The organism is Streptomyces sp. NPDC058691, from assembly GCF_042714775.1.
Taxonomy (GTDB): Bacteria; Actinomycetota; Actinomycetes; order Streptomycetales; family Streptomycetaceae; genus Actinacidiphila.
The window spans coordinates 47,593-91,157 of record NZ_JBHXSO010000037.1 but is presented as its reverse complement, the minus strand read 5'-3'; the positions used below and the strand labels follow the sequence as shown (position 1 = coordinate 91,157).

31 protein-coding genes, 1 tRNA gene and 1 other RNA gene are annotated in these 43,565 nt (G+C 70.7%); 13 read left to right on the top strand and 20 right to left on the bottom strand.

Annotated features, from left to right (window positions below; translation table 11 throughout):
- Positions 1-65: 65 nt before the first annotated feature.
- The 6 genes from ACFWVC_RS25110 to ffs all read right to left on the bottom strand — a co-directional run bounded on the left by ACFWVC_RS25110 (position 66) and on the right by ffs (position 5,759).
- Entirely contained in the window at positions 66-1,340 is a 1,275-nt protein-coding gene (locus tag ACFWVC_RS25110; RefSeq protein ID WP_384290337.1) for an aspartate kinase, read from the bottom strand.
- Between the two features lie 231 nt (positions 1,341-1,571).
- The gene (locus ACFWVC_RS25105; protein WP_384290335.1) at positions 1,572-2,216 is read right to left on the bottom strand and encodes a DUF5063 domain-containing protein; all 645 of its coding nucleotides are present in this window, start codon (positions 2,214-2,216) and stop codon (positions 1,572-1,574) included.
- A complete protein-coding gene (gene recR / locus ACFWVC_RS25100) occupies positions 2,209-2,808 on the bottom strand; it encodes a recombination mediator RecR (protein WP_319663864.1) in 600 nt (199 codons plus the stop codon). The genes ACFWVC_RS25105 and recR overlap by 8 nt, the downstream gene beginning before the upstream one ends.
- Before the next feature lie 46 nt (positions 2,809-2,854).
- Positions 2,855-3,190, bottom strand: coding sequence for a YbaB/EbfC family nucleoid-associated protein (locus ACFWVC_RS25095; protein ID WP_319663863.1), 336 nt, complete (start codon positions 3,188-3,190; stop codon positions 2,855-2,857).
- 189 nt (positions 3,191-3,379) lie between these two features.
- A complete protein-coding gene (locus ACFWVC_RS25090) occupies positions 3,380-5,626 on the bottom strand; it encodes a DNA polymerase III subunit gamma and tau (protein WP_384290332.1) in 2,247 nt (748 codons plus the stop codon).
- 36 nt (positions 5,627-5,662) lie between these two features.
- Positions 5,663-5,759, bottom strand: an RNA gene (gene ffs / locus ACFWVC_RS25085) — signal recognition particle sRNA small type.
- A 95-nt stretch (positions 5,760-5,854) separates the two neighbouring features.
- Between ffs and ACFWVC_RS25080 the strand changes: the two genes are divergently transcribed.
- Positions 5,855-5,942, top strand: a tRNA-Ser gene (locus ACFWVC_RS25080).
- A gap of 79 nt (positions 5,943-6,021) precedes the next feature.
- Here the strand turns inward: ACFWVC_RS25080 and ACFWVC_RS25075 are convergent.
- The 7 genes from ACFWVC_RS25075 to ACFWVC_RS25045 form a co-directional block, all read right to left on the bottom strand.
- Positions 6,022-7,257, bottom strand: a complete 1,236-nt coding sequence (locus tag ACFWVC_RS25075; RefSeq protein ID WP_384290329.1) for a tyrosine-type recombinase/integrase — start codon at positions 7,255-7,257, stop codon at positions 6,022-6,024.
- A gap of 10 nt (positions 7,258-7,267) precedes the next feature.
- Positions 7,268-7,501 (bottom strand): excisionase family DNA-binding protein, encoded by a 234-nt coding sequence (locus ACFWVC_RS25070; protein ID WP_384290327.1) that lies wholly within the window; start codon positions 7,499-7,501, stop codon positions 7,268-7,270.
- Positions 7,492-8,889, bottom strand: a complete 1,398-nt coding sequence (repSA, locus tag ACFWVC_RS25065) for a replication initiator protein RepSA (protein ID WP_384290324.1) — start codon at positions 8,887-8,889, stop codon at positions 7,492-7,494. The genes ACFWVC_RS25070 and repSA overlap by 10 nt, the downstream gene beginning before the upstream one ends.
- A 5-nt stretch (positions 8,890-8,894) precedes the next feature.
- A complete protein-coding gene (locus ACFWVC_RS25060; RefSeq protein ID WP_384290321.1) occupies positions 8,895-9,077 on the bottom strand; it encodes a hypothetical protein in 183 nt (60 codons plus the stop codon).
- A 93-nt stretch (positions 9,078-9,170) separates the two neighbouring features.
- On the bottom strand, positions 9,171-9,440 hold the full coding sequence (locus ACFWVC_RS25055; protein ID WP_384290318.1) for a hypothetical protein: 270 nt from the start codon (positions 9,438-9,440) through the stop codon (positions 9,171-9,173).
- A gap of 16 nt (positions 9,441-9,456) precedes the next feature.
- Positions 9,457-9,645, bottom strand: a complete 189-nt coding sequence (locus tag ACFWVC_RS25050) for a mobile element transfer protein (protein ID WP_384290315.1) — start codon at positions 9,643-9,645, stop codon at positions 9,457-9,459.
- 17 nt (positions 9,646-9,662) lie between these two features.
- Positions 9,663-10,301, bottom strand: a complete 639-nt coding sequence (locus ACFWVC_RS25045) for a DUF2637 domain-containing protein (protein WP_384290344.1) — start codon at positions 10,299-10,301, stop codon at positions 9,663-9,665.
- A gap of 8 nt (positions 10,302-10,309) precedes the next feature.
- Here ACFWVC_RS25045 and ACFWVC_RS25040 point away from each other — a divergent pair, with 8 nt between their 5' ends.
- The 3 genes from ACFWVC_RS25040 to ACFWVC_RS25030 all read left to right on the top strand — a co-directional run bounded on the left by ACFWVC_RS25040 (position 10,310) and on the right by ACFWVC_RS25030 (position 12,062).
- Positions 10,310-10,651 (top strand): UTRA domain-containing protein, encoded by a 342-nt coding sequence (locus ACFWVC_RS25040; RefSeq protein WP_384290341.1) that lies wholly within the window; start codon positions 10,310-10,312, stop codon positions 10,649-10,651.
- Positions 10,648-11,313, top strand: a complete 666-nt coding sequence (locus tag ACFWVC_RS25035; RefSeq protein WP_384290311.1) for a YdcF family protein — start codon at positions 10,648-10,650, stop codon at positions 11,311-11,313. The genes ACFWVC_RS25040 and ACFWVC_RS25035 overlap by 4 nt, the downstream gene beginning before the upstream one ends.
- Before the next feature lie 152 nt (positions 11,314-11,465).
- The gene (locus ACFWVC_RS25030; RefSeq protein WP_384290308.1) at positions 11,466-12,062 is read left to right on the top strand and encodes a hypothetical protein; all 597 of its coding nucleotides are present in this window, start codon (positions 11,466-11,468) and stop codon (positions 12,060-12,062) included.
- A gap of 467 nt (positions 12,063-12,529) precedes the next feature.
- Here ACFWVC_RS25030 and ACFWVC_RS25025 read toward each other — a convergent pair whose 3' ends face one another.
- The 3 genes from ACFWVC_RS25025 to ACFWVC_RS25015 all read right to left on the bottom strand — a co-directional run bounded on the left by ACFWVC_RS25025 (position 12,530) and on the right by ACFWVC_RS25015 (position 14,805).
- Positions 12,530-12,772: a hypothetical protein gene (locus ACFWVC_RS25025; protein ID WP_384290304.1), complete on the bottom strand. Its 243-nt coding sequence runs from the start codon at positions 12,770-12,772 to the stop codon at positions 12,530-12,532.
- A gap of 516 nt (positions 12,773-13,288) precedes the next feature.
- Positions 13,289-14,314, bottom strand: coding sequence for an RNA-binding protein (locus tag ACFWVC_RS25020; RefSeq protein WP_384290301.1), 1,026 nt, complete (start codon positions 14,312-14,314; stop codon positions 13,289-13,291).
- 209 nt (positions 14,315-14,523) lie between these two features.
- Entirely contained in the window at positions 14,524-14,805 is a 282-nt protein-coding gene (locus ACFWVC_RS25015; protein WP_384290339.1) for a hypothetical protein, read from the bottom strand.
- A gap of 250 nt (positions 14,806-15,055) precedes the next feature.
- Between ACFWVC_RS25015 and ACFWVC_RS25010 the strand changes: the two genes are divergently transcribed.
- The 4 genes from ACFWVC_RS25010 (at position 15,056) to ACFWVC_RS24995 (ending at position 18,593) form a co-directional block, all read left to right on the top strand.
- Complete coding sequence (locus ACFWVC_RS25010) at positions 15,056-15,589, top strand: hypothetical protein (RefSeq protein ID WP_384290299.1); 534 nt, start codon at positions 15,056-15,058, stop codon at positions 15,587-15,589.
- A 1,199-nt stretch (positions 15,590-16,788) separates the two neighbouring features.
- Entirely contained in the window at positions 16,789-17,307 is a 519-nt protein-coding gene (locus ACFWVC_RS25005; RefSeq protein ID WP_384290296.1) for a hypothetical protein, read from the top strand.
- A gap of 279 nt (positions 17,308-17,586) precedes the next feature.
- A complete protein-coding gene (locus ACFWVC_RS25000) occupies positions 17,587-17,991 on the top strand; it encodes a DUF6221 family protein (RefSeq protein ID WP_384290291.1) in 405 nt (134 codons plus the stop codon).
- A gap of 188 nt (positions 17,992-18,179) precedes the next feature.
- Positions 18,180-18,593 carry a hypothetical protein gene (locus tag ACFWVC_RS24995; protein ID WP_384290285.1) on the top strand — a complete coding sequence of 138 codons (414 nt, stop codon included), beginning with the start codon at positions 18,180-18,182 and terminating at the stop codon, positions 18,591-18,593.
- 318 nt (positions 18,594-18,911) lie between these two features.
- Here ACFWVC_RS24995 and ACFWVC_RS24990 read toward each other — a convergent pair whose 3' ends face one another.
- Both ACFWVC_RS24990 and ACFWVC_RS24985 read right to left on the bottom strand, forming a co-directional pair.
- Positions 18,912-20,363, bottom strand: a complete 1,452-nt coding sequence (locus ACFWVC_RS24990) for an FG-GAP-like repeat-containing protein (protein WP_384290281.1) — start codon at positions 20,361-20,363, stop codon at positions 18,912-18,914.
- The gene (locus ACFWVC_RS24985; protein ID WP_384290278.1) at positions 20,363-21,793 is read right to left on the bottom strand and encodes an FG-GAP-like repeat-containing protein; all 1,431 of its coding nucleotides are present in this window, start codon (positions 21,791-21,793) and stop codon (positions 20,363-20,365) included. The genes ACFWVC_RS24990 and ACFWVC_RS24985 overlap by 1 nt, the downstream gene beginning before the upstream one ends.
- 373 nt (positions 21,794-22,166) lie before the next feature.
- On the opposite strand from ACFWVC_RS24985, the gene ACFWVC_RS24980 reads away from it, so the two are divergent.
- From ACFWVC_RS24980 to ACFWVC_RS24970, 3 genes are all read left to right on the top strand, one after another.
- The gene (locus ACFWVC_RS24980; RefSeq protein ID WP_384290274.1) at positions 22,167-22,838 is read left to right on the top strand and encodes an SMI1/KNR4 family protein; all 672 of its coding nucleotides are present in this window, start codon (positions 22,167-22,169) and stop codon (positions 22,836-22,838) included.
- A gap of 295 nt (positions 22,839-23,133) precedes the next feature.
- A complete protein-coding gene (locus ACFWVC_RS24975; RefSeq protein ID WP_384290269.1) occupies positions 23,134-23,349 on the top strand; it encodes a type II toxin-antitoxin system VapB family antitoxin in 216 nt (71 codons plus the stop codon).
- Complete coding sequence (locus tag ACFWVC_RS24970) at positions 23,346-23,768, top strand: PIN domain nuclease (protein WP_384290264.1); 423 nt, start codon at positions 23,346-23,348, stop codon at positions 23,766-23,768. The genes ACFWVC_RS24975 and ACFWVC_RS24970 overlap by 4 nt, the downstream gene beginning before the upstream one ends.
- Positions 23,769-23,850: 82 nt before the next feature.
- Here the strand turns inward: ACFWVC_RS24970 and ACFWVC_RS24965 are convergent, their stop codons facing one another.
- Positions 23,851-26,382, bottom strand: a complete 2,532-nt coding sequence (locus ACFWVC_RS24965) for a right-handed parallel beta-helix repeat-containing protein (protein ID WP_384290262.1) — start codon at positions 26,380-26,382, stop codon at positions 23,851-23,853.
- A 44-nt stretch (positions 26,383-26,426) separates the two neighbouring features.
- Positions 26,427-42,038, bottom strand: a complete 15,612-nt coding sequence (locus ACFWVC_RS24960) for a hypothetical protein (RefSeq protein WP_384290259.1) — start codon at positions 42,036-42,038, stop codon at positions 26,427-26,429.
- Between the two features lie 174 nt (positions 42,039-42,212).
- Here ACFWVC_RS24960 and ACFWVC_RS24955 point away from each other — a divergent pair, with 174 nt between their 5' ends.
- Together ACFWVC_RS24955 and ACFWVC_RS24950 are read left to right on the top strand one after the other, a co-directional pair.
- Positions 42,213-43,088 carry a hypothetical protein gene (locus ACFWVC_RS24955; protein ID WP_384290255.1) on the top strand — a complete coding sequence of 292 codons (876 nt, stop codon included), beginning with the start codon at positions 42,213-42,215 and terminating at the stop codon, positions 43,086-43,088.
- 47 nt (positions 43,089-43,135) lie between these two features.
- Entirely contained in the window at positions 43,136-43,441 is a 306-nt protein-coding gene (locus ACFWVC_RS24950) for a hypothetical protein (RefSeq protein WP_384290250.1), read from the top strand.
- Positions 43,442-43,565: the final 124 nt, after the last annotated feature.

Sequence of the window (43,565 nt, the reverse complement as noted above, 5' to 3'; positions counted from 1 at the left end):
CGGTGGACGGTACGAGTACGGGTCCTACGGGATGCGGGGGCGGACGGACGGAGGGTCCCGGCGCCTCAGCGGCCGCTGCCGCCGTAGACGACCGCCTCGTCGCTCTCGGTGTCGAGACCGAAGGCGGTGTGCACCGCGCGCACGGCCTCGTTGACGTCGTCGGCCCGGGTGACCACCGAAATGCGGATCTCGGAGGTGGAGATGAGCTCGATGTTGACGCCCGCGTTGGACAGCGCCTCGAAGAACTGCGCCGTGACACCGGGGTTGGTCTTCATGCCCGCGCCGACGAGCGAGATCTTGGCGATCTGGTCGTCGTAGCGCAGCGCCTCGAAGCCGATGCCGGCCTGCGTGCGCTTCAGCGCCTCGATCGCCCTCGGGCCGTCGCTCTTGGGCAGGGTGAAGGAGATGTCGGTCAGGCCGGTGGAGGCCGCCGACACGTTCTGCACCACCATGTCGATGTTGATCTCGGCGTCCGCGATCGAACGGAAGATCACTGCCGCCTCGCCCGGCTTGTCGGGCACGCCGACGACCGTCACCTTGGCCTCGGAAGTGTCGTGTGCGACACCGGAGATGATCGCGTGCTCCATGCCCTTGGCGTCCTCTCGCGGCTCATTGCTGACCCAGGTGCCCTGGAGGCCGGAGAACGACGACCGGACATGGATCGGGATGTTGTATCGGCGGGCGTACTCCACGCAGCGGTGGAGCAGCACCTTGGAGCCGGAACTGGCGAGCTCCAGCATGTCCTCGGAGGAGATCCAGTCGATCTTCCGTGCCTTCTTCACCACGCGCGGGTCGGCGGTGAACACACCGTCCACGTCGGTGTAGATCTCGCAGACCTCGGCGTCGAGGGCGGCCGCCAGCGCGACGGCCGTGGTGTCGGAACCGCCGCGGCCCAGCGTCGTGATGTCCTTGCTGTCCTGGGACACGCCCTGGAAGCCGGCGACGATGGCGATGTTGCCCTGGTCCAGGGCGGTGCGGATGCGGCCCGGCGTGACGTCGATGATGCGGGCTTTGTTGTGGACGGAGTCGGTGATGACACCCGCCTGGCTGCCGGTGAACGACTGCGCCTCGTGGCCGAGGTTTTTGATCGCCATCGCCAGCAGGGCCATGGAGATCCGCTCCCCGGCGGTCAGCAGCATGTCGAACTCCCGGCCTGCGGGCATCGGAGATACCTGCTCGGCGAGCTCGATCAACTCGTCCGTCGTGTCACCCATCGCCGAGACCACGACGACCACTTGGTGGCCGGTCTTCTTGGCATCGACGATCCGCTTGGCGACGCGCTTGATGCCGTCGGCATCCGCAACGGAGGAGCCGCCGTACTTCTGCACGACAAGGCCCACGTGCGCTCCTCAAATCTGGTACTGCGTTCGGCTCAGTTTATCGAGCAGGCCGGGATCGACCCCTCACCACCACATGCTGAGACGCCCGGCTCACTCAGCGGGCCACCTGCCCATGGAGCCGCCGGTGTAATCCCGCCGTACGTCGTGCTCAATCTCACCGCGCCCGGCGTACGCCCTCGTGAACAGGGACCGACCACCCGCGGTCCCTTCGGCGGTCCCCCGGGCCGGACGTCACGTCCGCGGGCCGAGCCCCAGCGGTTTGGCGATCTCGGCGGCCATGACACGGCCGGCCTCGTCGGCGAGCCGCTCGTCGTCGTCCGCGCCCGCGTCCGTGTCCAGGCCGTCCAACGCGTCCAGCGGGCTGTCCAGCCGTACGTGCGCGACCAGCGACTGCAGGGCGCGCAGGGACGCCGAGGCGGTCGGGCCCCAGTTGGACAGGTACGAGAACTGCCACCACCACAGCGCCTCGGTGATCCGGCCGGCCCGGAAGTGCGCCAGGCCGTGCGTGAGGTCGGTCACCACGTCCGCGAGGTCGTCGGAGATCCGGCAGGCGACCGGCGTGCTGCGCACGTACGGGTCGAAGATCTCCGAGTAGATGTCGATCGGCTCCAGCAGCACCGCGAGCCGCTCGCGCAGCTCGTCGGTGTCCGGCTCCGGGCCGAGGTCCGGCTCGTACCGCTCGTCGGGGACGATGTCCTCGTGCGCGCCGAGCCGGCCGCCGGCCAGCAGCAACTGCGAGACCTCCAGCAGGAGATAGGGCACCGCGCTGTCCGGGTCGTCGCCCTTGGCGACCTCCCGCACCGAGAGGATGAAGCTCTCGATCTGGTCCACGATCGAGGACGCGAAGTCGTCGGGGTCAAGGGCGTTGTCAGACATCAAGCAGCCGCCTTCCTTCAAAGGCCCGGCCGAGCGTGACCTCGTCGGCGTATTCCAAGTCGCCCCCGACCGGCAGGCCGCTGGCGAGACGGGTGACCTTCAGTCCCATCGGTTTGACCATGCGCGCGAGATACGTGGCCGTGGCCTCGCCCTCGAGATTGGGGTCGGTGGCGAGGATCAGCTCGGTGACCGTGCCGTCCGCGAGACGCGCGAGCAGCTCCCTGATCCGCAGATCGTCGGGGCCCACGCCCTCGATCGGGCTGATCGCGCCGCCGAGCACGTGGTAGCGGCCGCGGAACTCACGGGTGCGCTCGATGGCGACCACGTCCTTGGGCTCCTCGACCACGCAGATGACCGTGGTGTCGCGGCGCGGGTCGCGGCAGACCCGGCACTGGTCGGCCTCGGCGACATTGCCGCAGACCGCGCAGAACCGCACCTTCGCCTTGACCTCGCTCAGGGCGTGCGCGAGCCGGCGGACGTCGGCGGGATCGGCCTGAAGGATGTGGAAGGCGATCCGCTGCGCGCTCTTCGGACCCACGCCGGGCAGTCTGCCCAGCTCGTCGATGAGGTCCTGAACCACGCCCTCGTACACGCTGTGCCCTCTTCGTCGCTCGGACGGTCCGGAAGACCCGGGGCCGTCAGAAGGGAAGGCCGGGGATGCCCCCGAGCCCTTGGGCGAGCGGGCCGAGCTTGCGCTGCTGCAGCTCCTGCGCGCTCGCGTTCGCGTTCTGCACGGCGGCGACGACCAGATCGGCCAACGTCTCCGTGTCCTCAGGATCGACCGCCTTCGGGTCGATGACCAGACCCCGGAGCTCACCGGCACCGGTCACGGTCGCCTTCACCAGGCCGCCGCCCGCGGTGCCCTCCACCTCGGTCTCGGCGAGCTCCTGCTGGGCCGCCGCGAGGTTCTCCTGCATCTTCTGGGCCTGCTTGAGCAGCTGCTGCATGTTCGGCTGACCACCACCGGGGATCACGGTCTCGCTCCTGCCTCACGACGTCGGTTGTACGGGTAGGGCGAGCCTACGTGCTCGGGCGCCCGCTCGCGCTACCCGTAGGCAGGAACGACCGACACGCGTCGCCCGTTCCGGCCGCAGGGACCGGCGAGGGCCGGTCGTTGGGCGGGGCGTTGAGCGGGGCGTTGGGCCGGTGCCGCCGGTCGTCGGCTAGTCGTTGGCGATCTCTTCGATCACGGTGGCCCCCAGTTCCCGCACGATCAGGTCGTGGCCGCTCAGGGCGGTCTCGTCCAGATCCGGGTCGTCGTCCTCGGGCATGTCGTACTCGACCGGAGGCGGCTCGTCGGCGATCGGCGCGTGCGCGGCGGCGGATGCCGCACCGGACACCGCGGACGGCGCCCCCACCGCGGCGCGCGCGGCGGCGGCCCCGCCCGTGGCGGGCGACGCGGCCTGCGGGGCCGGGGCGGCGGGAGCGGCCGACTGGGGCTGCTGGTACGGCGGTTGGGGCTGGCGCGGCTGCTGTGCCGGCTGTGACGGCTGGGGCTGCTGCGGCGCCGCCGGAGCGGGGCCCTGGGGGTGTCCCGGACCGGGACGGGAGCCACCGCCGAAGCCGCCCGCGGAACCGCCGCCGGGGCCTCCGGAGCCTCCGGGACCTCCGGGGCTGACGATCGCCTCGATGCGCCACTGGACGCCCAGCGCGTCGGTGATCGCCTGCTGGAGGACGTCCTCGTGGCCGCGGTTGGCGAAGCTGTCGCGGGCGCCCGGGTTGTCGAAGCCGATCTGGAGCGTGGAGCCGTCGAAGCCGACGAGGCGGCCGTTCTGTTCCAGCAGCATCCAGGTCACCCGGCGCCGGTTCTTCACGGCCTCCAGGATGTCCGGCCACATCTGGCGGACCCGGGAGGGATCGCCGACGGGCGCCGCGGACGCGGCGGCGGGGGCGGCGGTTTCCGCCGGAGCGGGAGCGGGGGGCGGGGTCGCCGGCGAGGCCGCGCCGGGCCAGGCGCCGGGGCGCTGGCCGCCACCGGGGGCGGCGGCGCTCGGCCAGGCACCGGGGCGGGGCGCGGCAGGCGCGGCGGTCTCCGGAGGAGCGGGGGCGGGTGCGGGAGCGGGGGGCGCCGCGGGCGCGGCGGCCTGGGCGACGGGCTCGTCGACGGGACGCGCCGGGGCGTTCACCGCCGCGCGGGCCGCCGCACGGCCACCGCCCGGGGGCAGCGGCTCGCCGAACTCCACGACGGGGGCGGCAGGGCCTCCCACCGAGGCGCGCCGCTCCAGCCGGTCCAGGCGTGCCTGCACCGACCGCTCGTCGTCGTACGCCGCGGGCAGCAGCACCCGTGCGCAGATCAGTTCCAGTTGCAGTCGCGGCGAGGTCGCCCCGCGCATCTCCGTGAGCCCGGTGTTGACCAGGTCGGCGGCGCGGCTCAGTTCGGCCGCGCCGAAGACGCCGGCCTGCGCCCGCATCCGCTCCACGACGTCGTCGGGGGCGTCGATCAGGCCCTTCTCCACCGCCTCCGGCACCGCCGCGAGGATCACCAGGTCCCGCAGCCGCTCCAGCAGATCGGCCACGAACCGGCGCGGGTCGTGCCCGCCCTCGATCACCCGGTCCACGATCTCGAACGCCGACGCGCCGTCCCCGGCGGCGAAGGCGTCCACCACGTCGTCGAGGAGCGCGGCGTCGGTGTACCCCAGCAGCGAGGTCGCCATGGCGTATGTCACACCGGCCTCGCCCGCCCCCGCGAGCAACTGGTCCATCACCGACATCGAGTCACGCACCGAGCCCGCCCCGGCCCGCACCACCAGCGGATACACCCCGGCCTCGACCGGGATCGCCTCGCGCTCGCAGACCTCCGCCAGGTAGTCGCGGAGCGTCCCCGGCGGGACCAGCCGGAACGGGTAGTGGTGGGTGCGCGACCTGATCGTGCCGATGACCTTCTCGGGCTCGGTCGTCGCGAAGATGAACTTCAGATGCTCCGGCGGCTCCTCGACCACCTTCAGCAGGGCGTTGAAGCCCGCCGAGGTGACCATGTGCGCCTCGTCGATGATGTAGATCTTGTACCGGCTGCCGGCCGGCCCGAAGAACGCCTTCTCCCGCAGGTCGCGCGCGTCGTCCACACCACCGTGCGACGCGGCGTCGATCTCGATCACGTCGATCGACCCGGGGCCGTTGCGCGCCAGGTCGCGGCACGACCGGCACTCCCCGCACGGGGTCGGTGTCGGGCCCTTCTCGCAGTTCAGGCAGCGTGCCAGGATGCGCGCGCTGGTCGTCTTCCCGCAGCCGCGCGGCCCGCTGAAGAGGTACGCGTGATTGACCCGGTTGTTCCGCAGCGCCTGCTGCAGCGGGTCGGTGACGTGCTCCTGCCCGATGACCTCGGCGAAGGACTCGGGGCGATAGCGGCGGTACAGAGCGAGGGACACGCTTACGACGATATCCGCCCCCGCCGACAGCCGGGCCCCGCCCATGTGACGGACCCCACACCGGCCGTCCCCGCGGCCCAAAAGAAAGACCCCTCACGCACCCGCCAGAGCCCACCTACCCTTGCTGCCTTCCGGCCCTGGGGGGGTTCAGCGAGATAGCGCCACGTGAGGGGCTGCACCCAGCCTACCCGATCCGATCACCCCCGGATGCACCCCGACGCTCCGCGGGAAGGAGTTCGCGAGCACTCCCTTCCGTCTAGTAATGTTTGCCGCGGAGGATTCGCCTAGTGGCCTAGGGCGCACGCTTGGAAAGCGTGTTGGGGGCAACCCCTCACGAGTTCGAATCTCGTATCCTCCGCCAGTGCCTCACCGGGCACGTTGTCGAAGGGCCCCACCGGTCGCGGTGGGGCCCTTCGAGGTTCTCCGTCTCAGTTTCCGTCTCAGTTGGTATCCGGCGATTTCCACAGCGCGTCGCCGACCTGGCGGGCCACGTTCTTCAGCACGGGTCCGGTCACGTGCATGTACCGCGAGCGCATCCGAGCCGAGCCACCCGGTTCCCAGCCCATGATCGCGTCCACGACGACATCTGGGACACCGAGCAGGAGTAGGACCGTCGCCGCGGTGTGGCGAGCGTCGTGCAGCCGGCCGTCCCGTACTCCCGCGAGCTGGAGCAGCTCCTTCCAGTGGTGGTAGTCCGTGTTCGGCACCAGTGGAGAGCCGTTCGGCTGGGCGAAGACGTAACCGGTGCCTTGCCAGGCGTCGCCAGCGGCGATCCTTTCGCGCTCCTGTTCTTCCCGGTGGCGACGGAGCAGCTTGATCAGCGGATCTGGCAGGCCGATGGTGCGGCGGCCGGCCCGGGACTTGGTCGACTTGTACTCGCGGCGTACCTGCTTGCGCTGCGGGCAATACCCGGCCTTCCTGCCGCAGTTGCCGCCGCAGCCGTGCGTGTACTTCGGGCGAAGGCGGTTCTTGCGGGTGCGGAGGTATCCGGCCTCCAGGTCGACGTCCTCCCAGTGCAAGCCCAGGGCTTCTCCCTGCCGGAGGCCCAGTGCGAGCGCGATCACCCACCGAGCGCTGTTGCGTCGCTTCGACGCCTCCAGGAGGAGACTCTGCACCTCTTCAATCGTGTACGGCTCGATCTCCTCTTCTTCAAGGCGAGGTGCCTTGGCGATCTCAGCAGGATTCGTAGGGACGTGCCCGCGGCGCAGGGCCTCCCCAAGCGCAGTGCGCATAGTGCGGTGCGCGTGGTGAGCTGTGCCGGCAGCACTGCCCGTGTCCTGCATCTTTCGGTAGAAGCGCTCCAGGTGCTCCGGCTCCAACCGGTCCAGGCGGTGCGCTCCCAGACCAGGGACCAAGTGGACACGGACATCTACCTCGTAGCCGTCGTAGGTGTTCTCCGAGACGTAGGGCCTGGCGATGTTCTCCACCCAGTGCTCAAGCCACGTCTTCACCGTCCACGCCTTGCCAGGCTTTCGCAGCTTCTTCTCATCGCGCAGCCGCTCTAGCTCTCGGACAGCCTTGGTGACCTCTGCCCGGGTTTTCCGCTCCACATGGCGGCGGTCGGGCTTGCCATCGTCGCGGACGCCCACAGTGACGCGGCCGTGCCACTTGTCGTCCTTGCCGAGGTAGATCGATGAGGCGCCATTGGGCTGCCGGGTCCGCTTTCGCTCCGTCATGCTCTCTCCCTCAGGCAGCCGCGATCGTGTGGGCAGTCCGACGCAGCTTCGCCACGTAGGCAGGCAGCGCGTCAGCGGGGACCTTGCGAAGGCGGCCGAGAGTGACCGACTCGATCTCTCCCGAAGTGATGAGGCTGTAGCAGGTGGTCCGGCCAATCCCGAGCCGTCGAGCGGTCTCCTCCACGGTGAGGAGCAGCAACGTGGGATCCGTCCCTGAAGGGTCGTGCAGTTCGTTCACAGCCATGCCCCTTCCTCATCGAGTTCCCTCAGGGCTTCGCGGGCGGTTTCGCGGTTGGTTTGGATGTCGCGGTGGATGGTGGCGGCGAGCCAGGATTCGCCGGGTGTGTGGCCGTGGCCGGCGTAGGTCCAGTGGGCGAGGACGAGCGTGGTGGCTTCTGGGGAGTCGTCGGGGTCGGGCAGGCCGAGGGCTTCGCGTTGTTGGGCGGCGCGGTAGTCGGCGCGGACCTGCCGCAGCGCGCCGAGGGTTGTGCTGTAGCGGCGGGATTTGGTGGAGAAGTGGCCGCAGAAGCCGAGCATGTGGGCCCAGTCGAGGAGCTTGCGGTCGGGGTAGAGCTTGTGGAGGTCGAAGCAGGCCTCGATGAGGCGGCGCGGGTGAGGGGGGACGCCGAGGAGTTCGAGGGCTTCGCGGTTGCCGACCCGGCGGTCGACGGTGCCGGTGGTCTCGGCGGCTTTGGTGGCGTACTTGGCCACGTAGGAGGCCACGGCCTGTTCGGTCAGCTCCCCGTCCGTGCCGGCGTCGGCAGAGCGGATGGGCTGGACGTCGAGCTGCGTGCCCCAGGTCAGGGTGCGGGCGGGGTAGTCGCCAGCGGCGGGGACGGGGAGGGCGACGCGGCGGGCGGCGGCGTGGATGGCGTCGGTGAGCAGGTCGAGGGTCGCCCAGGGCGGGGGCTCGGTGTCGGGTCCGTCGGGGCCGTCGAAGCGGACGATGGCGTGGAAGTGGACGGCGCCGCGGCGCTGGTATTCGGCGACCTTGCCGAAGGAGACCCGGCACTGTTCGCGGGCGGCTTGTTGGGTGAGGCCTGCGCGGGCGGCGATCTCGCGGCGGAGGTAGATGGTGAAGTACCGCCACAGGTCGGAGGCGTGGTTGTTCCACAGCACCGCCCCCGCGTAGTGGTAGCCGTCCGGGTCCAGGGGCGTGCCTAACGCCGAGTCGTCCTCGCGGTGGGCTGCACCGCAGCGGCAGCTGCCCGAGGTCGGGCGGTTGTGGACGGGGCCGAAGGACGGGGCGGTGAGGGTGGCGAACGCCTTCGGGTGGACCCGCACGGTGGCGGGGGTGCCCTTGTTCGGGTCGCCGACGAGGCCGGAGCGGATGAGGTGGTAGGTGTCGCCGGCGTAGGTCCAGGCGCAGGCCGGGCAGCGCGAGGCCCGGCGGTTGCCGCAGGCGACGCGGAGCCGCCCACCGGGTTCGGTGTCGGTGGAGTAGGCGTGTAGGACGTGGCCGGTGGCCCGGTCGAGGGTCTTGGTGTAGCCGGTCAGGTGGATGGGGTCTGAGCAGCCGCCGGTGCGGCGGATCTGGTCTTGCCAACGGTCGAAGCCGTCCGACCCGGCCACCCGCAGCAGGTCTGCGAGGGTGGCCGGGTCCAGGCCCGCCGCGGTGGCGGTGTCGGTCAAGGCGGTCACCTCCCGGTCCGGGCGAGGACGCGGGCGGTGAGGGTGTGGCCGGTGCCGTGGCAGCCGGGGCAGGTGACGCGGAGGGTGGCGCGGGATCCATCGGTCAGGCGGGTGCCGGTGGTGATGGCGACGACGGGGAAGCCGTCGCAGTCGCGGCAGACCGGCCGGTGCGGGGCGTGCTGGGGCATGATGAGGGTCCCTTTCGGGTCTGTTGGATCAGGAAGGGGCAGTGGTCCCCGGGGCGGCGGATGTTTGGCGACGGAAGCCGCACCGGGGGCCGGTCAGCGTTTGCGCGTGAGGTGGAGCGAGACGGATGCGCCGCCCACGGTGGGGATGGCCGCAGCAGCGGCGGCGGCGATCGTCTGGAGGGCGAAGGCTAGGACGACGATGACCAGGGCGGTGCCGGCGCTGACGGTGAGGGTGAGCAGGATCTTCCCGGCGTAGGAGGGCGGCGCGGCCTGGATGACGACGACCTGTCCGGGGTGGACGCCGGGCGGGATCAGCTCCGAGGGGCGGTGGTTGGCTCGCAGTTGCGCGTCGGGGTAGCGCACGGTGGGTCATCTCCTTTCAGGGCTGGCAGCGGTGGGTGCGGGCGGCGAGTTCGGCGCCGGAGCGGTCGCGGTAGTCGGTGGAGAAGCCGCAGCCGGGCGCGGTGCAGGCGGCGGAGTGGCGGGTGCGTCCGCGGCCGTCGTGGTAGCTGCCGACCCTCACGGGGCCGATGCGGATCACGTCGTAGAAGCGGTTCGGGCGGGACACGGGGATCGGGTCTCCTTTCAGGCGAGTTGGGCGGCGATCACGTCGGCCAGGGCCGGCGGGACGCCGAGGCGCGTGCGCAGGGTCGCGGTGTCGATCGGTGCTCCCGTGGTGGCGTGGTGGGTGTCGGCGACCTTCCGCGCGTGGGCCAGCAACGCGGGCGGCACGGACGGCGAGGACACCGGCGCCGGTACGGGAGGAGCCTCAGATGGCCCGGCGGACGCGGGGAGCTCCGGCACAGGGTCAGGGGCCCGTTCGACCGTGACCTGTGGAGCCGGTTCCGGAACCGGTGCGGCTTCGGGAGCCGGGAGAGGGTCGGCGGCGAGTTCCGCGGCAGGGTCGGGTGCCGGTGTGTGGGCGAGGAGGGTGCCGCCGAGGAAGGCCATAGCAGGCCAGCCGGCGACGAGGATGCGCAGCCAGGCCGGGACGGCGTTCATGTCGAGCAGCCCCGCGGTGGAGACGTTCGCGCCCAGCGACGCGACCAGGGCGATGACGAACCAAGTCCACGCGGCGCCGGCCGGGCGGTCAGCGGCGCGCAGGATGCGCATGCGGCGCCAGGCGGCGACCAGGAGCAGGTCAACGGAGACGGGGTAGGCCCAGGCCTTCCAGCCGTGTTGGCCGGCGGCTTCGGCGATGTCGTGCAGGTGGGCGAAGGACAGCGCACACGCTGACCAGCTATTACCGGCCCGAGCACGTAGAAGGCACGCGTCTCGTGGACCCGACGCCCGGTCCCGCCGGTCGGGGCGGCGGCTTCCGTGTCCTGTACGACGCGGGTTACGAGATCGACCACATGAAGGAAGCACTCTTCGCGCGCGCCGCCACATCGGACGAGGCGAAGACTCTGCAACTGCCCCCCGGTGAGCCAGTTGTCGAGCTGCATCGGACGACCTACACCGCCTCGGGCACGGTGGTCGAATTCGCCGTCGGCGTGCACGCGGCCTCGCGCTTCGCCTGGGAGTACGACTTCAAGGTTCCGGACTCCGCCAAGGACAGAGAAGGCCAGCAGTGATCTCGACACAGGACTGGTCAGACACGCGACGTCTGTGGGACTACCACCAGATGGGCCACACGCCCCGCCCCTGCTCGGTCGCCATCGGCCTTGGCAGCCACGATCTGGGTGTGGCCGATACGGCGGTAAACCTGTACAAGCGCGGCATGGCGCCACTGCTCGTGTTCACCGGCGCCACCAGTCCCACGACCCGGGAACGCATGCCCCGCGGTGAAGCCGTCCACTACCGGGAGCGAGCACTTGAGCTCGGCGTTCCCAGCTCAGCCGTGCTCGTAGAGCCCCGCGCGCGCAACACGGGCGAGAACATCCGCTTCTCCAAAGACTTGCTCGAAGAGGCCGGCGTCGAGGTGTCCTCGGTTCTACTGATTAGCAAGCCGTACGAGGAAAGGCGAGCGTTCGCCACGGCACGCAAGTTGTGGCCCGAAGTCGAGATCATCAGTGCTTCCACGCCGATGACGTTGGGCGAGTACGTCGACTCCATCGGCGATGCTCGTCTGGTGATCGACATGCTTGTCGGCGCGCTTCAACGGATGCTGATCTACCCGGAGCTGGGCTTCATGATCAGCCAGCCCGTGCCAGACGACGTGATGGCCGCGTACGAACGACTGCGCCAACACGGCTTCACAAGTCGGATCATCACTACCGACACGACCTCCGCTTAGGCGTCATCTCATCGAGGGGTCAGGCTGACGGCTCTAACGGCGTCACCGGACCGAGGGGACCGCTTTTGACTGGCCAAGGATGACCGGCTACTCAATGAGGGAGACGGCGCTGGCTCCGTTCGGCATGCCAACAATCTCGGATGCCTGGGCGGATGAAGGGCCACGACAATGGTGAGATGCCGGCGCCCGAGCTTACTGAGGATGAATATGAGAGATCTGTCGAAAGTCTGCGCGGTGCGCGCCTCGTAGAAGTGACCTACTACCCGCTGAGCTGCGGTGACGATGGCACCGAGGTCGAGGAGTGGGACTTCGGGGTGTGGCACGAGCCCACGATGGGCGTCGGCTTGCTCGCCGAGAACGGCACGCGATATTCAGCAGTGTGGGGCCATAGTTTCGACTACTACGGCTTGGAGGTCTACCGAGAGCCCATGTCCAACCACCTGACCATGATCGGACAGCCCGGAGGGACGCCAGCCGTGGTTGTAACTGACCATCCCTCTTGGTCAGGGCTCATCGGAGTTCCACTGGTGGGCGCCGACATCCTCTGGTCCGAGGGCGACTCCGGAGTACGGCTACCAGTTGCTGTCGAGCTTCGTGCACCTGCTGCCACAGCGTGGCTTGTCTCAGGCCGTTCGGTCCAGTGGCCACCAGACGGGCGTTTTTGGCTCGGAACCGACGACGTAATGACCGTGTTCACGCACGAGTCCGCTGCCGCTGTTGGTCTCTCTCCGGGAAGTACAGAAGGCTGACGACGATGGTCAGCGAAGTCGGCCCAGCCGAGGTGAGGATGGTCGTAAGTACGGGGGCCGCCGCAGGGTCAAGCATCAGGTGAAGCCACACTGTCAAACGGAGCCCTGACCAGGCCTGTTACAGATTTCTCTACCTCATCAAGACGCTCCCGCCGCGCAGAGCGCGGCGGCGCGCGGCCCGGCGCCTCGGCCCGACGCTCCAGTCTTCGCCCCGCTCCGGCCCGGCCGCCGGCCGCCCGCCAGACGGCGAGGGGTTAGCTGAGGAGAAACCGGCTGTGGCTGGGGCGGTCGGCTCCGCGGCTTTACGCAGCCACCATGGGGCGAGCCTCGAAGATCGGGGCCCACATCGGGCTATTGCGGGCAGGCCAGGAGCCAGCCCGATTCGCGGCCAGCGTACGGGCCCCGATCTCTCGCCCCATGGCGGCTCCTGCCCAAAGCCGCTACGCCGCCCGCTCGGCCTCGTGGCGCTAGTCGAAGTACTGAGAGAGATCGTCAAGTGATCCAGGGCCCGTGAAGAACCCCTCGGCGGCTGCCAGGTCAGGCTCGAATCGCGGATGAAGGTCGTTGATCTCCTGCTCGACGGTTCGTTGTCGCCGCGTTGCACCGTCGAGGCGGGCGGTGTTCAGTGCCCCAGCGGTTGCTAGAACCAACTCGCTCCATCGCTCGCCCTGCTCAGCGGGAGCGTAAATGCCTGAGAGCATGTCGGCCATGCCGATCGGGCGAGTGAGAGACGAGGGGTCCACACCAGTCACAGGGAAGAGCTCCCAGCCGCCAGCACATGCGGCGAGTCGGAGAACGCCGGCCCAGTTCCTAATGCGTCCGACCCGCACGTAAACGGAATCCCCGCGGTGCGGGGGTAGGCGGCCCTCATGGAGAGGGTTGGTGGCCGCTATCACGTCGCCCAGGATGCGCCGCTCCACATCAGTGAGGACCCAGCGACCCTCATGGTGAGCCTCTACGGCAGCGTGGAACCAGTCCTCGGCCGCAGACAGGCGGGCTGCGAAGTCATCCGAATCATGGGAGGGCCGGCGTGAGGAAGTGCTCGTCATATCGGCCAGTATCCGCTGCTGGGATCGACCACGAACTACCGACAGCATCGAGGGGATCGGGCGTGCCACAGCCGTGCCAGGTGAGGCGGTGCCGAATGGGGACCCACGGGGAACAGCGGTGACAGGGGCGCTTTGCCGCATGTCAGCCTCCGCCCAGTTGAGGCAGGGTCCGCAGCCTCAGTCTTCCAAACTGGCGCTCCCCGCTTCGAGTGCGGCGGCGCTTGCCTGAGCCATTGAGGCTCCGGTTCGCCAACGAGCCCGCAGAACTCCGTCGTTGTCTGGCATGACAGCTGTGAACAGAGGGACACTTTCACCCGCGTACGCGGACAGTAGTGCGGCGGCGTGGGCGCTGCACATACGGGCGGTCAGCTCCGGGAATGCGGTCTCGTCGGCGATGGCGCTGTGGATGCGGCCGTCGTTGTCCTGCCAGACGCCTTCGACGAGACCTTCTGCGGGGAGGGCTTCCAGGACGGCATCGATGTCGGAGGACAAGGGCGGCCAGACGGCCAGACGGGCCCGGGGAGCCACTCCGGCGCGAACCGTGTCGACGGTGTCGCGGTCGAGGTGGTGCCATCGTGTGGCGCCTTCGAGATACGTCTCCTCCAGGATTCCGGCGTTGCCGTTGGCGACTTCCCTGTGCAGGTCGGCCCAGAAGTCGTCATCGCCGGGCCGCTGGGTGACCTGCTCCTCCTCTTCGGCCTCGAAGGCGTACGGGGAGGCGTCCAGACGTTCTGGGAACAGTCCGAGCTCCCGGGTGCGGGCCAACGCTTCCTCGCAAGGCCGGCTGCTGCTGATGTAGAGGTACTGGTCCCATCCCACATGGACCGCGAATGCGCCTTCAGCCTCCAGTCGGCACCAGGCACCGTTGTCGCGCAACATCGCGCGCACCAGTTGCAGCCCGATTTCGAGCGGTACTTCTGCCCCGTCATAGAAACCGACAGGGCCAGCAGGGAAGAGCCCGTCCAACCCAAAGCCGTCCACCGGAGGCTCCACACCGAAGTGCGCGAGGGACGGGACCTGTGGTTCACGTACGGCCAGGTGATCGACGCCGGTGTCCCTGGCAAAGGCCGCGACCGCCTGAAGGTAAGACGCCTCGACCTCGCCGTGATCGCTGACGGTGTCCTCACTGCCGGTGTAATGCCCGTGTGCGTCACGGTCGGCGGGGTCGTACTTGGTGACGCGGTAGACGTAGGGGAGCTGCACGTTGCCATCTTCCCCCACGGCCGCCGTGCCCCTGGCGTGCCCGATCTGACGGGAAACCGCGGGGAACCACGGTGCCATCGAGCACGAAGAAGGGGCGCCCCCGTGTCTTGGGGCACCCCTTCTGTCCAGCGCCTTCGCTGGCCTACTGCGGAGAGTGTGGGATTTGAACCCACGGTGACATCGCTGCCACGACGGTTTTCAAGATTGCTTCAATCGCCGACAAACCAGAGATACCGGTGTGATCCGTTCAGGACAACCTGACACAGCTCGCGGGCCTGTGCGACCCAGGCCCCGCCGCAGGCATCCGGAAGCCGATCGAGTTCGGCGAGGAGCAACGGGACCTGCCGATGATTGAACATCGCGTCTCCGTAAGGGATCAAGGCCGAGAGCATCGGGAAGGCAGCGGGGTCGAGGGCGGCGAAGGCATCCGTCCATTCCACCCCGCCCCGGACACTGGCCACGATGTCCCCAGAGTCGCCACGTACCTGCATATTGATCACTCGCGGACACTATCGGCGCCTCGTGCCCGTTGCGTGCCCGTTCCGGCAGGACGTAGCGGGGACTCACGGGGAGTAGCGGCGCCAGGCACGCTCCGGCCCAGGTCAGGGAGTTGCCAGGTCAGCCGTCATCCGCATACGGCGTCTTCCAAACTGGTGCAGTTTCCCACCCTGGCACGTGAGGAGGACTGGAATCGGCGCGGCAGAGCACGGCACTTCCATCCTTTTTGAGGAACAATGAGTCATGAAGTACTTGCACACCGATGATCAGTTGAATGCGAGAGAAAAGGCGTCTCTGTGCGAGCAGGAACTGATCGAGGGGATCGATGGCCTACTAGCCGACTGCGACCCGCCCGGGATCATCCGGGGCGAGGCCATGTGGTATCTCGGCACGGCGCACCAGGACGAAAGCAACCTCGAGATCTTTTTGCCGCTCAGCTGGGACCGTGAACTGCGCCTCCGTGTCCTTCTGGTCAACGGAAAGTTCTGGATCGGCTGGGGAGGGGAATTCGGCGAACCGGTCGCATTCGAGTCGTTCCAAGCCCACGGGGTCTCGATCGAGGACATGACGATAACCTTCAGGCACGAGCTCTCGCGTGAAATCCGTGTCTCGCGCCGGAGACGTTTGTTCGGCGGAGCGAATGAAATTCACATCCGTCACGAGAGTGTCTGGATTGATCTGCTCCGCGGCGGCGTGCCGTCAGGAGAGAAGGCGCTCAGAGAAGCGGTGCGCGAGGTGACCCTCTTGGCTCGATCGTTAATCATCCGGCTGAAGTAGCGAAACAGTCCTGGGTGACAACTCGGCCGCCGTCGACCAGGACCGCGCTCCTCCCGGACGCCGCTCTAGGCGGACGCAAGTAGCAGCCAAAGCGGCCGTGCCACATCCGTGCCAGAACAGACGGGGACTCACGGGGAGTCGGGGTGCGCAGGGGTACGTGCTGCCAGACTCCGCCCAGGACAAGGAACCCCAGGTCAGGCCCAGAACGCCCCACCTCGCTCCTAAAGAGGTGATCGCGAATCCTGACGCGGTGCACCATGGAGCCATGCGAGTCTTCGGCAGTCCAGCGGCGGCACCCAGGATGCTGCTACTCAACGAGGTGAGGTTCGATCCGGATTGGATCTTCCGCCTCGTACGTCCCTTGTTTCTCATGCAAGGAGATCGGGTCTCCATGGATGGGGGTCGCCTTCTGGTGCAGCGGGCCGGCGGCCGGGAGGAGTACCCGGCTGCCGACCTCGCTCCGTGGTGCTGGCGTTGGCGGCTCGTCTGACGGCCGTGCCCGCCACGTGCCTGTTTCCGGCGGGACATTACGGGGACTCACGGGGAACAGGGGCGCCAATCGCGCTCCGGCCCAGGTCAGGGAGTTGCCAGGTCAGCCGTCATCCGCATACGACGTCTTCCAAACTGGTGCTCCGGCCGTAGCCTCACCACCTGCGCCACAGCGCGCGCCGCAAGACGTATGGTTTCGCTCGTGAAGGCTCCCTGGATAAGACGTGGTGGTTCTTGGCTCGCTACATGGGTCATCACCACATTGCTGTTCTGGTTGATGGGGAAGGTGACCGGCGAACCAGCAGGTTGGATGGCATCTGGAGTCTTCGCCCTGCTCGCGCTGATTGTTGGTGAATTGTCCCCACGGTGGCACCGCTACCGACGATCAAGAAAGCAGGCCCGTACGCGCTCAGCGGCAGCCAGCGAATAGCAAAGTCGGTCGCCCCGGGGCCGTCTCTGGGCCGTCCGAGGGCGCTCAACGATGACCAACGCTGACAACCGTTGACGGCACAGCCCCAGGTCACAACGTTGATCACTCACGAGGTCCCAGGTGGGCAGGGCCTCACGCCACTTCCAGAAGAACTGGTGACACCCGACCGCGCCCGATAGAAGCCGCCGGCCAAGCTCGCGCCAAAGACTGCGCGGTTACACTGCCGCCTCCGGAGGACGAGACCCACACACAGGTGGTGCTAGGTAGCAGGAGTGTATGCATGAGCATCAGGCCATCGTTGATTCAGTCCGAACGCTTTGATTGGGCTTCCTTGCGCTGCGGTTGCGGTAAAACAGGCGCCCATATCCCAGAGACCTTTGCCAACCTACTCGAAGCCAGAACCCCTCGTGAATTTGCAGATTCATCCCTAGAGGGGCACGCCTACGAGCAGTCGCTCCTTTTCGAGGTAGCCGCGCCCGTCACATCGCTAATCATGGCGGCCCTCAGTGAAGATCTGAGCGAAACGCTGCGCATCAAATTGCTTGGATGCCTAATACGCTGCGTGGGGGGAGAATCTCACTGGACCGAAGTCGAGGCCGGGGCTCCAGAGATTGATATTGCCTGCCACATGGCAGCCCGAGAGGGGATCTGGTCGCTCTATCGGGAGTACGCGACAGGTCGCGCAGACATGGCCAGGATCGCTCTAGAAATAGTCGACAACGACCGGGACCGGTTCACCTATTTCGACACAAAGCTCATCGCCCGGTTCGATAAGAGAATGAAGAAAGTGCGTCACTGACGCGAGTCAGCGGTGGTACTCCCGAGTGCTACTCGCAACGCAGGTGTGGCCGTGAGAGGCAGCGGCAGCCACCAGCACGAACTGCGAACGGACTCTGGCGCAACGGAAGCGTGCCCCTCTCGTGCCAGAACGGACGGGGAGTCAGGGGGAATAGCGGTGCAGAGGGGGGAGCGCCGCCCACTCCGTCCAAGGCCGGGAACCCACAGGTCACACCGCTGACCGCCCCACCTCGCTCCTAAAGCGGGTGTCAGGCGTGGGTTCAAGGTCGATGATGCACTCATGAGCGATGACTTGACGGAGTTCCTGCGGAAGCGACTCGGCGAGGACGCCGAGTTGGCCGGCCGATGCGATGGCGACGGCTGCGGACAGTGGACCGCACACGGCCATACCGTGGACTTCTGTCAGGTGGACCTCTCCGGTTTCCATCCGACGATCGCGGAGCACGTGGCACTTCACGATCCTGCCCGCGTGCTGCGAGAGGTCGCAGCCAAGCGCCGCATCCTGACACGGCATGTGCTCAGCCCTGCTGTCGGTGATCCCGAGTTGCCCTGGGACGACCGAGACGACTGCCAGTGGGACGGGGAGGCCTGGCCCTGCGCCGACCTGCTCGACTTGGCGCTGCCCTACTCCGATCACCCCGACTTCCAAGAGCAGTGGCTGCCGCACCAGATCCGCACCAGATAGAGCAGGGATCACCGGTAAACCACGGTCACGAGAACAACCAACGCCGTGCCGTGCATCTCCTGTTTGCGCAGGTCAGTGGTTGCCTCAGCGGGCGATAGCCGGTGATTCCCAAGCTCAGCGTCCACAGAGATAGAGCAGTCCTGCTGCTCAGTCAGTCCGCGGGTGGGATGGTCGCTACTCTCGGATTCGTGAGTGAAGATAGCCAGCGCATAGCGAACTTCCGAGTCCACCTCGTGCCGGCGGTCCTGGCCCTGGCCAACCCTCCCTGGCAGCGGGATGTGTGGCTGGATCCGTCGACCTTCGAGAATCTGGACCACATCTTCCACACACTCTTCGATGACTTCTGCGACGCCGACCACCCAGATCGCTATCTCGGCACCAGCTTGAGGACCGAGGAAGAGGTCGATCTCATGCGGCAACTGGGAGGCGCACTGAAGGCCGCAGAAGCCGAGGCCCCCAACGACGACGACGCGGAGTACCTCCAGGCAACCGCATGGCCCGAGGTTGTGGCTGTCGCCGGACGACTCGCGCAAGTCATGGTCGCGAACGACCTAGGCGAACTTGCCTCCCTGTACGAAGCCAAGCCCACGGACGAGTCATAACGCGGGTAACAGGGCTGGCACCTGCTGCCGCCCGTCTCAGTTTCCGTCTCATTCACCAGAGTTCGGGGTCGTCTGCACGGGTACGGCGACAGACCCAAGACTCCCCATCGAACCCGCGCGGACACGGGCGTACTGCCCTGGAAAGCCCGCTGGCTAGGACCAACAGACTTGGAAAGCGTGTTGGGGGCAACCCCTCACGAGTTCGAATCTCGTATCCTCCGCCAGTGCCTCACCGGGCACGTTGTCGAAGGGCCCCACCGGTCGCGGTGGGGCCCTTCGTGGTTTCTCAGCCCCGGTTGAACCGGGGGGTGCGGCGGGTCATCCGCCGAGCGTCGATCCGTAGTGCGGTGTGCCGGATGTCGTGATCCCGGTGGACGACGGGCCGAAGAGCACCGAGCCGGTGGTGGTCGGGCCGGTGGGCGTGCCGCGCAGCGACCAGACGGCGCCGTCGCCCGCGTTCTCGCCCGGCGCCGTCACGGACAACTCGGCGCGCCGGTCACCGGAGTGGTCCAGCAGGGACACGCGGCCGCCGAAGCGGTCGGACTTCTCCTCGCTGCCCGGCACGCCTGCCGTGTTCTGGGTGTACGTCTTGGCGCCCTTGGTGGTGAGGCCGGCGGCCGAGCCGTACAGGACGGTGACCGAGCCGGTGGTCGCGGCGGCGCCGGTCGACTCGCCGGGGGCGCCGACGGCGAGGTCGGCGTAGCCGTCGTTGTTGATGTCGCCGAGGGAGACGGAGGAGCCGAAGGCGTCGCCGGTCTCTGAGGTACCGGGCACGCCCGGGGTGTCCTGGGTGACGGTGAGCAGGGCACGGCCGGTGTCCACACCGTCCGGGCCGCCGTAGCGGATGGTGACCTTGCCGCCCTTCGCGCCCGCCGGATCGGCCGATGTCTCGCGGTGGTTGCCGACCACGACGTCCGCGTAGCCGTCACCGTCGATGTCGCCGACGGCGGAGACGTAACCGCTGGGCATGTACACCAGCCAGTCGGGGAAGTTGCCGATGCTGCCGTCCACCAGGGCGGTGACCGCGTCGTCGGTGTCCTTCGCGCGCCCGTGGACGACCAGACCGGCGAACCCGCGTCCGGTGACATCCCCGGTGGAGAGGTACTCGATGCCGTAGGAAGCCGAGTACGGGCGGACGGCGTCCTGGAAGGATCCGCCGTTGCCGCCGTGGAAATCGCCGGTCTTGGTGAACGGACCGGACACGAAGTTGAGGCCGAAGAGGCCGGAGGAGCCGGTCGCGATCTCGGGCATTCCGTCGCCGGTGAAGTCGCCCGCGGCCACCGCCTTGCCGTAGTGGTCGTTCTCGCGCTGCATGTGGTTGACGAGCGTACGGCCGCCGGTCAGACCGGACTTGGAGCCCCAGACGATGACGATCGTGCCGTCGTCGGTGTCGCCGTCGACGTCCTCGCCGGGGGCGCCGACGACGAGGTCGGCGTAACCGTCGCGGTTCAGGTCGGCGGAGGCGAGGGAGGAGCCGAAGGCGTCGCCGGTCTCGGCCGTGCCGGGGATACCGGCCGAGTTCTGGCTGAGCAGCTTGTACGAGGACGGCTTGAGCCCGCTGGAAGCCCCGTAGACGACGGACACCGCACCGGCCCGCGCCTTGCCGCCGACGGTGGCGTCGGGCGCGCCGATCGCGAGGTCGGCCCGGCCGTCGCCGTTGAAGTCGTACGGCTTGGCGGGCGCGGCCGCCTGGGCGGCGGGGGCGGTGAGGACGAGCGGGGTGAGGGGGGTGAGGGTGGCCGCGAGCAGGACGGCCAGTCGGCGGTACATCACTGGGCGATCACCCAGCCGAAGCCGGCGCCGCCCTTGAGGGAGACGCCGCGTGCGGTGAGGGACGTGGCGCCGGTGGTGGTGAGGCCGGAGGCGCTGCCGCGCAGGACGGTGACCGCGCCGTAGCCGTTCTCCCCGCCGGCGCCGACGACCAGGTCGGCCTTGCCGTTCTTGTCGAGGTCGATCAGGCGGACGGACTGGCCGAAGGCGTCGTCGGCCTCGTTGCTCCCCGGGACGCCGGCGGTGTTCTGCGTGTACGACTTGGCGCCCGACCCCTTCAGCCCGGTGGCCGAGCCGAACAGGATCGTCACCGAACCCGAGTCCCTGGCCGCGCCGTTGTCCTCGCCGAGGGCGCCCACCGCGACGTCGGCGTACTTGTCGCCGTTGATGTCGCCGACGGCCAGCGCCGAGCCGAAGAGGTCGTCGGCCTCGCCCGTGCCGGGCACGCCTGCCGTGTCCTGATGGATGACGGTCGGCTTCTGGGCCGGGTCCGGGCCGTTCGCACCGCCGTACCAGACGGTGATCTGGCCGCCCTTGTGGCCGCTCTTCTTGGTGCTGCGCGGGTCCTCGTGCTCGCCCAGGACGAGGTCGCCGTAGCCGTCGCCGTTGATGTCGCCGATCGCGCCCTGGCTGCCGTCGGCCTGGGCCAGTTCGGTCTGGGCGTAGTCCGACTCGGGGTGGGATTCGTCGCCGGGGTCGTAGCTGAAGTAGCGGATGTCGCCGCCCTCGTCGCCGGAGACGGCGAACGGGTAAAGGCGCTCGGCCGCGCGGTCGCCGTTCAGGTCGCCCACGATCACCTCGTACGTCGAGCCGAGCTCACCCACGCCGGTCAGGCTCACGGGCTTGCCGGTGCGGGCGAAGGGGCCCCTGTACAGGCCGGTGCGGCTCTGACCGGTGATGGTGACGTCCGTCTTGCCGTCACCGTTGAAGTCGCCGGTCGCGACGCCGGAGGAGTAACCGCCCCACTCGCTGAGGCCGGAAGGCGAGGGCAGGGCCGAACCGCCGGTCAGGCCCGACTTGCCGCCCCATATGACGGTGGCGGAACCGACGCCGTCGCGGGAGCCGATGCTCTCGTACTGGGAGCCGACGACGAGGTCCGCGTAGCCGTCGACGTTCAGGTCGCCGGCGGCGAGGCTGCTGCCGAAGCGGTCCCCGTCCTCGGCGGTGCCGGGGACGCCGGCGGAGTTCTGGGTGATCACGGTCTTCTTGGCGGCCGAGACACCGGAACGCGAGCCGTACAGGACGACGACGGCACCGGCGTTCTGCGCGGATCCGACCTGGGCGCCGAACGCGCCGATGGCGACATCGCGGTAGCCGTCGCCGTTGAAGTCGCCGGCGAGCCCGGAGGGGGCGGCTATCGCGGTGCCAGGCAGACAGGTGAGCAGACCGGTGGTGAGGGTGGCGGCCAGCAGGATGGTGCTTTTGCGCAAGGGGGCTCCAGAAGGGCGGGCGAGGGTGCGGCAGGAGGACCGCCAGGGCAGAGCGAGTCGTGGGTGCTGCGGGCGGGTTCTCCTGCGCGTACGGGGAACGGCGATCAAGAGACCCCCGTCGAGGAGTAAAAGTTGTACGCGAGTTCGGCAAAATTTTGAAGAGGCTGTGCCGGCGAGGCAGTCGAGACGGGATACCTGTCCGGCATCGGGTGGTGATCGACGAAGGCGGAGGCTTCTCGGGAGCGGGCGGGGAACGGATCAGGAGTTCCATGCGGCGAGGTCAGGGGTCGCACTCCGCGGACATCATGCGGCGGACAACCGTCGTCGGTGACATGGGCTAACGTCCATGCTCGCCGCTGACAGGAGGAGCCAGATGGACGTACGAACAGGCTGGTCGGGAGTCCGGGAACGGGTGGTCGCGGCGGTGGAGGCCGAGCGCCGGGCGCACGGCTGGCGGTCGTCGCAGCGCCCCATCTTCGAACCTGTCCTGACGGCCGCCGAGATCGCCGAGGTCGAGGCGCAGTACGGTGTCGAACTCCCCGAGGACTACCGCACGTTCCTGGCCGAGGTCGGCGCCGGCGGACCCGGGCCCGCAATCGAGCTGACGTCGTTGCGCCGGGTGAACGGGATCTGGGGGTGGGTCTGGGCGGAGGGCGATCCCATACTCCTGGACCCGAGCGGGCCGTTCGTCGAGACCGAGGAATGGGCCGGGCGGCAGATCGCGACCCTTCGCGCCGCCGGCCACGAGCCCAGCACCCGGGACGAGGACGACGACTACCTGGACGACTACCGCAAGGCCTTCGGCGACGCCGGAGAGTTGCTCTGGCGTGAGGAACGGGTGCGAGGCGCGATCCTCATCAGCGACAACGGATCCGGGATGACCGGCTGGCTCATCGCCGTCGGCCCGCACCGCGGGGAGCTCCGGGACCGGGACTGCACGACCAACCCGCCCTTCGAGCCGTACATCGACGAGCGGGGAAACCGCCACACGTTCCGCACCTGGTATCTCGAATGGCTCGAGGAGCGCGAGAGAGGGACTCGGTGATCACGGGGGCGGCGGACGGCCGGCGACGACTCGGTGCCGGTCCGCGCCGCGACGAGTTCGGAGCCTCGGTCATGTACGACCGTGACAGGAGCAGCCGGACCTGGCGCAGCAGCGCGCGAGCCAAGCTCCTCGATTGCCGTGGCGGAACGAAACGGGCTCCCGCTCGGTCCTGCCATCAGTCAGCGCGTCCCGGCGGACACGTTCCCTGTTCTTCAGAAGCATCCCGCTTCACCACCGCGTAGGCATCCCTGGAGATATAATCGATGCCATCCTTGATATCAATGGAGGTGGCTTCATGAGTCGAACCGTGATCGACCTCGATGACGAACTGCTGGCCGATGTCGCCCAGGCACTGGGGACGAGCACCAAGAAGGACACCGTCAACAAAGCCCTGCGCGAGGTACTGGACAACCGGCGGCGGGCCTTGGCGCTGACCCGGCTGCGTGCGTCTGCGGACGAGGGCGGCTTCGACCTGGACCTCTTCGAGGACAAGAAAAACTACCGTCGGTGAGCGCGGCTCAATTTCTGATCGACACCAGCGCCCTCGCGCGATTTCTGCGAAGTGACGCCGAACAGTACGGCTGGGACCAGGCCGCGGCGGCAGGACTCATCGCGACCTGTCCGGTCACGGAACTGGAGTTCTTCTACAGTGCACGTTCCGCTGAGGACCGGGCCCGGAGCATCGAGGACATGCGTCTGCTCTTCGGCTGGGTACCGATTGACGACCGGGCGTACGACCGGGCTTTGAACGTGCAGGAACTGCTGACCCGCAAAGGGCAGCACCGTGGCGCCGGCGCGGTGGACCTGGTCGTGGCGGCGACCGCGGAGCTCCAGGGGCTGACCCTTCTGCACCGTGACCGGGACTTCGCGTGCATCGCGGCCGTCACGGGGCAACCCCTTCAGTGGTACGGCCCGGACGCCGGGAAATAGGCCCGCACGGCGCGTCACACCCTGGCGTCGGAACGGAACCGAAGCCGTCGCCCCATCGAGCACGTTGTGTTCGGGGGCGGCGTCACGACGGGGTGGCGGGGACCGGGAGGTCCTGGGTTTCGAGGCTGATGAGTTGGTCCGGGGTGGGGGCGGGGAGTTCGGCGACGCGCTGGGCCTGGCGTTCGGTCATCTCCTGGAACATCTGCCGGGCGGAGCGGCCGTTGCCGAAGCCCTCGCCGCGCGGCAGGCGCTCGAAGAGCAGGGCGAGTTCGGAACGGGCGGCGGGGGTCAGCTCGTACTGGTGCTCCTCGGCCTGGTGCTCGACGATCGAGACCAGTTCGGCGGCGTCGTAGTCCTCGAAGAGCAGGGTGCGGCCGAAGCGGGAGGACAGGCCCGGGTTGGAGCTGATGAAGCGGTCCATGTCGCCGGGGTAGCCGGCGGCGATGACGACCACGTCGTCGCGGTGGTCCTCCATCAGCTTGACCAGGGTGGCCACGGCCTCCGTGCCGAAGTCGTTGCCCGCGCCGAGCGGGGCGAGGGAGTAGGCCTCGTCGATGAACAGGACGCCGCCGAGCGCACGGTTGAAGGCGGCGGTGGTCTTGGGGCCGGTGTGGCCGACGTACTCGCCGACCAGGGCCGTGCGGTCGACCTCGACCAGGTGGCCGCGGCGCAGCAGGCCGAGGGCCTTGAGGAGCCGGCCGTAGAGCCGGGCCACGGTGGTCTTGCCGGTGCCGGGGTTGCCCGCGAAGACCAGGTGCCGGCTGAGCGGCGGCGCGGGCAGGCCGGCCTCCTCGCGGCGGCGGACCGTCTGCATGAGCTTGACCAGCGAGCCGACGTCGTGTTTGACGCGGTCGAGTCCGACGAGGGCGTGGAGTTCGCCGAGCAGGTCCTCCAGGTGCTCCTCGGGAACGTCCTGGGCGTCGCCCGCCCCCGCGGTGCGGGGCTCGCCGGGTGCCGCGGGGGGCGTGGCGGGAGAGCCCGGCCGGGAGGGGGCCGCGGCGGGCGCGCCGAAGGTGAGCGGGACGCCGTCGGCCGTGCAGTCCTCCAGGCGCGGGGCGGCGCCCTCGTCCGTGCCGAGGGCCTCCGCGCAGTCCCGGGTCCGGCACTGCCGGAACAGCGGGTCGGCGGACGCGCCGACGTGCAGGGCGGGGAATCCGGAGCCGGTCACGTCGAGGCTGGTGAAGGTGCCGCCGGCGCCGTCGGCGAGGAAGACGCCGTTCTTGGCGGGCCGGCTGATCCGCAGGTCGGTGACCGAGGGCCGGGCGCCGGTCCAGACGACGACGCCGGAGCCGCCGCAGTCCTCCACCGATCCGCCCTCGACCGTGGCGTCGGCGCCCTTGTCGACGACGACGCCCGCCGCGCCCGCCCCGATGATCCGTATCCCGGTGAGGACGGCGACGCCGCCGGACGCGACCTGGACGCCGATCTCCTTGGTGCCGGTCACGCTGGTGCTCTCCACCCGGGTGCCGGTGGCCGAGCCCACGCCGATGCCCGTCGCCGCGCCGTCGATCCGGCAGCCGGTGACGGTGGCGGCGGCCTGGTCGACCACGGCGACGCCGGTCATGGCCACGTCGCGGATGCCGCAGTCGGCGAGTTCCACACGCGAGTCCCCGGCGGCGTGGACGCCGTGTTCGGAGCCGCCGCGCACCAGGCAGTCCGCGAGGTGGCCGGTGGCGGTGCCGGAGGCGTGCACGGCGCTGAAGGCGCTGCCGTCGATCCGGCAGTCCGCGAGGCGGGCCGTGGCGACGCCGGTGAGGAGCACCCCGTTGGCCCCCGCGTCGGCCACGGCGCAGCCGGTGGCCTTGAGTTGGGCCTTGTCCTGTACGGCGAGGCCGACGGAGGCGGCCCCGCGGATGCGGCAGTCGGTCAGTTCGGCGCGCGCCGATCCGGTGAGGTGCACACCGGCCGCGCCGGGCGACTCGATGCGCAGTTCGCCCGCCGTCGCCTCGGAGCCGTCCTCCAGCAGCAGCCCGGCCCGGCCGGTCCCGGTCAGCGTGGAGTCGGCCAGCCGCAGCCGCGCGTTGCCGCGCAGCCGGATGCCGGAGCCCGTGGTGCGGCCGAGGCGCAGTCGTACGGCGTCGAGCCGGGCCGATCCGGACAGGACGACGCCGGTGCCGTCCACGCCCGTGACGGTGGTGTCCTCCACCTGCGCGCGCACCCCTCCGGCGAGGTAGAGGCCGGCCAGCCGGGCGCCCTCCAGACGGCACCGCCGCAGCATCACGGCGGTCGTGCCGGCCTCCTCGTCGTCCGGGCCGCGGACCTGGATCCGGCCGCCCTCGACGGCGCAGTCCTCCATCACCAGCCCGGCACCGGGCTGGACCGCGACCGCGGGGGCGCCCTCGTCGGAACCCCACACGGTCACGCCGTGCAGGGCGCAGTCGGGGCCGTCGACGGTGACGGCCGGCCGGTCACCGGCCGGTGCCGCCAGTACGACGCTGCCCCGGCCGTGCTCCGCCGTCAGGACGACCGCGCGGTCGAGCACCACGGCCTCGTTCCAGGTGCCGGGGGCGATCACGACCAGATCGCCGGGGGCGGCGGCCCGCACCGCGTCGGCGATCCGGTGGAAGGCGCCCTTGCCGCCCTGTCCTTTGGGGGCCACGGTGTGACGGGTCATGTCCGGATCCTTCGCTGGCTCTGCTGCTGTTCCCACTGTTCCGCCTACTGGTTCTGGCCGGCGGCCGGCGGCGGGGGCGGCGGGACCTGGAACCAGGACGGGTTGATGCTCGCACGATAGGCACTGGTCAGGTACAGCGACTGGATGGTCTTCTCGAAGATCTTGAACGGCAGCTGGATCCAGAAGTCCGCGAAGCCCTGCCGGTGGAAGAGCCGGCTGCCGCCGCCCATCACGAAGACATTCTTCACCAGCGCGGTGGAGGCCGACGTGGTGAGCGCGGCCAGGGCGTTGATGCCGCCGTCCAGGAAGGCGTCGGCGCCGTGCAGCTTGACGGTCTGGCCGTCGGCGTTGGTCACGCCCCACACCGCGGCGTTCATGCTGCCGTTGATCCAGCCGGAGACGACGCTGCTGCCGGCGCTGAAGGAGAAGTCGTAGATGCCTCCGCGCCAGCGGGTCGGGGTCTCGTTGCCGCCCCACTCGTTGGCCCAGTTCTTGTCGTGGTTGCCGGGCCGGCGGTTCCAGTGCTTGCCGCTGTCGATGTTGGCCCAGCCCGCCTTGAAGTCGCCGAGGTCGCGGAAGATCGCGCCCCGGTTCTCGTGGATCGCGGTGCTCAGGCCGGTCTTGACGGTCGCGCCGACCGCCGCGTTCGCGAAGGCCTTCAGGGCGTCCTTGCCGGTGAACGGCTTGTTCTGGGCGGCGGCCACGATGCCGTTCACCGCCAGGTTGGCGCCGAACTCCAGGATGAACTCCTGGCCGAACTCCAGGGCCGCCTTGTACGCCACGGTCTGCCAGTACGGCTGGTAGCGGGCCTCGCGCAGCGCCGCCGCGCCCGCGCCGGGCCCCTCGGGCAGGGCGGTGCCGGACCACGGCATGCGCTGGGCCTCGCGGACCCGGCGGCCCCAGCCGCGGATCTCGGTCAGCGGGCCGCGGAAGTCGTACTCGTTGCCGACCAGCCGCATCCGGCCGAGCGCGTCGTGCTCGAAGACCAGGCCGTTGTCGGTGCGCTGGGCGACGAGCCGGCCCTGGGCGTCGTAGCGGTTCCACTGGCCGCGCCAGGCGTCGGTCTCCAGGAAGCCCTGGCCCTCGGCGGCGCGCTGCCGGACCACCGCCCCGTGGTCGAACTCCTTCCAGACCGAGTGCGCGGTGGCCGCACCCGTGTCGAACTCGCGCACCCGCAGCGGGCCGCCGGAGTGCACCGGGGTCTCGCGGAGCCTGACGGGGGCGGCCTGGACGCCGCCATGGCCGGCAGGCGGAATCAGCTCGTCACGGAAGTGGCGTGCCCCGGGGGTCCATTGGTTCTGCCAGGCGTGCCCGTCCCACCAGGTGCGGACCTGCCGCCCCGCTCCGGGGTTCACCGGCGTGCCGTTCCGCTCGAACTTGGCGGTCAGCCAGCCGTTTCCGCCGGGTGCCGGGTCGCACCAGGCGTCCACGTAGCGGCCTGAGTCGAGCATGCGGCGCTCGCGGATCAGGTTCCCGCCCGCGTCGAAGTCCCGGTAGGAGTCGTCCCAGGGCAGCCGGGCGTCGTTCGATCCGCGGAAGAACTCCCGCCGCCCCGAGGCGAGTTCCTGACCCGCCCCGTCCATCCGCCGCCAGGTCCAGCGGGACGAGTCGATCCGCCCGCTGCCGTGGATGAAGCTGTTCTGCGCGCCGGTGGGGTCCGGGTGCTGCTGCCCGGTCAGGTTGCCGTGCGCGTCACGGGTGACCCAGGTGCCGCGGCCCGCGGGGTCGCCGAGGGCCGGCGGGTCGGCGTACTCGCGGACGACGCCGCCGGGCAGGCCCTCGCGGGCGACCCGTACCTGGCCCTGCGCGTCGTGGAACTGGTCCTGCCAGACGATGCGGTCGGGCGAGTTCTGCACCGGGACGCGGTAGCCGCTCCGGGTGCCGTCGGTCCACCGCTGGTGCGCCGGGTGGGGATCGGGCTGCGGCCGCGCGACGTTGTCGCCGACCTTGAGGGTCGTGCCGTCGTGCAGCTTGGTGACCGACCGGGCGAAGGAACCGTCGGCCGCCAGGTCCACGACGCCGCCGTCCAGGCCGACGTACCGCACACCCGACCCGCCCCCGGCCGGGGACTCCTTGGCCCAGGTGAACAGCTGGTAGGTGCTGTCGCCGAGGACGTGCGCGTACGGCGCGTCCGCGCGTCCGGCGCCCGGCATCCAGCGGTTGCGCACCCACGACGGCGGGCGCTGCTCGCGCCAGCGCTCGGTGGTGAGGTGGCCGTCGCCGAACACCTCCCGCTTGCCGGTCTCCTTGCCGTGCGGTGACTGGCGCTCCCAGGTGCCGGGCAGCGCGCCGTCGCGCGTGAGCGTCCACTCCTGGTACTGGCCCGCGTGCTCGGGCGTCCGGCCCATGCCCCATTGCCGCTGGACGACGGCGCCGCCCCGGTCGCGGTCGGTCCAGCCGGAGTCGTGGAGGTCCCGGGTGCGCGGGCCCTGGTCCAGTTCCCTGGCGGCGCCGTCGTAGCGGTGCCAGGTCCAGGTGCCGTCGGCGCCGCGTTCCGCGAGGGTGTGACCGGCCCGGCCGTCGTACTTCTGCAGGCCGTCGCGGTACTCGCGCACGGTGTGCAGGCCGTCCTTGTCCCGCCAGCCGGTGCCCGCGGTGTCGTAGTGCCGGGTGCCGGAGCCGAGCGGCGCGCCGCCGTCCCCGTCCCAGCGCGCCCACGTGGTACGCGGGTTGGTGCGGCCGAACTGGATGGTGTCGGTGCGGCGGAACGCGTCGAGCACGTCGCCGCCGGGCAGCAGCCGCCGCTCGAAGACCGCGACCGACGCCTTGGTCGTGCCGAGCAGGCGCAGCCGGCCGTTCGCCTCCCCGGCCCGGTCGACGGCGCCGTGGTGGAAGGAACCGGTGCCGACGGCGTTGCCGGTGGCGTCGGTGCGCCGCCAGGTGTGGGCGGCGTGGTCGACCTCGTAACGGAAGCCGGTCGCCCGGCCGTTGTCCAGGACGTTGAAGCCCTGCCGGGCCAGGGTGCCGTCGGCCGCGATTTCGACGAACTCCCCGTGCCGGGGTGTGCCGGGCAGGTCGAACGCGGCGCGCACGGCATTGTTCGGCCGTGCGGTGACGTCCCAGTGCCGGAGGCGGGTGCCCGCGCCGTCCTCCAGCCAGCGGGCGCCCTGCGGGGCGGCCGCGGTGGGCTGCTGGGTGACGAGGACGCGGCCGCCGGGCTCGTTCGGCAGGGGGGCGCCGTCGGCGGTGTGGACGCCGGCCCCGTCGTAGCGGCGGAACGTGCCGTCGACCGCGGTGACCTGGTGGCCGCCGCCGGGCAGCGGGGTCCTGTCCCCCAGGAACCGCCCGGTCGTCCCGTCGAAGACCTCGCGGCCGCCGCCGGGCAGCGTGATCTCGAAGTGGCCGGTCCCGTTGACCGTGGCCGCCCGGGCCGGGTCGTGGGTGAACGTGTCGTCCAGCCAGCTCGGCGCGCCGCCGCCGCCCGCCGGGCGGTCGACGTAGCCGGCGGGGCGATCGTTGCGGCCGGTGAGCCGCAGGCCGTCGCCGGTGACGGCGCCGTCGAGTCCGAACCGGTCGTATCCCGTGGGGTTCGCGATTCGGAGGCCCTGGTTGCCGGGGAGGGTGGTGACCGCGTCGTTCAGGGCCGCGCCACCGGTGTCGGTGAGCCGGTGGCCCCCCTGTCCGTCCGGCACCGCGATCCGCCCGCCGCGCGCGCCCGTGGCCGGGTCGACGAGGGCGACCCCGGTGTCCTGCACACGGCCGTCGGCGCCGTAGCGCGTGGTCGCGCCCGTCATGTCGTCCGTCACACGGAAACCCGTGTTCCCCGGCAGAACCGTCAGCGTGCCCCCCTGCGGGCCACCCGCCGCATCCGTCAGCACATGACCGGCCGGACCACGATCGGCCACGAACAACCCACCCCGCACACCCGTCGCCGGATCGGCCAGGGCCACACCCGCGTCCTCCAGGCGGCCGTTGACGCCGTGGCGGGCCGAGAGGCCGGTGGTGTCGTCGGTGACCCGGAAGCCGTTGCCCGGGCCGAGGTCGGTGACCGTGTCGGGGAGGCGGTTGCCGTTCAGGTCGGTCACGTGGTGGCCGGCGCCCTCGGTCATCAGGACCCGGTCGGTGTCTGCCGGGGCTCCGTTCCCGCCGGTCAACTGGAGTCCCTGGTCGACGTGCCGGCCCCGGACGGTGACGCGCGTGGTGACGCCGGTCCCCGTGTCGGTCACGCGCACATGGCCGTCGTCCAGGAGGGCGGCGTGCAACGGCTGCCCGTGCCCGTCGACCGCGGTGACGGCCTGCGGGCCCCCGCGGCCGGCGAGATCGACGTGCAGACGCGCCCCGGTCGGCCGCCCGTCGGCGCCGAGCAGCGGGAGATCGTCCGCGATCCGGGCACCGGCGTGGTTGTACGTGACGACCACGTCGGAGGGCGTGTGGCGGACGTCGAAGCCGCCGCCCTGCCGGACGGCGACCGTACGGTCCGGGTCGGGGGTCAGGTGGCGGTCCACCACCTGGTGGGTGACGGAGCCGTCCGCCCAGGTCTGTTCCTGCACGGTGAAGCCGTTGGGCCCGGCGTGACCGGAGTCGGACAGGGGGGTCGACGTCGTCGACACCGGCACCCGCTCGGGCAGGGGGTCCCCGCCGCCGGCCGCGTTGATCGCGCCGCGTTCGACGGCGGCCCGCTCGTTGATGGCGCGCATTCGCTGGTCGACGACGTGCGGGTCGAGGCCCTCGTCCCGCAGGTTGTGGAACGAGGCACCCAGCCGCTCGCGAGCGGCCAGCACCTCCCCTTGGACGTGCTCGTCGATCGCGCTCAGTCCCTGCGACGTACTCGCGTCGCCGCCGCGGAACCCGTCCTCGGCACGGCCGAGGTCCGTCCTGGCCGAGGTGAGGTCGGCCCAGTGCCGCCGGGCCGCGCTCCCCTCCCCGCCGAGAAGGTCCTCGACGGCGCGGTAGTCGGAGGCCCAGGGCTCGGCTCCCCCGCCGGCGTGTCCGGTCAGCGGTGCGGGCGGCGCCGTCGGGGCGGCCTCGTCGATCCGCGTGAGGAGGGCGTCGAGCCGGCCTCGTGTGCTCGCGCGCAGGCTGTTCCCGGACAGCAGGGCATCGGCCCGCCCGGCGAGGTCGTGCAGGCCCTCGGTCCCGAGGGGGGTGGTGCCGCCGCGGTGGAACTCGTCCAGCACGCGGTACGCGTCCGCCTCGGCGCGGGCCTGGTCCCGCAGGGCCCGGACACCGGCGGCGCGCTCCGACCCGGGGCGGTCCCGCAGGAACCGGTCGGCGGCCGTGACCACGTTGTCGAGCGCCGTGGCCCGTCCGGCGAAGTCGGTCTCCGCGACACCTCGGAGGGCGGTCATGCTCCGGTCGACGTGCTGGATCTGCGACTGGCTGCGGATCCCGCGCGGGGTCGCCGTCCGGTCCCGGTAGACGGCCGGGTCCAGCAGATCGGGGTGCGCCGGCCTCCCCGTGGCGCGGGTGACGTCCGCTCCGCCGGTGTGCGCGGTGCCCTCGACATGCGGGGTGGTCTCCGGCTGCGGGGCGGTACGGGTCGCGTCCACGCCCGTCTCCCGGGGGGCCTCGGTGAGGCCGCCGCCGTGCGACGTGCTCGGCGGCAGCGCGTCGTGCGGCTTGGCGCCGGCCAACTCGTCGCCGCCCAGGTCGAGATCAGCCCCGGCGTGCCGGCCGAGGCCGCTCTCCGGGCTCACCACGAGATCGTCGATCAACCGCGGGCGGGACAGGACGTCGTCCAGCGCGGGCGGCGGCGGGAACGCGTCGACGCCGCCGCCGTTCGGATTCACGTCCGGCTCCACATACCTGCCGGGGCCGTTCCCCGGGCCCGCGAGAAGCTCGTCCACCAGGTTCGGGCGTGAGGCGACGTCGTCCAGGGTGTGCGGCGGCGGGAACGCATCGACGCCGCCGCCGTTCAGGCCGGCCGCCGGCTCCGGACGACGGCCGAAGCCGCCCTCCGGGCCCACGGGGGTCAGGGCGTCGTCGAGCGCCTTCGGCGGCAGGAAGGTGCCGGCGTCCGTGCCGCCGTGCAGGACGTCGTCCGTGAGGGCGGGGGCACTGTGGGACATCGCGCCCGAACCGCTCGCCTCCACCGGTGCCGGCGTGTGCGGCAGGCCGGAACCGCCGGTGTGGGGCACGGGTGCCTCGTGGGCGGCGCCCAGCGCCGAGGACGCCGGGGATGTCGCGGGGAGATCGGGCACGGCCTTCTGCGGCAGGAACAGCGCGCGGGCGTCGTCGCTCAGGGCGATCACCTTGGCGCCGGCGTGCTGGTACGCGTGCTGCGGCATGGCCTTGACGGCCTCGTTCACCTTGTTGCGGCCGATACCGAAGGCCTTCTGGATGCTCGAGCCGTTGAACTGCTCGAAACTGACCCTTCCGTCGTTCTCAGTCAGGACCTTGATCACCTGACGCATGTCCGCGGTCGCGTCCGGCAGCGCTTGGGAGATCGCCCGGTCCAGCTCCGGCGGGAGCGCCACCGGAGCGGGCTGGGTGGACGACCCCGGCTTGGGCTTGGGAACGGCGGGCTTCTTGCGGACCGAGGGCCCCGGATTCTGCGCATCACCGGGCGCCGGCTTCTGGTGGTCCTGGAGCGGCGAGGTCGCCGGCGGTTCCTGCGCGGGAGCCAGCCGGGCCTTGATGTCGTCCAGCAGCTTGGTGCGCTCGGCGAGGAGGTCGTTCGCCATCGTCAGGCGGTCGCCGGTGGCGGAGCTCTGGAACTTCCTGGTCAGGTCGACCGACTGCTGGGCGTGCAGCTCCGCCTTGCGCAGGTTGAACCTGACGGAGCCGGTGTGCCCGCTCGCGATGCCGTTGTCGGCCTGGCGGACCTTGTCGAGCGCCTCGTCGTGCTGCTTGCCCGCGGCCCGGGCGAACGGATCGACGGTGCCGTCGGGGAAGTACCGGCCGTCGCCCGCCGGGTTGTGGACGTCCACGAGGCCGGTCCAGCGTCCGGAGACCTCGGACCCCAGGGGCGTGAAGGGGAGGTTGCCGCCGAACTTCGCCTCCGGGCGGAACAGATTGGAGACGACCTTGCCCAGTTCGTCCTCGTTGTTCATGACGCGGAGCACATGGGCCTTGAAGTCGCCGCCGATGGAGTGCACTTCGCGTACCACCGACAGGGCGAGTCCGTCCCGCACGTCCGCGCCGTGGAAGACCTCCTGCTCGAAGGAGACCGTGCGCGTGGACTTGTCCGGGTACGTGTAGGTCCACCGGGCCCGCTCGCCCGTTCCTGTGAAGCCGTCGTCGAACTCCGCCGCGCGGACGTTCTTCCCGCCCCAGTCCAGGTTCCGCATGGTCGGCCGGTCCAGGGGGTTGAGCTGGTCGTGGAGGGAGACCCAGCCGCCCCTCTGCTCGAGCACCTTGGCGTCGAAGATCATGGTGGTGGGCCCGTACCGGGTCTGCATCGGGGCCTTGCCCGACTCCATCCGGAAGAACACGAAGTCGTCGTTGCCCAGGTTGGAGGTGTTCTTCGCCGAGCTCTTGCCAGAGGCGAGGAACTTCAGGCCGCGGCGCTCCAGTTCGCCCTGGGACATCATGAATCCGCTGTTGGCCATGGTGTGGTAGGCCGGTGTCGCGTGCTTGATGTGGTGCGGGAGGTTCTTCACCCGGGTGCGGAGATCGCGAAGGGCCTGCGCGTCCCCGGCGTCCAGCTTGCCGAGCAGGGTCTCGAACTCGTCCCTCAGCACCTGGATGTTCCTGCCGGAGAGGTTCTTGACGAACTCCCCCTTCTGCGTGGACGACAGGTTGCCGGGGAAGTCCCCGATCACCGAGGCCCACTTGCCCTCGGCGTCGGGGAGGACCTTCGCCCACTGATGGCCCGTGGGTACGTCCTTGTACGCCCCCCACACCCGGTACCTGCGGGCGACGTCGACAGCCGCACCCGACAACCCGCGGGCCGCCTTGTCGACGTCGAACGGCCGGGCCAGGCGCACCTCCTCGCCCGGCCGGGCCGCGACGAGGGCGTCGTCGACGAGCTTCGCGTAATGGTCCACGGCGACGACGAGTGCCTTGTTCTCGGCGCGCAGCGCGTAGGCGCCGCCGAGGCCCGCCGCGTCCTTGACGAATCCGTCCGTCATCAGGCCCAGCCGGCCGGCCGAGCCCCTCAGCTCGTCGGCGAGCCCCTGGATCTCCCCATGGGTCGCCGTGGAACCGGGCTTCAGCGCGTTCTCGAGGGCGGCGACCCGCACCCGCACCTCGCCGGCCTGCGCCGTGATCTCCGGACCGGTCCAGACCCCCTGGTCGGGGCGGCCGGCGCCCTCCGGCGTGCGGGCGAACCGGTCGAGGTCGTCACCGTGCGTACGAAGCCGCAGGGCCTGGTCCACGTGGCCCGATCCGGCGAGCCGGTCGACCAGGCTGTTGACCTCGACCTGGGTGAGGTTCCGGGAGCCGATGAGGTCGTCCACGGCGCCGTCGAGCACGGCCTTGGCCGTGTTGTCGTTCTGGACGGCGTCGTCCACCTTGGCCTGGGCATCGGGCAGCTTTGGCGAGTCGTCCGACAACTGGGCCAGGTCGTTCTCGAACTGGCGGAGCTTGCTCGCGGCGCCGGCGTGCCCCTCCAGCGCGTCGTTCAGCGGCTTGAGGTCGACCGGCGCGTGCGCCGCGGGCGGCTGGTGCGAGCCGGACGGGGCGCCCGGCGCCAGGTCGTCGCCCGTGCTCGTCGTCGTGTGCATGCCGCCGCGCAGCCGCGGGAACTCATGGCCGAGCAGCTGCGCGGTCACGTCCTCCGACAGCGCCCGCACCGTCAGCCGGCCCTCGATGCTGCCCAGCCGGTCCTGCACCGAGTGGTAGGCGTGCAGGAACTCGTCCCGCGACACGGCCCCCTCGCCCAGCTTCTGCAGGCGCAGGTTCACCGTGTGGAACAGATCCGTCTCCCGCGACAACTCGGCGCGCACCGGACCCGCGGTGGGTGCCTCCTTCCAGGAGGCGGGCGTGGGCAGCGGGTTGAAGAGGTCGTTGTTGTGGAGCACATTGCCGCGCAGGTCGGCGGCGACGTTGCTGAAGCCGGTGCTGCTCCACTCCTGGGAGAATGCGCGGTCACCGCCCTCGATCTTCACGGAGACGGCGTTGCGGTCGGGCTCGTGGGTGACCGTCACCGTGAGCTCGTCGGTGAAGCCGGGACGGCTGACCACGAACGTCTTGACCAGCGGATCCGTGCCCTCCGTGCGGACGACCGCGTCGTCGAGGCCCTCCCAGCGCCGCATCGAGCCCTGCTCGAAGGCCCGGCCGAAGTCGTCGAAGGCCGTTCCCGACGGCAGACCCTGCCACTCCTCGCGCATCAGCGCGGGAAGCTCGGCGTTCGGGATCTGCTCCGCGCGGACGGGGATGACGGTGATGCCGTCCGGCTCGACCCGGGGTGAGCCGGTGCGTACCAGTCTGGTCGGGGAGAGCGTCACCTCGGACTGGTCGCTCAGGGCGACGGCGTCGTCGAACGCCTTCTCGTAGCCCGGCGGGTAGGCCATCGCCAGCTTGCCGTGGTTCGCGGGCACTTCGATCTCGAAGACCACGCGGTTGCTGTTGACGCCGTTCTTCGCCCACTCCGCCTGGAACGCGCGGTTGTTGGACGTCGAGGCGGGCAGCCGCTCGATGAAGACGTCGGCCTGCGCCGCGTGCGGGTCCATGGCCACACCGCGCCACACCGTCATCGGCTCGTTCGCGCCCTCGTGCAGCAGGCCCTTGGTGACCTTGTTGAACTCCTCGACCTTGGCGATCAGGCCCGGATTGGCCTCCAGGACACCGGCGTTGATGTAGCCGCCGTAGCCCTTCTTGGAGGTGAAGGCGCCGCCGATGACGTTCTGCATGAACAGCTTGAGGTCATTGTCCACGGCGGCCTTGCCCAGGTGGGTACGGGCCAGGTCCGTGGCGGCCGTCCAGTTCCCGGCCTCGGCCGGCGGCACGTGCCCGGGCGGTGCCACCGGCGGCCGCCCGGAGGTCTCGGTCCTGATGAGGACGCCGGTGGCACGGTCGTAGACCTGGTTGCCCAGGGGCGAGGCGACGACGATCTCGCCGTCCGGGCCGAGCTTGGCCGGCCACGCCGAACCGCCGGCCCGCACGTCCTCCACCGCGTTGTTGGCGATCGTGATCGTGGCTCCGCCGAAGTGGCCGTCGGAGAGCGCCGTCGTCTCCTGGGCGGTGCGCAGCTGCGGCCCCAGCCGCTTGTACGTCCAGCTGTGGACGACCGAACCGCCGGCGTCCAGCTGCCGGACGGTGAACTGGGCACCCCCGCGCTGGACATCGGCCACCTCGAAGCGGTGGCCGCCGACCTCGGCGTTCCCCACCAGTTCCGGGGCCTTGCCGCGTTCGGCGCGGACGACGAGCCCGTCCTGGCCGGGGATGCCGACGACCGAGCGGTTGTCGACCGCCGGCAGAGGGGTGGGCTGGTGCGGGGCCGAGGGCCCGGCGGTCGCCAGGTCGTCGCCGGCCGTCGCGGGGTGCGTCCCGCCCGACGGATGCGGGTCCCCGGGCTGGTGCGGCGCGCCGCCGCCGAGCCCGTATCCACCGTGCGACTGCACCTCGGGAAGCGGCGCGCCGCCCGTGACCTCGGACCAGTGGGCCTCGGCCCGGGCCAGCGCGTCGTCGGCCTGCCGGACCGGCTCCCACGATTCGAGGTACCGGACGCCGTCGGCCTCGGCCGAGGTGCCGACACCCCGCTCGTACCGTGCCTGGAGGTCGTCCCGGACGTTCCGGGCATCGATCACCCCGCGCCGGGCGTCCGTGACGGCCGCTCCCGCGTCGATCGCCGCCGAGTTCCGCGCGGCGTCACCGTGTGCACCGCCGTCGCCCGGCCACGAGCCGGTGGTGTCCGGCGTGTGGTCCGGGGCCCTGCCCTTGCCCTTGTCCACCGACGGGGCGGGGGAGTCCGTAATGTCGTCCAGGACTCCGTGCCCCGCCGTACCGGCCGACGACTCCGCGGACACCGGCCGCGCGTCGAGCGCGGACGTCATGAACTCCTCGGTGAACCGGCCGGCGTCGGCCCGCCACGTCGGCAGGTTCTCCAGCGCGTAGCGGTAGGCGCTCCCCAGCTGGGCCGCCGTGATCTGGTGGTCCGCAAGGACCAGCACACCGTTGCCGTGGATCCCGTCGACGCCGCCGCGGACGGCACCGAGTTCGCCCGACGCGCCCGGGCCCAGGGTCACCGGCTCGTGCCGGCCCGGCAGCCACACCGACAGCGAGGGACTGCCCGTCTCACGGTCCATTCCGATCACCAGCCGGATGTCGGCCCTGGAGTCGCCGATCGCGTCCTCCACGTGCTGCCGCACCGGTCGCGCGTCCTCCACGAACCGCATGAAGTCGTCGCCGCCGACACCGTGGAGATCGATGCCCGTGCCGGCGTGCCCGGCGCCGCCGGACGTACCGGGCGTACCGGGCTGCCGCCCGGGGACGGCGTGGACGTCGCCGCCCGTCCCTCCGTGCGCGTTCGCCGGCGACCCCGACGGGTGGACGTCCGGCAGGCCGCCCAGGCCGCCGTCGTGCACTCCGGACCCGTGGGACACCGACGGCGTGCCGGTCGACAGGTCGTCCACCGACGTCCGGAACACGCCCATGTCGTGCAGCATGTCGTCGATCTGGTGGAGCACCAGGTCCATGTCCGACATCCCCGAGGTCCCTGACGTCCCGGACATCGTCGACGTCCGTGTCGACGTCGGCGGCGACGGCACGGATCCGAGGGAGTCCCCGGCGGCCGGGGCACCCGGCAGGGGAGCAGGCTGCGGGAGACCGTTCGCTCCGCCCCGGCCGATCCCGGAGAGGGCGTCCCCGGCCGCCGGGGCGCCGGCCGACGGCGCCGGAAGATCGGCCAGCCCGGGGCGCAACGTGCCGTAGGACGTTCCCAGTTCACGGGAGAGCTGGCGTCCCGCGTCGTCGCCGCCCGTGACGACGGCATGCGTGACCATGGTCTCGAACCGGCTGAGCAGATCGAGCTGATCCACCTGGAGGGGGGTCTTCGTCTCTCCGACGATCAAGGGACGCTGGTGGTCGAACAGCACCCATTGGCGTGCCTTGACGAAGGCGTTCTGGAACTGTTCCGGAGGAACGACGCTCCCGTTCTTCAGATAGGCGTCGGCGGCCCGGTAACGGGCCAGGTCGCCGGCCGTCAGATCGACCACGGGCGACGGGCCGTCCGCCCAGTGCCAGGCACCGTCGCGCCGCAGCATCGTGTCGACCAGGCGGTACGGGGCCGCGACCCACAGGTCCGCCACCGACTTGCCGACCGCCGCGGAGACGAACCCCTCGGCGAACCGCACGCAGTTGTAACGGAACAGGTCGTACACGGCGCCGGAGTGCGCCATCGCGTAGCGGTATCCGTCGAACAACTGCGCCGCGGTGATCCGGTAGGTGCCCAGGACACGGACGTGGCCGGACAGGACGTACCCGGCGTCGTCGACGATGGCACCCGGGTGCCCGAACAAGCCGTCCGAGGGATAGAACCCGATGGTCAGGGGCGCGCGCTCGCCCGGCAGCATCACCGACACCATGGCGTGGCCCACGTCGTCGGAGAACTCCCGCCAGGTCCGGCCGCCGGGATTGGCCAGGATGGCCACCTCGATGTCGGCCGCGGGGTTGTCGAAGGCGCGCTCCACGTGCTGCCGCAGCGGCCGGATCAGGTCCACGAACTCCGAGAAGCCGTCCAGGTCCTCGGTACCGCCCTGGCCGACCGGGGACCCGGGCACCGAGTCGTCGTCCATGTCGAAGTGCGAACGCATCGGCGCGCCGGTGTCGTCCATGTCGTGCGTGTCGAAGTGCGAACGCATCGGTACGCCGGCGTCGTCCAGGAACATGTCGTCGAGCCCGGCGAGCAGGCCGCTCTCCGGCCGCGGCGGGACCGGCGGCGCGTGGTGCCCGCCCGCCCCCGGGGCGACAGGCGCGTCGTGCGTGAGGTCCGTCTCCCGCACGCCGCCCGGGAGCCTGCCGCGTTCCGGGCCCGCGATGTGCACGGCGAGCTGGTCGGCCTGGGCCCGGATGTCGACCTTCGTGAAGCCCGCTCCCCTGATGTCCTCCAGTGCCTCGCGGGACGCGTTCATGGTGCCCGGCGTCGTCGCGTCGTGGCCCATCTTGCGCAGCTTGATGTTGACCTCGTGGAGCAGGTCCGCGTCACGCGACAGCACGTGGCCGCCACCCGCCGCCGGCGCGGGCGTCTTCCCGGCGCCGGCGGAGGCGGGTGCCGGGTCGGTGGCGGTGTGCGGCGTGCTCTCCGGGGTGTGCGGGCCGCGGCCGCCCGGTCCCGGACGGACCGGGGTGCCGTGCAGATCCTGGGCCGCCGCGGGGAGCGGGGGGTGGTCGCCCTTGCTCGCGGGCGCGCCCGCGAAGGCGTGGCCCGCGTCGTCGGCGCTCTTGCCGGGGGCGCCGGCGAAGGCGTGGGTGTCGGCGGGACGCACCCCGGTGCCGGCGTCGACCAGGTCGAGCGCGGACCGGGGGGCGTTGCCCGGCGGCAGGGCGCCCGCGCCGTGCGAACCGGGGGCGACGCGGTCGGGAGCGGCGTTCGGGCGCGGGGAGCCCGGGGAGTGGACGAGCTCGTCGAGGTGCAGGCTGGTCTGATGGGCCGTCAGCGCACTGGTGGTGCGGTCGCCGAGATTGGCCCCCGCACCGGCGGGGACCGGGGTGTTGGGGGTGCCGCGGCCGCCGGTCGCGAGCAGGTCGAACGCCGTCGTACCGGTGGCGCCGGGACCGCCGTGGTGGAGCTGGCCGATCGTGGTGACCGGGGGGTGGGCGCCCGTCGCCGGGCCGCCCGGGGTGATGCTCGCCACCAGGTCGTGCGCGGTGGCACCGGGCGGGGGCGTCTGGGTGCCGGTCAGCGCGGTGTGCAGGGCGCCGGGGCCGGTGCCCGGCGCGCCCGGGGTGAGCAGGTTGCCGGCCGCTCCGGTACCCGGGGACGTCATGTGCGTTCCGGTGAGCGCGATGCTCCCGGGGGCGTGGGTGCCGCCGGGGCCGCCCGGAAGCAGCACGTCGGCGTGGGCCGCGGTGCCCGGCGGCGGTGCCTGCACGGCGGTGAGCGCTGAGTGGGTGCCGCCCGTGACGGGGGCACCGGCCGCGAGGTCGACCCCGTGCGCCGCCGGCGTGCCGGCGGCGCCGGGCAGGTACAGGCCGGAGGGGTGGAGGGTCGGTGCCGAGGTGACCGCGCTGACGCCGAGGCCGCCGTCGGCGCGGGCGGGCAGCGGGCTGAAGCCGTCGAGCCGCAGGTTGTTCAGGTGGGCCTTGGGGATGTCGACCAGGGCGTCCAGCTGCCGGGAGGCGTGGAAGCCCAGCCCGGCCCGGTCGCCGATGGCGCCGACGTCGCCCATGTGGAGGGAGGGGGGCCGCAGCGCGGACGCCATGTCGATCGGGCCGCTGTTGAGCTCGAAGGGGCGCAGGCCGGCGTGGGTACCGGCCCAGTCGCCGAGCCGGACGTTGCTGAGCTCGATGCGGGGCATGTCGACGAGCCCGTCCACGCCGTGCGGGCCGTGCGGCATCGGCACGGCGCTGACACCGTGGCCGATCGCCCCGCCGAGGGGCGCGCCGAAGATGTGGTTGCCCATGACGCCGCGGTCGAAGAGGCCGATGCGCAGTGCGCCGCGCCATCCGTACTGGCCGATCTCACCGGCGTCCACGGGCAGCAGCAGTCGCGTCCACTTGGTGCCGCCGAGCTCCCGGACGGCGAAGTCCCAGGTGGCCTTGGTGCCGGTGCCCACTCCGTGCCAGGCCGTGACGATGCCGCGGCCGAGGCCGTTCCAGCCGGCGACTACGCCCCGGCCGAAGGTGGCCGGCAGTCCGCGCACCACTCCGGGGAGGGCGCGCAGGTTCTCCAGGACGGTCAGGCCGCCGCGCTGGAAGGCCATTCCGGTGAGCGCGGGCAGGTTGTGGATGCCCTGCATCACCCACAGTCCGCCCTGGCGTACCCAGGTGGAGCTGAGCCGCACGAAGTCCTGCAGGCTCGGCATGATCGTGGTCAACCGGAAGCCGTTGGTGAACAGGTTGCGCAGCGCCTGGAAGGTGCCGCGGGCGATCTGGGTGAACCCCTTGGCGAAGGCGGTTCCGCCGGCCTTGATGATCTGGAAGATCGGCAGGGCCTTGGTGGTCGGGGCCAGGATGCCGAGGCCCGCGAGGAAGAGGTCGAGGAAGCTGGCGTCGCCCTTGGCGAAGTCGACGATGGTCTTGACGAAGAGGGTGAGGTTGACGCCCAGGGCCAGCAGCGCGATGGGCCCGCCGAAGATCAGCGCCGGGATGATCAGGATGATCGCCAGCCACTGGAACGCCTCCCAGAACAGCTGGCACTCGGAGATGGGCAGCTGGATGTTGGCGACGCCCCGGATGGCACCGGCCGCCGACGAGGCCCCCTCGCCGTGCTCGGTGCCGGCCTGCCGGGCGGTGGTCGCGTAGGTCTCCCGCTGCGGGTCGTCCTCGGAGAGCCCGCGTCCGGAGTTGAGGGCGCCGTCGGCCCTGGACTGGAGCTCGACCAGCTTGTCGGCCCAGCCGCTCAGGCTGGTCGAGGCGGACTCGAAGGACTGCGCCACGTCCTCGATGTGGTGGCGCAGGCGGTTGTCGACCTTTCCGCGCAGGGCGTCGGCGGCCTCACCGACGAAAACGCTGTCGCCGGCGGTGTTCATCACCGCGTCGATGGCGGTGCTGATCTCCCGGGCCGAGGTGCCCAGGTTCTTCAGCTCGGTGGAGAGCGTCCTGATCTGCTCGGGGTCGCCCGGGGTCGGGTCTCCGGACAGCCCGATCGCGTTCCAGTCGGTCGGGCGTGGCATACGGGGTTCCTCCCGGAACGACAGAACGCGGGGCGGCTGCTCCCACCGGGACCACGCACGAGCGCGGGGTGCGGTTCACGTGACGTGCGCTACACAAGCGGCCGGAGGTGAACCGCCCGGGCCCCCCGCGCGTGGTCCTGCTGACCGGAGTCTCGACGGGGACCGGAGGCCCTCTTGCCCGACAAACTCAAGATCGACTACGACGTCCTCAACGATGCCAAGAAGGACCTGGAGAACCTGGCGGGCAGCATCGGGCCGCTCCTCGACCACAGCCTGTTCTCGCAGCTGGGCCAGGGCGACGGCTACACCGTGCTGGGCGACGCCGGGCTGGCCGAGGCGCTCAGCGACTTCTACTACAACGCCCAGAGCACGATGAGCCGGGCGGACAAGGGCCTGAAGGAACTGGCCGGCGCTTTCGGGTCGGTCGGCGAGGCGTTCATGTCCTTCGACTCCGGACTCGCCCAGGGCATGGGCATCACGGGCAACAACCTGGCCCTGCAGAACTACTTCCACGACAAGGACCTGTGGGACTACAAGCAGGCCCACCTCAAGGACTGCGTGCCCGGCCCGGACGGCAAGATGCCGGACTTCTGCTCCGCCACGAATCCCGGCGACCAGCCGCCCCTGCATCAGCAGATCGACACCTCGCGCGGCAGCGTCGTGACGGATCTGACGCTCGACGCGAACCGCCACGTGATCAAGGAGGTGTCGACCGTCACCTACGACGGCAAGACGTACACCTCGACCACGAACTACAGCCCCGACGGGCTGAACTACACGACGGACACCTCGTACCCGGACGGAAGCACGGTCCACTCGGTGACCAGCCTCCACAGCGACGGCAGCGGCACCATGACCGTCACCGGCAGCGACGGCGACCACACCGAGTACACCCGCGGCCCGAAGGGCGCCGACGGCAAGCAGCCGGACTGGCAGCCGGTCGGCGGCGACGACCCGAACGGCTCGGGATCCGGCTCCGGCAGCCACAACAACGGCGACGACCGGCCGCCGCCGCACCCGCCCGGCGGCACCAACCCGCACATCGCGTAGCCCTCCCCCGGTACCCCCACCGACAATCCAGAACGGACAGGACGACCATGGCTTACAACGGCATCAATCTCGACTACGCCAAGATCGAGGAGGTCGTGGCGCTGCTCCACGACGCCCACGAGAACCTGCTCCCGGTGCTGAGCAACCTGCGCAACCGGGTCAACACCCTGGTCGACGACGGCATGGTCTTCCAGCAGTCCAGTGAGGTCATCCGGACGACCTACAACAACTTCGACACCAGCCTGCTGGCCGCCGTGAAGGGCATCAACGACTTCTCGGAGATGTTCAAGGGCATCAAGGACAACGCGATCCAGTTCGACCAGGGCATCAGCAGCAGCCTCACCAAGGGCTGATCGCCGGACGGCGAAACAGGGCGAAGCACGGCGAACACACAGGAGGGGGGGGGGGGGGGGGAAGCGGACCCGGCGCGCCCCCCCCCCCGGCGGGGCGGGCCACGGGGGGGCCGCGGGGGGCGAG

What these genes read in the sequence shown, in the direction of transcription:
- ACFWVC_RS25105 (WP_384290335.1), bottom strand. Translation starts at nt 2,216, where the DNA reads ATGTCTGACAACGCCCTTGACCCCGACGACTTCGCGTCCTCGATCGTG.
- ACFWVC_RS25090 (WP_384290332.1), bottom strand. Translation starts at nt 5,626, where the DNA reads ATGGGCGGGGCCCGGCTGTCGGCGGGGGCGGATATCGTCGTAAGCGTG.
- ACFWVC_RS25075 (WP_384290329.1), bottom strand. Translation starts at nt 7,257, where the DNA reads ATGACGGAGCGAAAGCGGACCCGGCAGCCCAATGGCGCCTCATCGATC.
- ACFWVC_RS25070 (WP_384290327.1), bottom strand. Translation starts at nt 7,501, where the DNA reads ATGGCTGTGAACGAACTGCACGACCCTTCAGGGACGGATCCCACGTTG.
- ACFWVC_RS25060 (WP_384290321.1), bottom strand. Translation starts at nt 9,077, where the DNA reads ATGCCCCAGCACGCCCCGCACCGGCCGGTCTGCCGCGACTGCGACGGC.
- ACFWVC_RS25030 (WP_384290308.1), top strand. Translation starts at nt 11,466, where the DNA reads ATGAAGGGCCACGACAATGGTGAGATGCCGGCGCCCGAGCTTACTGAG.
- ACFWVC_RS25025 (WP_384290304.1), bottom strand. Translation starts at nt 12,772, where the DNA reads ATGGCCGACATGCTCTCAGGCATTTACGCTCCCGCTGAGCAGGGCGAG.
- ACFWVC_RS25015 (WP_384290339.1), bottom strand. Translation starts at nt 14,805, where the DNA reads ATGCAGGTACGTGGCGACTCTGGGGACATCGTGGCCAGTGTCCGGGGC.
- ACFWVC_RS25010 (WP_384290299.1), top strand. Translation starts at nt 15,056, where the DNA reads ATGAAGTACTTGCACACCGATGATCAGTTGAATGCGAGAGAAAAGGCG.
- ACFWVC_RS25005 (WP_384290296.1), top strand. Translation starts at nt 16,789, where the DNA reads ATGAGCATCAGGCCATCGTTGATTCAGTCCGAACGCTTTGATTGGGCT.
- ACFWVC_RS25000 (WP_384290291.1), top strand. Translation starts at nt 17,587, where the DNA reads ATGAGCGATGACTTGACGGAGTTCCTGCGGAAGCGACTCGGCGAGGAC.
- ACFWVC_RS24990 (WP_384290281.1), bottom strand. Translation starts at nt 20,363, where the DNA reads ATGTACCGCCGACTGGCCGTCCTGCTCGCGGCCACCCTCACCCCCCTC.
- ACFWVC_RS24980 (WP_384290274.1), top strand. Translation starts at nt 22,167, where the DNA reads ATGGACGTACGAACAGGCTGGTCGGGAGTCCGGGAACGGGTGGTCGCG.
- ACFWVC_RS24975 (WP_384290269.1), top strand. Translation starts at nt 23,134, where the DNA reads ATGAGTCGAACCGTGATCGACCTCGATGACGAACTGCTGGCCGATGTC.
- ACFWVC_RS24965 (WP_384290262.1), bottom strand. Translation starts at nt 26,382, where the DNA reads ATGACCCGTCACACCGTGGCCCCCAAAGGACAGGGCGGCAAGGGCGCC.
- ACFWVC_RS24960 (WP_384290259.1), bottom strand. Translation starts at nt 42,038, where the DNA reads ATGCCACGCCCGACCGACTGGAACGCGATCGGGCTGTCCGGAGACCCG.
- ACFWVC_RS24950 (WP_384290250.1), top strand. Translation starts at nt 43,136, where the DNA reads ATGGCTTACAACGGCATCAATCTCGACTACGCCAAGATCGAGGAGGTC.